General features: G+C 36.6%; 51 protein-coding genes and 1 riboswitch (1 of these 52 cut by a window edge). Of the genes, 18 read left to right on the top strand and 33 right to left on the bottom strand.

Features of this window, described 5'->3' with window-relative positions:
- Nucleotides 1–509, top strand: partial view of a 3-hydroxyacyl-CoA dehydrogenase gene (locus ACIQXW_RS17790; RefSeq protein WP_402764341.1) — the 3' portion only. Its footprint begins 391 nt before the window's first position; only the last 509 of its 900 coding nucleotides appear in the window; its start codon lies off the left edge, out of view; it ends in the stop codon at nucleotides 507–509.
- Nucleotides 510–906: 397 nt separating this feature from the next.
- Here ACIQXW_RS17790 and ACIQXW_RS17785 read toward each other — a convergent pair whose 3' ends face one another.
- Nucleotides 907–1,548 carry a hypothetical protein gene (locus tag ACIQXW_RS17785; protein ID WP_402764338.1) on the bottom strand — a complete coding sequence of 214 codons (642 nt, stop codon included), beginning with the start codon at nucleotides 1,546–1,548 and terminating at the stop codon, nucleotides 907–909.
- Nucleotides 1,549–1,714: 166 nt separating this feature from the next.
- Between ACIQXW_RS17785 and ACIQXW_RS17780 the strand changes: the two genes are divergently transcribed.
- A complete protein-coding gene (locus ACIQXW_RS17780) occupies nucleotides 1,715–2,164 on the top strand; it encodes an AraC family transcriptional regulator (RefSeq protein ID WP_402764494.1) in 450 nt (149 codons plus the stop codon).
- A 141-nt stretch (nucleotides 2,165–2,305) separates the two neighbouring features.
- On the opposite strand, the gene ACIQXW_RS17775 is transcribed toward ACIQXW_RS17780, so the two are convergent.
- From ACIQXW_RS17775 to mntA, 4 genes are all read right to left on the bottom strand, one after another.
- Nucleotides 2,306–2,992: an ABC transporter ATP-binding protein gene (locus ACIQXW_RS17775; RefSeq protein ID WP_402764335.1), complete on the bottom strand. Its 687-nt coding sequence runs from the start codon at nucleotides 2,990–2,992 to the stop codon at nucleotides 2,306–2,308.
- A gap of 1 nt (nucleotide 2,993) precedes the next feature.
- The gene (locus tag ACIQXW_RS17770) at nucleotides 2,994–4,028 is read right to left on the bottom strand and encodes an ABC transporter permease (protein WP_401019806.1); all 1,035 of its coding nucleotides are present in this window, start codon (nucleotides 4,026–4,028) and stop codon (nucleotides 2,994–2,996) included.
- Between the two features lie 315 nt (nucleotides 4,029–4,343).
- Nucleotides 4,344–4,751 (bottom strand): type VII toxin-antitoxin system HepT family RNase toxin, encoded by a 408-nt coding sequence (gene hepT / locus ACIQXW_RS17765; RefSeq protein WP_402764332.1) that lies wholly within the window; start codon nucleotides 4,749–4,751, stop codon nucleotides 4,344–4,346.
- Entirely contained in the window at nucleotides 4,741–5,151 is a 411-nt protein-coding gene (gene mntA, locus ACIQXW_RS17760; RefSeq protein WP_402764329.1) for a type VII toxin-antitoxin system MntA family adenylyltransferase antitoxin, read from the bottom strand. Before mntA ends, hepT begins: the two co-directional genes overlap by 11 nt.
- Nucleotides 5,152–5,529: 378 nt before the next feature.
- Nucleotides 5,530–5,613, top strand: a riboswitch (cyclic di-GMP riboswitch).
- Nucleotides 5,614–5,853: 240 nt separating this feature from the next.
- On the opposite strand from mntA, the gene ACIQXW_RS17755 reads away from it, so the two are divergent.
- Complete coding sequence (locus tag ACIQXW_RS17755; protein WP_402764327.1) at nucleotides 5,854–11,658, top strand: NPCBM/NEW2 domain-containing protein; 5,805 nt, start codon at nucleotides 5,854–5,856, stop codon at nucleotides 11,656–11,658.
- A 181-nt stretch (nucleotides 11,659–11,839) separates the two neighbouring features.
- On the opposite strand, the gene ACIQXW_RS17750 is transcribed toward ACIQXW_RS17755, so the two are convergent.
- Complete coding sequence (locus ACIQXW_RS17750) at nucleotides 11,840–12,136, bottom strand: hypothetical protein (RefSeq protein ID WP_402764324.1); 297 nt, start codon at nucleotides 12,134–12,136, stop codon at nucleotides 11,840–11,842.
- Nucleotides 12,137–12,382: 246 nt separating this feature from the next.
- On the bottom strand, nucleotides 12,383–12,583 hold the full coding sequence (locus ACIQXW_RS17745; protein WP_402764321.1) for a hypothetical protein: 201 nt from the start codon (nucleotides 12,581–12,583) through the stop codon (nucleotides 12,383–12,385).
- Between the two features lie 197 nt (nucleotides 12,584–12,780).
- On the opposite strand from ACIQXW_RS17745, the gene ACIQXW_RS17740 reads away from it, so the two are divergent.
- Nucleotides 12,781–13,152 (top strand): hypothetical protein, encoded by a 372-nt coding sequence (locus tag ACIQXW_RS17740; protein ID WP_401019816.1) that lies wholly within the window; start codon nucleotides 12,781–12,783, stop codon nucleotides 13,150–13,152.
- Between the two features lie 531 nt (nucleotides 13,153–13,683).
- Here the strand turns inward: ACIQXW_RS17740 and ACIQXW_RS17735 are convergent.
- The 3 genes from ACIQXW_RS17735 to ACIQXW_RS17725 all read right to left on the bottom strand — a co-directional run bounded on the left by ACIQXW_RS17735 (nucleotide 13,684) and on the right by ACIQXW_RS17725 (nucleotide 16,275).
- Complete coding sequence (locus tag ACIQXW_RS17735; RefSeq protein WP_402764318.1) at nucleotides 13,684–14,151, bottom strand: GNAT family N-acetyltransferase; 468 nt, start codon at nucleotides 14,149–14,151, stop codon at nucleotides 13,684–13,686.
- A 176-nt stretch (nucleotides 14,152–14,327) separates the two neighbouring features.
- On the bottom strand, nucleotides 14,328–15,185 hold the full coding sequence (locus tag ACIQXW_RS17730) for an outer membrane protein assembly factor BamD (RefSeq protein WP_402764315.1): 858 nt from the start codon (nucleotides 15,183–15,185) through the stop codon (nucleotides 14,328–14,330).
- A gap of 382 nt (nucleotides 15,186–15,567) precedes the next feature.
- The gene (locus tag ACIQXW_RS17725) at nucleotides 15,568–16,275 is read right to left on the bottom strand and encodes a DNA alkylation repair protein (protein WP_402764312.1); all 708 of its coding nucleotides are present in this window, start codon (nucleotides 16,273–16,275) and stop codon (nucleotides 15,568–15,570) included.
- A 387-nt stretch (nucleotides 16,276–16,662) separates the two neighbouring features.
- On the opposite strand from ACIQXW_RS17725, the gene ACIQXW_RS17720 reads away from it, so the two are divergent.
- Nucleotides 16,663–17,841, top strand: a complete 1,179-nt coding sequence (locus tag ACIQXW_RS17720; RefSeq protein ID WP_401012773.1) for a NupC/NupG family nucleoside CNT transporter — start codon at nucleotides 16,663–16,665, stop codon at nucleotides 17,839–17,841.
- A 668-nt stretch (nucleotides 17,842–18,509) separates the two neighbouring features.
- Here the strand turns inward: ACIQXW_RS17720 and ACIQXW_RS17715 are convergent.
- Nucleotides 18,510–19,358 (bottom strand): MBL fold metallo-hydrolase, encoded by an 849-nt coding sequence (locus ACIQXW_RS17715; RefSeq protein WP_402764309.1) that lies wholly within the window; start codon nucleotides 19,356–19,358, stop codon nucleotides 18,510–18,512.
- A gap of 512 nt (nucleotides 19,359–19,870) precedes the next feature.
- Here ACIQXW_RS17715 and ACIQXW_RS17710 point away from each other — a divergent pair.
- From ACIQXW_RS17710 to ACIQXW_RS17685, 6 genes are all read left to right on the top strand, one after another.
- Nucleotides 19,871–20,803 (top strand): urea transporter, encoded by a 933-nt coding sequence (locus tag ACIQXW_RS17710; protein ID WP_402764492.1) that lies wholly within the window; start codon nucleotides 19,871–19,873, stop codon nucleotides 20,801–20,803.
- A gap of 662 nt (nucleotides 20,804–21,465) precedes the next feature.
- Nucleotides 21,466–23,133 carry an amidohydrolase gene (locus ACIQXW_RS17705; protein WP_402764305.1) on the top strand — a complete coding sequence of 556 codons (1,668 nt, stop codon included), beginning with the start codon at nucleotides 21,466–21,468 and terminating at the stop codon, nucleotides 23,131–23,133.
- 470 nt (nucleotides 23,134–23,603) lie between these two features.
- Nucleotides 23,604–23,810: a DUF3311 domain-containing protein gene (locus tag ACIQXW_RS17700; protein ID WP_401019830.1), complete on the top strand. Its 207-nt coding sequence runs from the start codon at nucleotides 23,604–23,606 to the stop codon at nucleotides 23,808–23,810.
- Between the two features lie 24 nt (nucleotides 23,811–23,834).
- Nucleotides 23,835–25,253 (top strand): sodium:solute symporter family protein, encoded by a 1,419-nt coding sequence (locus ACIQXW_RS17695; protein ID WP_340822627.1) that lies wholly within the window; start codon nucleotides 23,835–23,837, stop codon nucleotides 25,251–25,253.
- A gap of 32 nt (nucleotides 25,254–25,285) precedes the next feature.
- A complete protein-coding gene (locus ACIQXW_RS17690; RefSeq protein WP_402764301.1) occupies nucleotides 25,286–26,227 on the top strand; it encodes an AEC family transporter in 942 nt (313 codons plus the stop codon).
- A gap of 12 nt (nucleotides 26,228–26,239) precedes the next feature.
- Nucleotides 26,240–27,913 (top strand): amidohydrolase, encoded by a 1,674-nt coding sequence (locus ACIQXW_RS17685; protein ID WP_402764298.1) that lies wholly within the window; start codon nucleotides 26,240–26,242, stop codon nucleotides 27,911–27,913.
- Nucleotides 27,914–28,170: 257 nt separating this feature from the next.
- Here the strand turns inward: ACIQXW_RS17685 and ACIQXW_RS17680 are convergent, their stop codons facing one another.
- Together ACIQXW_RS17680 and bla are read right to left on the bottom strand one after the other, a co-directional pair.
- Nucleotides 28,171–28,893 carry a GntR family transcriptional regulator gene (locus ACIQXW_RS17680; protein WP_340822623.1) on the bottom strand — a complete coding sequence of 241 codons (723 nt, stop codon included), beginning with the start codon at nucleotides 28,891–28,893 and terminating at the stop codon, nucleotides 28,171–28,173.
- A 388-nt stretch (nucleotides 28,894–29,281) separates the two neighbouring features.
- Entirely contained in the window at nucleotides 29,282–30,121 is an 840-nt protein-coding gene (gene bla, locus ACIQXW_RS17675) for a subclass B1 metallo-beta-lactamase (protein ID WP_402764295.1), read from the bottom strand.
- Between the two features lie 203 nt (nucleotides 30,122–30,324).
- Here bla and ACIQXW_RS17670 point away from each other — a divergent pair, with 203 nt between their 5' ends.
- The gene (locus ACIQXW_RS17670) at nucleotides 30,325–31,014 is read left to right on the top strand and encodes an FHA domain-containing protein (protein WP_340822621.1); all 690 of its coding nucleotides are present in this window, start codon (nucleotides 30,325–30,327) and stop codon (nucleotides 31,012–31,014) included.
- A gap of 268 nt (nucleotides 31,015–31,282) precedes the next feature.
- Here the strand turns inward: ACIQXW_RS17670 and ACIQXW_RS17665 are convergent, their stop codons facing one another.
- The 4 genes from ACIQXW_RS17665 to ACIQXW_RS17650 form a co-directional block, all read right to left on the bottom strand.
- The gene (locus ACIQXW_RS17665; RefSeq protein WP_402764291.1) at nucleotides 31,283–32,542 is read right to left on the bottom strand and encodes an MFS transporter; all 1,260 of its coding nucleotides are present in this window, start codon (nucleotides 32,540–32,542) and stop codon (nucleotides 31,283–31,285) included.
- 88 nt (nucleotides 32,543–32,630) lie between these two features.
- Nucleotides 32,631–33,266 carry a TetR/AcrR family transcriptional regulator gene (locus ACIQXW_RS17660; RefSeq protein ID WP_402764288.1) on the bottom strand — a complete coding sequence of 212 codons (636 nt, stop codon included), beginning with the start codon at nucleotides 33,264–33,266 and terminating at the stop codon, nucleotides 32,631–32,633.
- Nucleotides 33,267–33,449: 183 nt separating this feature from the next.
- Entirely contained in the window at nucleotides 33,450–34,631 is a 1,182-nt protein-coding gene (locus tag ACIQXW_RS17655) for a sensor histidine kinase (protein WP_402764285.1), read from the bottom strand.
- The gene (locus ACIQXW_RS17650) at nucleotides 34,621–35,313 is read right to left on the bottom strand and encodes a response regulator transcription factor (protein WP_402764282.1); all 693 of its coding nucleotides are present in this window, start codon (nucleotides 35,311–35,313) and stop codon (nucleotides 34,621–34,623) included. The genes ACIQXW_RS17655 and ACIQXW_RS17650 overlap by 11 nt, the downstream gene beginning before the upstream one ends.
- A 185-nt stretch (nucleotides 35,314–35,498) precedes the next feature.
- On the opposite strand from ACIQXW_RS17650, the gene ACIQXW_RS17645 reads away from it, so the two are divergent.
- Both ACIQXW_RS17645 and ACIQXW_RS17640 read left to right on the top strand, forming a co-directional pair.
- Complete coding sequence (locus ACIQXW_RS17645; protein ID WP_401019851.1) at nucleotides 35,499–36,431, top strand: D-alanyl-D-alanine carboxypeptidase family protein; 933 nt, start codon at nucleotides 35,499–35,501, stop codon at nucleotides 36,429–36,431.
- Nucleotides 36,432–36,859: 428 nt separating this feature from the next.
- Nucleotides 36,860–37,849 (top strand): aldo/keto reductase family protein, encoded by a 990-nt coding sequence (locus ACIQXW_RS17640; protein WP_402764279.1) that lies wholly within the window; start codon nucleotides 36,860–36,862, stop codon nucleotides 37,847–37,849.
- A gap of 65 nt (nucleotides 37,850–37,914) precedes the next feature.
- On the opposite strand, the gene ACIQXW_RS17635 is transcribed toward ACIQXW_RS17640, so the two are convergent.
- Nucleotides 37,915–38,814, bottom strand: coding sequence for a LysR substrate-binding domain-containing protein (locus tag ACIQXW_RS17635; protein WP_402764490.1), 900 nt, complete (start codon nucleotides 38,812–38,814; stop codon nucleotides 37,915–37,917).
- A 183-nt stretch (nucleotides 38,815–38,997) separates the two neighbouring features.
- Nucleotides 38,998–39,972, bottom strand: a complete 975-nt coding sequence (locus ACIQXW_RS17630; protein ID WP_402764276.1) for an MBL fold metallo-hydrolase — start codon at nucleotides 39,970–39,972, stop codon at nucleotides 38,998–39,000.
- A gap of 82 nt (nucleotides 39,973–40,054) precedes the next feature.
- On the opposite strand from ACIQXW_RS17630, the gene ACIQXW_RS17625 reads away from it, so the two are divergent.
- Nucleotides 40,055–41,578 carry an amidohydrolase gene (locus ACIQXW_RS17625; protein WP_402764273.1) on the top strand — a complete coding sequence of 508 codons (1,524 nt, stop codon included), beginning with the start codon at nucleotides 40,055–40,057 and terminating at the stop codon, nucleotides 41,576–41,578.
- A gap of 89 nt (nucleotides 41,579–41,667) precedes the next feature.
- Nucleotides 41,668–42,438: an IclR family transcriptional regulator gene (locus tag ACIQXW_RS17620; RefSeq protein WP_402764270.1), complete on the top strand. Its 771-nt coding sequence runs from the start codon at nucleotides 41,668–41,670 to the stop codon at nucleotides 42,436–42,438.
- Here the strand turns inward: ACIQXW_RS17620 and ACIQXW_RS17615 are convergent.
- The 13 genes from ACIQXW_RS17615 to ACIQXW_RS17555 all read right to left on the bottom strand — a co-directional run bounded on the left by ACIQXW_RS17615 (nucleotide 42,435) and on the right by ACIQXW_RS17555 (nucleotide 54,859).
- A complete protein-coding gene (locus tag ACIQXW_RS17615) occupies nucleotides 42,435–43,163 on the bottom strand; it encodes an enoyl-CoA hydratase/isomerase family protein (RefSeq protein ID WP_402764267.1) in 729 nt (242 codons plus the stop codon). The two genes, ACIQXW_RS17620 and ACIQXW_RS17615, sit on opposite strands and share 4 nt — an antisense overlap.
- 11 nt (nucleotides 43,164–43,174) lie before the next feature.
- Complete coding sequence (locus ACIQXW_RS17610) at nucleotides 43,175–43,954, bottom strand: enoyl-CoA hydratase/isomerase family protein (RefSeq protein WP_402764264.1); 780 nt, start codon at nucleotides 43,952–43,954, stop codon at nucleotides 43,175–43,177.
- Nucleotides 43,951–45,615 carry a CoA transferase gene (locus ACIQXW_RS17605; protein ID WP_402764261.1) on the bottom strand — a complete coding sequence of 555 codons (1,665 nt, stop codon included), beginning with the start codon at nucleotides 45,613–45,615 and terminating at the stop codon, nucleotides 43,951–43,953. The genes ACIQXW_RS17610 and ACIQXW_RS17605 overlap by 4 nt, the downstream gene beginning before the upstream one ends.
- A gap of 16 nt (nucleotides 45,616–45,631) precedes the next feature.
- Entirely contained in the window at nucleotides 45,632–45,775 is a 144-nt protein-coding gene (locus tag ACIQXW_RS17600) for a hypothetical protein (protein WP_340822610.1), read from the bottom strand.
- Nucleotides 45,776–45,923: 148 nt separating this feature from the next.
- Nucleotides 45,924–47,138, bottom strand: a complete 1,215-nt coding sequence (locus ACIQXW_RS17595) for a CaiB/BaiF CoA transferase family protein (protein WP_402764258.1) — start codon at nucleotides 47,136–47,138, stop codon at nucleotides 45,924–45,926.
- 14 nt (nucleotides 47,139–47,152) lie between these two features.
- Nucleotides 47,153–48,325 (bottom strand): CaiB/BaiF CoA transferase family protein, encoded by a 1,173-nt coding sequence (locus ACIQXW_RS17590; protein WP_402764255.1) that lies wholly within the window; start codon nucleotides 48,323–48,325, stop codon nucleotides 47,153–47,155.
- A gap of 11 nt (nucleotides 48,326–48,336) precedes the next feature.
- Nucleotides 48,337–49,506, bottom strand: a complete 1,170-nt coding sequence (locus ACIQXW_RS17585; protein ID WP_402764253.1) for an acyl-CoA dehydrogenase family protein — start codon at nucleotides 49,504–49,506, stop codon at nucleotides 48,337–48,339.
- Nucleotides 49,507–49,518: 12 nt separating this feature from the next.
- Nucleotides 49,519–49,935: a Zn-ribbon domain-containing OB-fold protein gene (locus ACIQXW_RS17580; RefSeq protein ID WP_340822603.1), complete on the bottom strand. Its 417-nt coding sequence runs from the start codon at nucleotides 49,933–49,935 to the stop codon at nucleotides 49,519–49,521.
- A 6-nt stretch (nucleotides 49,936–49,941) separates the two neighbouring features.
- Nucleotides 49,942–51,108, bottom strand: coding sequence for a thiolase C-terminal domain-containing protein (locus ACIQXW_RS17575; RefSeq protein WP_402764250.1), 1,167 nt, complete (start codon nucleotides 51,106–51,108; stop codon nucleotides 49,942–49,944).
- A 4-nt stretch (nucleotides 51,109–51,112) separates the two neighbouring features.
- A complete protein-coding gene (locus ACIQXW_RS17570; protein WP_402764247.1) occupies nucleotides 51,113–51,553 on the bottom strand; it encodes a hotdog family protein in 441 nt (146 codons plus the stop codon).
- Between the two features lie 11 nt (nucleotides 51,554–51,564).
- Complete coding sequence (locus ACIQXW_RS17565) at nucleotides 51,565–52,080, bottom strand: FAS1-like dehydratase domain-containing protein (protein ID WP_402764244.1); 516 nt, start codon at nucleotides 52,078–52,080, stop codon at nucleotides 51,565–51,567.
- Between the two features lie 21 nt (nucleotides 52,081–52,101).
- A complete protein-coding gene (locus tag ACIQXW_RS17560) occupies nucleotides 52,102–53,265 on the bottom strand; it encodes an acyl-CoA dehydrogenase family protein (protein WP_402764241.1) in 1,164 nt (387 codons plus the stop codon).
- Between the two features lie 22 nt (nucleotides 53,266–53,287).
- The gene (locus tag ACIQXW_RS17555; RefSeq protein ID WP_402764238.1) at nucleotides 53,288–54,859 is read right to left on the bottom strand and encodes a class I adenylate-forming enzyme family protein; all 1,572 of its coding nucleotides are present in this window, start codon (nucleotides 54,857–54,859) and stop codon (nucleotides 53,288–53,290) included.
- Between the two features lie 136 nt (nucleotides 54,860–54,995).
- Here ACIQXW_RS17555 and ACIQXW_RS17550 point away from each other — a divergent pair, with 136 nt between their 5' ends.
- Complete coding sequence (locus ACIQXW_RS17550) at nucleotides 54,996–55,562, top strand: TetR/AcrR family transcriptional regulator (RefSeq protein ID WP_402764235.1); 567 nt, start codon at nucleotides 54,996–54,998, stop codon at nucleotides 55,560–55,562.
- A 193-nt stretch (nucleotides 55,563–55,755) separates the two neighbouring features.
- On the top strand, nucleotides 55,756–57,372 hold the full coding sequence (locus ACIQXW_RS17545; RefSeq protein ID WP_402764233.1) for an MFS transporter: 1,617 nt from the start codon (nucleotides 55,756–55,758) through the stop codon (nucleotides 57,370–57,372).
- Here the strand turns inward: ACIQXW_RS17545 and ACIQXW_RS17540 are convergent.
- On the bottom strand, nucleotides 57,369–57,671 hold a 303-nt coding region (locus ACIQXW_RS17540; RefSeq protein ID WP_402764231.1), incomplete at its 5' end, for a hypothetical protein. The two genes, ACIQXW_RS17545 and ACIQXW_RS17540, sit on opposite strands and share 4 nt — an antisense overlap.

Below are 57,671 nucleotides of genomic sequence, written 5' to 3'. Positions count from 1 at the left end.
CAGGTCGCCCTGAGAAATTTTTAGCATTACATTTTGCTAATACAATTTGGGTAAACAATACAGCTGAGATTATGAAACATCCAGGTACAGATATGAAAGTATTTGATGAGGTCGTTGAATTTGCTCGTGCTATTGGAATGGTGCCACTAACATTATATAAAGAACAACCTGGCTATATTTTAAACTCTCTACTCGTGCCATTTTTAGATGCAGCTGAAATGCTATTAGTAAAAGAAGTATCTGATCCTGAAACAATCGACAAAACTTGGATGATTGGGACAGGTGCTCCTCTTGGACCATTTGCTATTTTAGACGTTGTAGGTATCAATACCGCTCATAACATTGTCGAGGCAAAAGCTGCTGCAACTGGTGATGAAAACATGAAAAAGCTTTCTAACTTGTTAAAAACAGAGTATATCGACAAAGGCAAATTAGGACGAGCAACAGGAGAAGGATTCTACAAATATCCAAACCCAAGCTTCTCAAAACCTGATTTCCTTAAAGGATAAGTGCCTGCCACTCAAACAATTCACTACAATTTACTACGCTAGTCATGTATTTGATGACTAACATAATAAAAATCCACTGCGTCTCCAGAAAGCGCAGTGGATTTTTACGATTTTAGGAGCCCGTACTATGCAGGAGCTAAGTGTGAAACTAAGTGCCGAGACTAAGTGTCAGGCACCCAAACAATTTTGTATCTAAATAACACTGCCAGAAGGATTTACTTAGTAAAAATCCACGGAGACTCCTGCGGGAACGCACGGAACGTAAGACGCAACAAGCCGCGCGTCAGCGAGGGTTGCGGCTTACGTCGTGCCCGCGGAAAGCGTAGTGGATTTTTACGATTTCAGGAGCCCGTACTATGCAGGAGCTAAGTGTCAGGCACTCAAACAATTCTATCTTCTACTCATTTAATACTTCCCCTTGCGAATTCACTACTTTAACCTGAAATTCATTTATCGGCGTTACTTCATTTCTCTCTTGTGAACGTAAAATTCCATATATGATTTCTTCCATTTCTAATGCTACCTTTTGTGCATCTTTCTCCGAACCAATGATAGAAGTTTGAACAGTGATAAAGGTGTGTTGATCCGTCGTTACATTTTTAAATACATCAAATTCTTTAAGACCTTCTACAATAGCTTTTAAAAAATAGGATAATTCTTTATCTATTAGTTTTTTTCCTTCATTTTCTGTTGTAAACTCCCACCTTTCAAAAATAACTGTATAGTCCTTAAATGGTGAAGTTTCCATAACACGTTTGGCAATCGGCTCCATATCTTTTTTAACAAAATTAAAATAATCTTCATCCGCCACAACTTGTAACACCAATTCTTTCTTTGTCGTCGTTTTCACATCAACTCCAACATATATTTCATGCAGTTTTTCTTTCAATTTAGCAATACTTAACTCTTCTTTAGTAACGAAAGATTGCTGCGCCTCTTTATTTTCAGAACTATCCACCTCAAAAAGTCTAGCGACTAGGCTAACTATAATTATTACCATAGTAAGTGTTCCTACAAGAATCCATTTCCTTTTGAACATGTTATCCCTCCTACTTAAGAAGGTATGTCATCGAAGATATAAAAAATGCCCTAACCGAAAGTCTCTTTTGTTACCACTAGCGTAAGTTCCACAAAAAATACTTTTAATAAGCACTTGAGAAACATTTTTAATCATATTACCTTTACTTAGGAAGGGGGATGAAATGATGAAAATAACTATTGAAGAATTAGCAGAATCAAGAATTGCCTTTTTTAGAAACGTCGGTGAATATGGTGAAAAGCAAAACAAAGAACTAATGGAATCCTTTAAGCAATGGGTACTGGAAAATGGAGTATTTGATAATTCACCAATTTTAGCTATACCACAAGATAATCCAGCAGTTACACCGAAAGAAGAATGTCGTTATGATGTTTGCGCCATTATTCAAAACGATTATCATGTGGCAAAGCCTGCTCAGGTTGGTACATTCACTGGAGGGAAATATGCGGTTTTCCTATTAGACCATACGAAAGAGGCAGTCAGCGAATTTTGGGGCAATATTTTTTCTGAAATCGCAAAACATAATCTATCCATTAGACAACAACCAATAATTGAAAGATATACCTCGCAAATGATTGAAAATCATCTATGTGAAATATTAGTTCCTATTCAGTAACGAAACTTAATATTTCCATCTTCCATTTAACAATAAGTTGTTGTTAGTGAAGGCGATAACTACTGTAGGAAAGGAACGCAACGCATACAGAAAAAAAGTGTTAGATTGATAACAGTCAATCTAACACTTACACTTTTCAGCCTATAATTGATTTTGTACAATTTTACCATCATTCATTTTAATGACCTGATCTGTATATGACAGCATTTCTTCGTCATGTGTAACCATTAAAGTTGTAATGTTTAATGTTTTTGTTAGATCCCTAATTAACTCCATGACGTCCTTAGATCTTTTAGAATCTAAACTTGCTGTAGGTTCATCCGCAAAAAGAACTTTCGGTTTATGAATAATTGCTCGCGCAATGGCGACTCGTTGCTTCTCTCCACCTGATAATGATGAAGGATAGGCATTTTTCCGATGTTCCATCCCGACTAATTTTAAAAGTCGCTCTACCTCTCTTTGCTGCTCGTGTTTCTTTAATGCTGATTCAGACACTTCAAGCATAAGTAAAAGCTGTTCTTCTACTGTTAAAAAAGGAACTAAGTGAGCAAATTGAAAAACAAAGCCGAATTTACTTGCCCGAACTTGTCGCACTTGTTCTTTAGTCAAAGCTGTCATGTTTTTCCCTTCAAAAATAATTTTGCCATCAGATGTAGGTTGCAACCCTGCAGCAATCGTTAGAAGTGTACTTTTACCTGAGCCAGAAGCACCTACTAACGCCGTTACCTCTCCTTCTTTAAGCGTCATATTAATCCCTTTTAATATTTCTTCTTGCACTTCACCATTCGTAAACGTTTTTCTAACATTCTCCATTGTAAATAGCGTCATATTAGACCTCTCCTTGTTGTATCGCTTGTAATGGTTGAATTTTTTTAATTTGGATACCTGAAATTGTTGCACCAATAAAACCAATAATGATGAATACAATCGACAATTGTGTTGTCGTTGCTAAACTTAAACTAAATGGCATTCCTTGTGGTGCAAATTGATTGAAAATTTGACTTAGCGCAATAGATAACGCAAGTGAAATAATCGTAATAACGACCATTTGCGTCCAAATCATTTTAAATAGCTTACTCGTTTTTAAACCGATTGCTTTTAAAATACCGTACAAACCTATCTTTTGAACGTTCATCATGTAGAAAAAGATTGCAAACAGCATGCCACTAATTACAACTAAAAACCAAACTATCATATTAAGAGACATTTGCTCTGCGCTATAACTAGGAATTGTATTTAAAAAATCATTTTTTGAAAATGCTTGTAATCCCGTATAGGCTTGAGTAGCATCCCCATCTGGAGCGAAAACTAATTGCATTTCTTCGACACGATAAATTTCTTTGTAATCCTCCATGCTAATATAAGCTACAGGCGCATGACTATATTTCTTTTGCTCAACAAAGCCTTTTACAATAAACTTGCCACTAAATTGATTATTTGTAACTGTATCGCCTACCTGTATACCTTTATCCTTTAATGAGCTATCTAAAATAATTTCCTCATGTTTCACATTTTCAAATAGTGGTGAATCGGTAGCAGTTACAAAGGCTACGCTTTGCTGCTTCCCTGCCTTATCATTTATAAAGCCCATTTGAATTGAGAAGGCTACAGCATCCTTTTGTTTGTTTAACATTTCATTTTGGGTACTGCTATCTATTTTTGACAGATTGTACGTTTCATCTGCATCCTTATTCATATAAAACTGTCCTGCTGGTAAATCTTTTATTAGCGCCGCATTGTCTTGCGATAGTCCATTTGCTAAACCTGAAATAATAAAGGTTAATAAACTCACCAGAAAAACAATGGAACCTAAAATCAAAAATCGTACTTTATTTTTCTTCATTTCTTTTATAGCTAGGTTCATCTTAAAACCCCTCCTATTTCTTTTCACATTCTTAGAATATAGAGCCTAAATGAACAGAGCATGAACTGAAAATGAACGGAAGATGAACAAACTATTACAATTGAATCCATGCTGAAATTATCAATTATTTTTATACAGGTTTTGCAAATGTACGAACGATTGCCAGCACCGGTTTAATTGGCATTTCACCAAACCTGCTTTCAACGAAAAAACCTTCTACTCATAAACTGAAGTAGAAGGTTTAAAACATTGTATTTAAATTTGAGCACAATAAGTAAACAGCTTTTATAGACATTCATCAATAGCTATAGCAATTTAAATTAAAGCTAATAGTTGTTTCGCAAAAGTTTTAAAATCATCAAGATGTTGCTCTACAATTGCCTGTAAAATATCTAGCTTAATCGTCAGATAATCATGTACAGCAATATTACGGAATCCAACCATGTTCATCAACGATTTTGCTAATTGTGCATTAATGATACCATCTTCTTGCAACAAAAGAAATGCTTCTCTACTCGTCTTAGGTAAACCTAACTTTCTCTCACTTACAAGGTGCATTCCTAAATCAATACTTGCTTCACAAGCACGCTGAATATTTAAAATAATACTATCCTGTTTAGTAAAATCCTTTAAATTGTTTGGATCTTGCTCGTAAACTTCATGAATCCTTTTTATACAGCGCTCAATTGTGGCCACTTTATTTAAAATAACCTCATGACTCATCAAGTACACTCCCTCTCTCCTTAATTCCTTGGAGGATTTCGGTTCGCTGCTCATTCAACGTTGCATACATAGAGTAAGCTTTCATACGCTGCTTAATAAACTCATTGTCATCTAAACAATTTAACAAAATACCAGTTGAAAATATTTGTGCCACAAATACTGTATCAACTTGCTGCAAATCCACCAAATCTACATCAACATGACATTTCTCCGCTAAATCCCCAGCTAGTAAAAATCGTTCATAATTCGTTAAGATTGTTTCTGAAAAGTATGCAATATCTAAATCACTGTCCCCACGCGCCACCCCTTTTGCATGGGAACCAAACAATAAAATAAAGGATGGCTGAACACGCGCTTGTAATACTTCTTTAATTGTATTTTTTAGCTCTTTAGATAACACTTTCAGCCCCCCTTAATGTAATGTAATGAATACATTCATTATACCGATAGGTGGTGAAAATTACACAGCTCTTTATAACGACAGCCAACTACTTCATCAACAAAAAACTCCTAAAAGCATTCGTCTTTGCCCAAGTTAAATCCTTTTCACCTGCTGTAAATATTTTTCATAATCACTACCACGACAAAAGTAGTTTACAACTAAACTACCTTCCTCTTACTAAAGTAATTTACACATACCATAATGCCTATCGATAAATTACACTATTATACTATTTAACATTAAACCTTCACCATATTACCCTAATGAAGGGTGGTAAAATATAGGACAAATTGTTCTTTGGTAATTATTTTCACTATGCTATTCTTTATAGTAGAAAAATTGAATAGGCAAACTTAAAGAAATTTAGGGACGCAAAGCTATAGGGACTAAGGTTTATAACTATGTCAGCCAGTTGCCGAAGAGTACATACTACTTTTTGTTTAGTAAGGTCATAAAAAACAAATTACTGAAAAAATATTTTTTTAATATAACATCTAAAAGGTGAGTTTTTATCTTTTAGTCTTTTCAGCGCCCATATATAATGGGTATATTTGTATGTTTTTATATTATCCTTATTTAAAATAAAACTACTCTTTTATGAGTAGTTTTTTTATGTACTCCGTAGGAAGAAATTCAAAACTTCATAAGGAGGAAGAATAGATGAAAGTTGTAAAGATTGTAACAGTATCTGCTCTAGCTTTAAATTTAGTCGGTGGTCCATTGAATGTTTTGGCAAGTGAAAATCCGAATGGAAACATTGTCAAAACTACAGCTGAAATGAGTACTAAACATACGATAGCTTCGGTGAAAAAGTTTGATTTGTACGGAAAAGATATTTTAAAGGCATACGATGACGTATTTAAGATGGCGAATACTAACATTAAATCGATTACGAACAACGGTGGAAAATATGCAAGTTCTACTATTGATAAAGCGATTGATGGCGACATGAATACCCATTGGGAAACAGGGACACCGAATAGTACATCATTCACAAATGAAGTCGTAATACAGTTCAATGACGCAGCTACGTTAAATAGAATTGTTTATGCTGCTCGTCAATCAACTACAAAAGGTAAAGGTTTTGCACAGCAGTTTGAAATTTATAGCTCAACAACAGATTCAGGCAATGATTTTACCCTCGTTTCATCGGGTGAATATAAAGGTTCTACTGGTGATATCGTAGAAATCCAGTTTGACCCAACAGAATTTAAACGCATAAAGTTTGTTTTCACTAAAGCAAATCAAGATTGGGCAAGTGCATCAGAGTTTCAATTTTATAAAGAAGATGCAATCTCTGACAAAATGGCAACACTATTTACTGATGACACAATGAGCGCTGTTAGTGACAAGTTCCATTCAATTGATGCACTCAATCAATTAGATGCTGAGGCACAAGGACACCCCTTCTATGCTCAATTTAAAGAAGATATCGACAATGCTAAAGTGCTACTAAGCAACGAAGCGATTAAAGTTACAACAGCAGTAACTTCATCATTTAGCCATTACGCAAACGAAGCCTATTCTAAAATATTTAGAATGGACTACAAAAATATTAGGAGCATTCGCAATAACGGTGGACACTATGCTAGCGCTGTTATCGAAAATGCCATCGATGGAAATGTCAATACATATTGGGAAACGAATACAAGCAACACTGCAAAATTCGCAAATGAAGTTGAAGTGGAATTTATCGAACCTGTAACATTAAATCGCATTATTTATGGAGCAAGACCATCCGACCGTAAAGGCTTTGCGGAAGAATTTGAAATTTATGCTTCACAAACATCTAAAGGCGATACATACGAGCTTGTCTCAACAGGTAAGCATTCAATGGTCGCTGGATTAGTTGAGGCAAAGTTTAATCCGACTACATTTAAACGCGTGAAGTTTAAATTCACAAAATCCAATCAAAATTGGGCAACGCTATCAGAGTTAGCGTTCTATAAAGAAGATACGCTGGACGATAAAATGGCGAAGTTATTTACAGATGGAACGATGAATACTGTATCACCTGAATTCAACAGTATCGAGCTCATTACTGCACTAGAAGAAGAAGCAAAATCGCATCCACTATATGCTACGTATAAAGAAAATATCGAGCTAGCGAAAAAAGTAATTAACGGTGAAGTCGTTACAGAAGGTAGAATAATAGTAGCTGAGCAACACGGAGATATGGTAAAGCACGCCAATGAACAATTGAAGTTCGGCTTCGGTAACAACCTGCAACCAACTGGACTTGCTGCTCAACCAGGCGATCAAATTATCGTTTACGTTGACGCAGCAACAAATGGACCATTACCACGCTTATCTTTTGCTCAACAAGAAGGTGCTTGGAACAGCTGGAGACAAGGTGTTAGCTTAAAAGTTGGTAAAAACGTGATTACGGTGCCGGCAGTTCCTAAAACTTCTTATAATAATAAGGCAGTCACACCGGGTGGAACAATTTATATTGAAAATCCATACACAGCTGAACAGCAAGGGAAAGCACCTACATTACGTTTTGAAGGTGTTGATAGAATTCCTTTTGCTACGAAATCTACCAATGTAGAAGAGTTTAAACAATTTTTAACCGACTATAAGAAAAAAATCGATGAAGACATTGCGAAACATCCAAAAGTTGAAGATCGTGAAGTACTAGATATCGTAGAAGTTGTAAGTGACCATTTATTCTGGACAGGTACTGCAACAGGTGCTTATAAAACATATATAGAAAATGGCTATAGCCCACTACAAACTATTGAATCGTACAATCGTCTAATGGACGAATTATTTAAGTATAACGGTTTAGATGGTCATAATGAAAAAAATGACCCGAAATTAATTCGAGAAAATGTACGACTTGCACAGCCTTATGCATATATGTATGCAGCTGGCGATCATATCGGCACATTAGATGATGTTGTGTCTGATATTCTAGTTCCTATCGAAGAAAAAGGCGGTTCATGGGGCGTCATCCACGAAATCGGTCATCGCATGGATATTGGCGTAAGAACTTACGGTGAAGTTACAAACAATATGCTACCGCAGCATATGTCAGCATTTTACGGAAAAATCGATGGACGTATTCCATATGAAGCAAACATCTATAAAAACGTCTTAAAAGAAAACACAAAAGATTATAACGATCAAGGTCTGTTTGAAAAACTAGCTGTCTATTGGCAACTTGAAATGTATAGTCCAGGATATTGGGGTAAATTAAACTCTTTCTATCGCGAACGTAATGTGACACTAACAGATGGTGATCGATCTAAACAACAATATTTAGTCGAATTCTCTTCTGAAGCACTTGGATTAGATTTAAGTGAGCATTTTGCTCGCCATGGTTTTGTTGTAACTGACGAAACGAAAGCAAAAACAAGTAAATATCCAAAACCAGATAAAAAAATATGGTATTTAAATAATAGTGCAGTCGACTATAAAGGTAATGGTTTAAAAGGAAGAGAAGTAAACGTAACATTCGCTTCAAACCAAGCTGCCAAAACAAATACATTATTTTTATCGGTTGATAAAGCGTACCAAGAAGATTTCTTAGGTTATGAAATTTATAGAGATAATGAATTAATCGGCTTTACTAGTACTGCACAATTTATCGATAAAAATGTAGATACAACAAAAAATTATACGTACAAAGTTGTTGGTTATGACAAAAAATTAAATACGCTGAAACCAGTAGAAGTGAAGGCATTTACCCCTACCCTATCTGCTGAAAATTTTGTCACAATTAAACTACATCATGCATTTGATCCGATGGAATATGTAAAAGCAATTGCTTATAACGGTAAAGACATCACAAAATCAATTAACATCACATCAAATACGGTAGATGTTACACAAAAAGGAAGCTATGAAGTAGTTTATGAAATAAACGATGAAGGCATTAAAGAAACAAAAACAATGAATGTTAACGTAATAAGTGACATGCAATATATTTCTGATATGACAGCTAAATCTGCAAAAGTAGGTTGGGACTCATTACAAAAAGATAAATCAATTGCTGGAGGCACAATTACATTACTACGCCAAGGTGTAGATGCAACGTATGCAAAAGGACTTGGTGCACACGCGAACTCTGAAGTAGTGTATGACATCGAAGGAAAAGGCTTTGATTTCTTTGAAAGTTATATCGGAATCGATCAAGCAGCAAAAGGACAAAAATCTTCTGCTACTTTTGAAGTATGGGTCGATGGTGAAAAGAAATTTGTAAGTGATGTATTTAAGGCGAATACAGATCATGGCTATATCAACATCCCTGTTACAGGTGCAAAAGAAGTGAAGTTAATTACAACGGATGCCAATGATAGCGGTAATTCCTCTGACCATACTATTTGGGCTGATGCGAAATTTGGCAAAGACTCAAGTCTACCTACGTTAACACTTTCAGAAGACTTGACATTAGTAAAGTTAAATAGTGAATTTGATGTTCTAAAAGATGTAACAGCATCTGATATTGAAGACGGTGATTTAAGTAAACAAATTAAAGTAACGACAAATGGCTTCAATACAAATAAAACAGGTACTTACCAAATCGAATATACAGTAACTGATAGTGATAACAACGTTGCAACGGCGACAAGAAATGTGTATGTCTATAGCGATGAGAAATTCGCCTCAGACATCGGCTGGAAATCTGCTCAAACAGCGTATAGTACTGTCAATAAAGACAAATCGTCTTCAGGTGGTTCAATAAAAGTACTGACAAATGGAGAAGTTAAGGAATTTACCAAAGGGATTGGTACACACGCAAACTCTGAAATCGTCTATGATTTAACAGATAAAAACTACGATTACTTTGAGACACTCGTAGGTATTGATCGCAATATTGCTGAAAACGGAAATTCTAGCGTGACATTTAAAGTACTAGCTGACGGTCAAGAAGTATATAACAGTGGTGTCATGAAATATCAAACAGAAGCAAAACTTGTGAGAGTACCGCTTCAAGGTGTGAAAGAGTTAAAACTGATTGCAAATGATTCGGGCAATGGTAATGCATCAGATCATGCGAACTTTGCTGATGCTAAGTTCTATGTTTCAAACGGTATGCCGGAACTAACGATTCCTAAATCAGTTGCAACAAAAGTAGGAACGCCTATCAACATCGACGAAAGCTATTTAGCAACGGATGCTGAAGATGGTAATTTAACATCTCAAGTACAAATAACTGGCTTAGAGCAAGTGAACTTCAATCGAGCTGGCCACTACGAAATTACGTACACAGTAGTTGATAGTGATGGCAATGAAGTAACGAAAAAGCGCACTATTTCAGTGGTAAATATGGAAGATTACCATTACTTAACTGATTTTGAATGGCAATCTACTCAAAACAGCTATACAGCTCCTGTGAAAGATATCTCCATTAGTCACAATGCACTACGCTTAACAGGAGACGATGGTCGTGAAATAACATACGAACGAGGCATCGGTGCACATTCTAACTCAACAATCGTTTATGATTTAACAGATAAAAACGCAGATTTCTTCACTGCATTTGTTGGTGTAGACCGCCAAATGTACGGTACGATAGGCTCAGTAACATTCCAAGTGTTTGTTGATGGAGAAAAGCAATTCGATAGTGGCTTAATGCAATCTCGTGATTCTCAAAAATACATTGAAGTGAGCATTACTGCCGCCAAAGAGCTTAAACTTGTCGTAACAGACGGTGGCAACGGAAACGGCTCTGACCATGCATCATGGGGCGAGACGAAATTACATTTTGCTAATGCGGATCGCGTATTCACTGAAGATTTAACACTAGCACTTGAAGATGCTAAAACAGTTAATGTAGAAAACTACACAGCTGACACAATCCAAGCTTTACAAGCGAGCATGGCAAAGGCAGAAGAACTTCTTGCTAATACACAAGCTTCACAAGCACAAATCGATCAAGCTTTAGAGGAGCTATTACAAGCAAAAGCTGCTTTAGTAGCAATTGACTTCGGTCAAATTATACCAATTGCAGACAACCAGCTTAAAGTAGCTATCCAGCAAACGCTAGGACTGTCAGGAGAAATCACTTTAGGTGATATGATTACACTGACAAGTCTACATGCACCAAATGCACGTATTACAAGTCTAGATGGCTTACAATATGCGAAAAATTTAACATCACTTGATATCTCGGCTAATAGTATTACTGATTTCTCGCCATTGAAAAATCTAAGTAAATTAGAAAACATCACTGCGCACCCACAAATCGTTGAAGTATCTAGCTTAACGGGTCCTGAACTAACAGTGGAAAATCTAGTAAAAGGATTAGATGGTAACTATCTTAACCCTTACCAAATAGCGCTAAGAAATACGAAAACAATGAAAGAGATTTCAGTAGATGTGGACCAGCTTACACCGAACGCAGACCACTTTACAATTGACCTTTCTCAAGAAGATTCAGGCATGTATATGCTAGTCATTGCTTATAAGCTAAACGAAGACACACTTATTCAATTAACTTATTTTGTAAAAAACTAGTTATATCGCTGTCATAAAAACTCCTCCCCTTTTAAATACAACGCCCATGGATTTTTCGTGGGCGTTTTTGATTGTAGACAATAGTTAAAAATCTAATTGAACAAAGAAAAACCCCAAATAGTAACACTATAAAGTGTCCCTACTAGAGGTTTGTTCATATTTTTTATTAACCAATGTTTACTCATTGAACGCTAATATGAGCTTCCAAATCTAACTCACTCATTTTAAAATACGTCGTGAATCGTTTGGACAAAGCTTGTGTGATGGCTTCACTTTGTTCATCATTCAACGGTTTTGCATAAACCATGACAATGCCAATATTTTCGTTACCCTGCTCCAATGGATTCAACACTACATCTTCTTTCAAAATTAACGCATTGTTCATAGCAACAAAATTTAACACCGTATTTTGCAACATTTTTCTTTCTCTTGGATTTAACCCCACAGTATCAATTATTTCACCCGTAACATAATTCATACTTTGCATCTCCATAAAATGTTGTTAAAATTCTTTTTTTATTTTACTATTTTTATTCCCTACTGAAAATTATTTAATTAAGAAACGATAGTAGATTGTTATTTTCATGTGGTTAGTGAATAAAAGCGGAATGTTAGATTCAACAAATCGGTAGTAGCGAGAGTATTTGCTTACGTTGTGTTGAACGGAAAGTGTCGCATAAAAAAAGACGAACAGCACCTAAAGCTGTTCGTCTTTTTTTATTCTTTAGATTTTCAAGTGACTAACAATTGTTTGTAAGTCCATCGCTTGATTATTTAAATCATTTGCGACTGCGCTTATTTCTTGTAAAGATGAAAGTTGTTGCTGTGAAGCTGCATGTAAACCTTCCAAAACTATGTATTTATTGAGATCACCCGTCGCATAGAGCGGACTCCTTTTTTCAATAAAATGGATATAATTAGTCATTATAGACTATATTTATGTTTTTACCTATATAGTATTTACTACCATTAATATTTTATTTAAAATAAAAGTATCCCGATTAATTCAAAAAACAGTAAGTATTTTAATAATTATTACTACTGTCACATGATACAATAATCACAAAATTATTAATTAGCTTATAAAAATGGATATATAACAAAAAAAGAAGGAGATATTTAATGAGTACTGATTTTTTAGAAGATAAACTGCGTGAAACATTTTCACATTTGCAATCTATTGAAGGCGTAAAATCGGTTGATAGCATTTTAGAGCGTTTAAACGACGAGAAAATTTTTCCCGAAATTACTACATTAATATATAATTCAAAATACGAATTAGTTTATTTATACGAAGAACAACAAGTAGTATTAAAAACTATTAAAGAAGGAATAACACTCGATACAAAGTTTATGAACGAAATACATTTGATTCATCAATATAAAGACATGATTGAATGCATCCTAACAGGAATCATCGCAACCGATAAAATTAAAAACTACTCGCTTAACCTGCTTTCACTTAAATATAGCGAGTTAATTCAAAGTATTTAACGGACAACAAAAAACCGATGAACGAGAAAATCGCTCATCGGTTTTTTGTGTAGTCATTAGGTTAGGAAATGTATTATTTTATATAATCACCCTGAATTGGTTCTTTTGCGGAGGGCGGCGACTCCTGCGGGAATAGCACGATAAGTAAGACGCAACTGGCGGCGCGACTGCGACGGTTGTGGCTTACGATGTGCCCGCGGAAAGCGTCCGCCCGTAGCGGAAATCATCTGTAGGAGTTATCATTTTTTTCAATTGATTGGAGCGGAGGGTGGCGACTCCTGCGGGAACAGCACAAAACGTAAGACACAACAGGCGGCGCGACTGCGACGGTTGTGGCTTACGATGTGCCCGTGGAAAGCGTCCGCCCGCAGCGGAAATCATCCGTAGGAGTTATCATTTTTTTCAATTGATTGGAGCGGAGGGCGGCGACTCCTGCGGGAACAGCACAATACGTAAGCCGCAACTGGCGGCGCGACTGCGACGGTTGCGGCTTACGATGTGCCCGCGGAAAGCGTCCGCCCGTAGCGGAAATCATCGGTAGGAGTTATCATTTTGACGTGTCCATTCATATAAAATATCGGGTAAATTCTCTTCATTTTCATGGCCTCTACCGATAATCTTAAATCCGTGCTTTTCATAGAAACGTTGTGCCTTGTCATTTACTTCGAATGTGTATAATGTTAGTTTCCCACTTGAGTGTGCTTTAGCTCTATCTAACAATGTTTGCCCTATACCAAGCCCTTGATAGCTTAAATGTATATACAGTTGGCTTATTTCACTCATATTATAGGCAATCATCCCAACAACCGTATTTTCAATGAACGCTAAATCAATTTGAAACTGTTCTGGTAAAATATGATTTAAAAAATATATATGATTTTCAAAGCTATGCATTTCTTTCTGCCCAATTGCCTGTTCCTTGCTATCTCGCCACATCGCTACTGTTTGTTCAGAAAATTCAGGGCTGTATGGCATGATTGATATTTTATGTTGGCTCATTAGAGTCCTCCCTTCCTTGTACTAACTTGCGGTGTAATGTCTAACAGCTGTAATAACAAATTTCTTGCTAGTTCAAAAATTATATTCCCCATAGAAATTATGATAGGCAATTATTTTTTAATTTCTGTAAGTTGTTTTAAAATATCCTTCATATTTCTGCCAATGTCTTTTTCTAGTTAAGACTCCGCCATAAACTCTTCTATTGATATTCTAAATTCATTGTATGGATCATTCATTGTTAAATCTAAAATAAGATTAAATATATCGTTTGATAACTCCGGGTAATTTTCTAGTAAAATAATACCTGCATTATAAAATACGAGTAGATAATTGTAGTTAAGGTGTTCTGTTTTTTCAGTTAATCCATTTAACAAAAATTGTACGTTGAAATTATATTTGGCATTCAAAAATTTCTCAATTTCAGCATCAGTTGGAACGGGGTAACCTACGCTTTCAAAAAAAGATAGATCGTCAAAATAATTTTCATTCATTGAAAATTGGTTAATATCTTTATAATGTTCACTATAATCCTGATCAGTTTTAAATGTCTGTACAATATAGCTAAATGTTGCTTCTTGCTCTTCTAAAGATTTATTTAATATGTCTTTTACTAATTCCATATGACGACGTAAAGTTTCTAAATCATTTGTGTCATATAATGGACTATCTAAATCAGAGCCTGAAATTAAAATTTCCGATAAATCAACAGCTCCGAGATATTCATTTACTTGCATTCCGCCTTGTATTATTTTAGTTGGTAATATGTATTCACTATCCGGAAAATCAGAAATAACTAAATCTAAATATGTATTCGCTAAATCCCATCTTTGATCATTGATCGCTATGAGTGCTTTTGTATACGGTTCAGGGATTTCTTGAATTATTTGTTCTGCGGCCTTTTCATCTGTAACAGCCTCTATAGTTTCCTCTTTGTTTTGCTCTAAAGCCTTTTCCTCTTTCTCACTACTATTACAACCAGCTAAAAACAAAGCAAGGGTTAGGACAGTAGTAGCAAAGTACTTATATTTTTTCATAAGACTCACTCCTTTAGTTTCATAATCTAAATATTACCATCAATTGCAATGAAAAACAGTTAGAAATTATAAAAGAAAGTGGGCTAGGACATAGCTTTCATATTGATTTCTTTTAACAATAAATAAAATTTAGAGGAGAGCACTAGTTGAAGGGTAGCTGAGGTAGTTACTGCTACACAGAACGCACAGAATGTAAAAACGCAATTACTGCACGCAAACGAGTTGTGGCTTACGGTGTGCTAAGCGAAAAGTTGTCGCCGTAACGGACAACAACGTTACAGCAAAAAAGTGTTAGATTGATTGCTATCAATCTAACACTTTTTCTCATTTGTCCCAGCTATGTTGTGGTCACTAGTTCAGTTTTGTAATTTGACCTAATCCCTTAACATCTAACATATTTACGTTTAAAGCCAATTCTACCTTTTTCTATTTCCTTTTGAATTCCTTCATAAGCGTGAAGGAAGCTGCTTTTTTTATTGTCCTTTTTCATTTCTACTGGACCTACCTCTTTGGCAGTTGCAAGTGCCATGTCGTGCAGTGGTAAATACGAAACGCCTACCGTGTTTAGGAAGTTATTCATAGCAGATTTTGTTCGTTCAGGCGAATCATGAATAGTATTTTTCACAATTTCTAACATACTGGCAATCTTGTCTTCGGAAAATTCAACATCTTTTCGATTTCCTAAAAGCCAGCAGTAGCAACTCCAGCCCGCAGACATTCTCAGCTCTTCCCCACTAGCAATCCATTTATCAGCAACTTGTTGTGCAATATCCGCTTCCGCTAAAGTAACAGCTACCACATAATCAGACAACATATAAAAATATGCTGTATCTATCCAACGATCAAAATCAGATTCCGTCATTGCTTTTGGATCAGCAATAATGCCAGCAAAATACATTGCATCATAGTTCCCAGAAGCATAAAGCTCTTCCGCTAAAGGTTGATTAATCTTTATTTTCTTCGCTATAGGCTTCATTGCACCTGTTGCCACTCCAAAAAGCGGCTCATGTGCACCATTGGACATGTACATTTTTTTAGTCCGTTCCTTCCCTAGCGCTTCAAGCTCCTGCATTACTATTTCAAAATTCATTATTTGCACTCCCTTCGTTTTAGCATTTTACTATTTTTTCAATCTCGAATATATCACCATTATCCTATATTAAAGTATCATTTGTCAGCTGAGGTATTTTTTAATATTCGAATGTTAATAAGTGGCTTTTTTCACCTTTTATTTCCTAATACCCACCGAAAATTCTGCTATAATCATTTTTTTTGCTTTTTTATCAACTTTCTATTAATATCACTTAGTTACCATTATTCAGTAAAGCTTAATTAAAATTCAATACGTACGGTTTCTTTTTATTAAATTGGGCAATATACACATTATAACTACAACCAAAATAAAAGAAGTTTCTATGCGAAAAGTAATTTTATTACAAGCTAACACATCATGATTTAATTCATCAGGAGGTTACATATGCAATACATTATTTCAATTTTAGGTATTCTCATTGTGTTATTTTTGGCTTGGTTGGCAAGTTCCAATCGAAAAGAGATAAAATTCAAACCAATTATCACAATGATTGTCATTCAAATTCTATTGTCATTGTTATTATTAAATACAGAATTTGGATTAATCATTATTAAGGGCATAGCTACTGTTTTTAACAAGTTGCTCGAATATGCAGGTGAAGGTGTTTCCTTTGTCTTTGGCGGCTTGGCGAACGAAGGAGAAGCTCCATTCTTCTTAACAGTGTTGCTACCAATTATATTTATTTCTGCATTAATTGGGATCCTTCAGCATTTAAAAATCCTACCATTCATTATGAAGGGGATTGGATGGGTATTAAGTAAAGTAAATGGGATGGGAAAACTTGAATCTTATAATGCTGTTGCTTCATTGATGGTCGGTCAATCAGAGGTTTTTATTACATTAAAAAAACAACTCGGCCTACTTTCAAAACAACGTTTATATACTCTATGTGCGTCGGCAATGTCGACTGTCTCTATGTCCATCGTTGGTGCTTATATGACGATGCTCGAACCAAAATATATTGTTACGGCATTAGTTTTAAATTTATTTGGCGGTTTTATTATCGCTACAATTATGAATCCGTACCAAATTGACCCTAACGAGGATATATTAGAAATCGAGCATGAAAAGCAATCCTTCTTTGAAATGCTCGGCGAGTATATTCTTGATGGTTTTAAAGTTGCCATTATCGTCGGGGCCATGTTAATTGGGTTCATTGCATTGATGGCTGGATTCAATAGTGTGTTTGAGCTATTGTTCGGCATTTCGTTCCAAAGTATTCTAGGTTATATCTTTGCACCAGTTGCCTTCATCATGGGGATTCCTTTCTCTGAGGCAGTTAGTGCTGGATCAATTATGGCGACTAAACTGGTAACGAATGAATTTGTGGCGATGTTGGATTTATCCGGAGGCGATCATCACTTTAGTGAACGTACAATGGGTATTCTTTCTGTCTTCCTCGTTTCCTTTGCCAACTTCTCATCAATTGGTATCATTGTCGGGGCTGTCAAAAGTCTAAATGAAAAACAAGGGAATGTAGTCGCCCGCTTTGGATTAAAATTATTATTTGGTGCTACACTTGTAAGCGTACTATCAGGTATCATTGTTAGCTTAATTTTATAAAAAAGGAAGTGGCGTGCACCACTTCCTCAGCGCGTCGAGACAAAAGGCATTAAGAAGTCATTCTTAATGCCTTTATCTTTTTTAGTAACGGTGCCAGGCACTCAAACAATTCTATTAGTTAACGGGAGTGGACCACGGATAGCCAGGGTTGCGACTTACGCTGTGCCCGCGGAAAGCGTCCGCCCGTAATGGAAATCGACGGCAGAAGTCTTTTATATTTATTTTGACTAAACCTTTTTATCCCATGACCAAAATTTTCTTATTAAAAGTAGACTGTTTTCATTGCCTATTAAGTTGATTGGAGTGGAGGGCGGCGACTCCTGCGGGAACGCACACGGCACGTAAGACGCAACAAACCGTGCGATAGCGAGGGTTGCGGCTTACGCTGTGCCCGCGGAAAGCGTCCGCCCGTAACGGAAATCAACGGCAGAAGTCTTTTATATTTATTTTGACTAAACCTTTTTATCCCATGACCACAATTTTTTTATTAAAAGTAGACTGTTTTCATTGCCTATTAAGTTGATTGGAGTGGAGGGCGGCGACTCCTGCGGGAACGCACGGCACGTAAGACGCAACAAACCGCGCGTTAGCGAGGGTTGCGGCTTACGCTGTGCCCGCGGAAAGCGTCCGCCCGTAACGGAAATCAACGGCAGTATTTTTATTTTAATTTAATAACCATTTACAAAGTTCGAGATTGTTTCGATTTCGTCTTCTGTCAGTTCTCTTTGTACGTGTTTTTCATATTCCTTAATAATGCTCTGCTTGTCTCCGCCGAAACGATCTGTAAAGTTGGCGATTGTTCGAAGTTTCGCTACTTCTTGATTAAACTCTTCTTTAGAAATCGGCTGTTGATGTGAAGGGATATATGTATCCGCATCAAATTGCTCTAATTCATCCAACAAGCGCAGCGTTTCCTTAATTGTATAGTTTTCTTTTACAGCGTAAAGATTAGGATAAATACAGTCAGCAAGGAAAAGAATCTTTTCTTCTTTGATATAGACAACTACTGAATCAGAAGCATGGTCCCCTCCAACATGTTGAATGATACAAGTTACCCCGCCAAGGTCAATTTCCGCTCGTTTTTCAAACGTCACATCTGGTAAAACAATCTTAATATCTCGGTGATCTTTGAATTCTTCTTTAATGGCTCTAGCGCAAAATTCAATTTCAATTCCCTCTTTTACTCGCTCATCGATTGCTTCATCAGACCATGAGAACGGAATTAATTTCTCCATTTCTTCTTTTGTTGCTTTGGAAGCGATGGATACAACATTACGTAGTGCTGACAGGCCAAAAATATGATCCCAATGCCAATGTGTTAGAACTACTATATCAGCATTAGGAACCCCCATTTTTAAAAGTTCTTCCTGAAAATATTGTACATGATCTTCCGAGTTACCTGCATCGATCATTAATGTCTTGTTATTGCCAACTACCATTCCTAGAATGGGGCGGTCGGTTTCTGATATTGGCGTGATATACCAAAAACGTTCACCTATTTTGTTAATTGAGTGCATAATAAATTATCTCCTTCCATTTATAATAGTTTAATTCAAAAAGTAATAATTTACTCTTTTGAAGAATTTTTTTGTGAATAAGAAGCAATTGCATGGCGCTTTATTCTACTTCGTTTGATAATATCGGGGGCTTAAAGGATATAAAAGGTTTGGAACTAGAAAGTAAAGGGAAAATAGTGCTTAAATTCATGATCCTAGCGAAAATGGTAATTGTAGTACTGGTCATATAAACAACTGAACTTCATTTACAAAAATTCAAGTTCAATACGATATCGATGTGAAAGTTTCTGCACTGGTCCAATTAAAAAGATGGAGTGAAATTATATTTTCATTCCATCTTTTATTACTTTATAAATGATGAATTAGGTTGTCGAGGTTTTAAATTGCATTTTATACCTTTTTATTTATATAATTACCATATTTAGTATTTAAATTAACCACTATTTTCCACTAAATGTAGGTTTAATTTCAAATACAATGATTTTTGAAGGGGTGATTGTATGTTGAAAAATATGAATAATTATACTTCAAAAGGAGAATTCACTTCCGTTATACTGGCTTCCCTCATAGGATTTTCTCAAGTCGTTTTTATTGAAAATGCCATTTCAGGCTTCATTATTTTATTAGCTATTACGATTTATTCTTATAAATTGGGCATCATTTCACTTTTATCTTCTATTGTCGGCACACTAATCGGAAAAATAGGAGGTGCGCAAGAAAATAGTGTTAGGTCCGGTCTATTTGGATATAATTCTGTCTTAACAGCTTTGGCCATTTCATTATTTTTAACTGGAACTTCTAGGTGGGGCATCGCACTATTAGGAGCAATGATTGCAGCGATTTTTACAGCAACAATGATGCATTTTTTGAAAAATATAGACATGCCCGTCCTTACTTTTCCTTTTATCATCCTAACATGGTTTATCCTTTTAGCTTCTTACAAACTAAACGTATTCCATTTAAGTGAATCTTTAGTACCCCAAAGTTTATCTTACTGGCAACTAAATATTGCAGGTGAGTTAAATTGGGCTGTAGGTTTTTTGAATAATATTGAGCAAATCTTTTTTTTGAATCATCCTTTATCAGGTGTACTTCTTTATACCGCTATATTTTGGGCTAGTTGGAAACTTGGTTTAAATGCTGTGATAGGAAGTGTCGTTGCTTTAGTCTTATCATATGGACTTGGAGGAGAACACGCTTTAATAATAGGAGGTCTTTACGGCTACAATGCGATATTAACATGTATGGCAGTCTCTACTGTATTTAGTACCAAATCTAATCGTTTTAGAATTATTTCAGGCATTCTAGCGACATGTGTAACCATACCGCTTACTGCTAGTTTTAGTACTTGGCTTTTACCATATGGCCTCCCTGTTCTAACAATGCCATTTGTCCTTAGTACTTGGCTCTTCTTAGGTGCTAGAAAGGTAATTCCTAATTTTTAAATAGAGAAATTCTTCAGCTGGAGAATTTAAATATTTTATAAGTACGTGATAACGACCAATAAAAAATGACATCTTACATAAATACTGGTCGTTTTGCGTACTTACCTTTTATCTCATCATCTCTGATCACACCCCCGATTAATTCATTCACAAATCACCAGTAATAATAGCTATAAAAAAATTATATACTAGGAAATAAATCAAACTACCCTCTTCAAAAATGTTCGATAATTCTCTTCAAATAAAACTTATTCTCTTTTAAACTATTTTTATGTTGACAATCGTATTTTAAATTAATATACTATTCCAAATTAAACCATCAAAAGGTAAATTAATCTAACTTAACTGGTACGTACATCACAATAAGTTTACAGCACATAAAAGTTAATCCATTATTCCTACTGTCGTTAAACTCCTTTGTTTGCTGGTTGTAGCATTCATCATTATAAGGTTTGTTACTGTCGATCATATAATAGCTCAAACTTTATTAATTCAAGCTACAATGCCTGCTCTAACATTGTCATCTATTTTATTTAGTAAATTTAATGCGAAAGATAAATTAGGTGCAATTGTAACAGTAATATCAACAATTTTTTCTTTATTGTCAATACTATTGCTTCTTTTAATTTTTGTTAAATTAAATTACTTTTAGGAGGAATTATATGATGAAGGTTGATTTACTTATAAGAAATGCAAATATTATCACTTTAGATGCTAAAAGTACTCGTGCTAATGTTGTAGCTTCTTATAGAGGAAGAATTGTAGGAATATGGTCTAAAGCGGAATTTAATAAAGCAGAGGATTCATTAGCTCCAGAAAAGGATTTTAAACAACTCGATTTAAATGGTGCAACGTTAATCCCTGGTTTCATCGATACTCATAACCATCTATTTATGTATGCTTTAAATAAGGCGCAAGTTGATTGTTCATCTCCGCAAAATAAAAGTATTTCAGATATCCTCTACAATTTAGAGGCATTTCATCAGAAACAAAATGACAGTAGTTGGATTTTAGGTTTTGGCTATGATGATACAATGCTCACTGAGAACCGACACCCTACTAAAGAAGACTTAGATAAAGTAAGTACAGACCGACCTATTATTGTCCGTCATATTTCAAATCATATTGCAGTTGTAAACTCCAAAGTACTGGAACTAGCGAAAATAGATGCTTCTGTGAAAGACCCAGAAGGAGGGCATTTTGGTCGAGATGCATCAAATAATTTAAATGGGGTTTTATACGAACATGCGGCAATGAGCTTTGTTAACGATTATATCCCTGCCCCTTTAAAAGAAGAAGTTATAGATTTAATTCGCGTCGCTGCTCAAGATTATGTTGCTCAAGGGATTACTACTAATACGGATGCAGCAGTTGGGCATTCAGAATACGATATTCATATGGATGTAATAAGAGATACAAAACATCCCATGAGAATGCGATTAATGTTTATGTATAATGTGTTATTGGAAGATGGCTTTTTTGAAAAGTATAATGCAAATCAACTAAATCAAAAAATATTAGAAGACTCAAATGGCATGGCTAAATTAGATAGTGTGAAGCTATTCCAAGACGGCTCGATTCAGGGGCTTACTGGAGCATTACGTCAACCGTATTATAATGATCCAAATTTATTTGGGGAACTTATTTTTCCACAACAAACTTTGAACGATTACGTATTAAATTTCCATAGTCGTGGCTTTAGAATTGCCACACATGGGAATGGGGATCGTGCGATAGGCTCTATCCTTGAAGCCTATCAACACGCACTTGACACTTCTCCAAGGACTGACCACCGTCATCGGATTGAACATGTCCAAACTGCTACACCAGAAGATTTGAAGTTAATGAAAGACTACAATATTGCAGCTTCATTTTTTATTAATCACGTTTATTACTGGGGCGACCGCCATAAAAACATCTTTTTAGGGCCTGAAAGAGCAGAAAGGATAAATCCATTGAAAGAAGCAGATGACTTAGGTTTGTTGTATACATTACATTCGGATTGTCCAGTTACTCCGATTTCCCCGCTCTTCTCAATATGGGCAGCGGTTAATCGTGTGACGAGTGGAGGACATGTACTAGGAGAAGGACAAAAAATTAATGTTGAAACCGCATTAAAATCAATGACAATTTACGGAGCTCAATTAAACTTCGACGAACAAGATTTAGGTAGTATTGAAATAGGAAAATTCGCTGATTTTGCTATTTTAGATAAGGATCCAACAGCAGTTGATCCTATGACCATTAAAGATATCAATATTTTATTTACGATAATTAATGGCGAAATAGTATTTGAAAATAAAGAGTTAGCTTTATCAAAGATGAAATAATTACTATCCCCCAATAGTAACTATTTATAGATGTTAGACAAACTACTGACGATCACCATCCGTCAGTAGTTTTCCGAATATTACAAAAATAGAGCATCTATTCTATTCCTGTAGGCAAATTTTAGTAAAGCGTTGATTTTTTCAAGAAGCTCCCTTTCCGCAAGTACAGCATCGACTAATTTTATTTAACAGAATCTTTAGACTTATTTTTTGTTCCATTTTAGAGTCCTAATATTCTCTCTTTCCGCTTCATCTTTGAGTTAAATTACCTATGAAATAATTTATATACTAAACAATAATTCTCTTTTAAATCATTTTTTTCTACTTAAACACCATTATTATGTTGACAACTATATTTTAAATTTATATACTATTCCAAAATAAACCATGGAATTGTAAATAAATTAACCCAACTGGTACGTACGTCATGATAAGTTAAATTTATTTGCTATTTAGAAAGGAGTTATTCTATGTCCCGAAAAACTTTTTTTAATGTCTTAATTGGTCTTGTTCTACCTGTTGCTAGTGTCATTGGTGGGTTAATTTATTTTCGTTACTCTGAACATTTTATTTTAGGTTTTCCAATTCTTTATTTTTGGATGTTCCTGTGGTTCATACTGACATCTATTTGTATTTCTTGTTCTTGGTTTTTCTTCGATAAAAAAAATTATGATTAATTAATTGACAAGGTGGGATGGATAATGGCAGTTACAATCTTCATTAGTGTTCTTATTTTTTCTCTAATTCTAGCAGTTCTTTCAAAAGGAAAATCAAAAAAAGACAATGTAGCAGATTATTTAGTTGGTGGCAGATCTTTTAACGGATTTATCTTATTCTTTCTCGCTATCGGCGAAGTTTATAGTATTGGAACAATAATTGGGTTTCCTGGAGGTATATACGCAAAAGGGGCTAGCTATGGAATATGGTTTCTAGGATACATTCTTTTAGCATATCCAGTTGGTTACTTCCTTTCTCCTCTTATTTGGCGGGCTGGTAAACACTACAATGCGATGACCGCTCCTGATTTGTTCAAAAGCCACTTTTCTAGCAGACCTTTAGAGTTACTAGTGGCATGTACTTGTTTACTTTTCCTCATTCCTTGGGGACAGTTACAATTTGAAGGGCTTATAGTAGCCTTAAATGCTTTAGGCTTCGATTTCCCACCTATTATTGCTGTATTCATTGCTGGAACAATCGCATATGTTTATGTTGCGATTTCTGGGGTTAAAGCACCTGCTGTTATTTCAATTTTAAAAGACATTCTTCTATTCGCAGCTATCATTATCGTAGGGTGGGCAGCATTTTCAAAACTCGATGGTGTAAAAAATCTATTTACTACTGCAAAGGAACACGGTGCTTCGGTGTCATTTGGTTCGACAGAACAAGTCACGTTTTCAATAACGACAATTATTTTCCAAGCAGTAGCTTTCTATTGTTTCCCATTTATTATAAATGTATTGTTCACTAGTAAATCAGAAGGGACAATTAAACGCGCCCAAAGATTTATGCCACTGTATATGCTTATGTATCCATTCTTAATTGCTGCGGCATATTTTGCTTTAATTGCTTTGCCGAACATCGATAATCCTAACCATGCATTTATTGCAACATCAATTGAATTATTACCTTCATGGGTAGTTGGATTAGTAGCTGCTGGAGCCGCACTATCAGGGCTGTTAGTACTAGCCGTTATATCTTTAGTAGTCGGTGGTATTTTTACTCGTAACATTGTGACAAGTATTCCAGAAAATAAACAACGCAAATGGTCACAAGTCGTTGTTGTTGTTTATTTATTAATTTCAATGTTGTTAACTGTTTCACTTCCAAGCTTAATGCTCAATCTAATCAACACAGCTTATTTTGGCTTCGGTCAAATATTACCTGGTATTCTTTCAATTATTTTTTGGAAAAGAGCTACAGCTATAGGAGTAGGTGCAGGTATTCTAACTGGTACGGCAATCGCCTTATCCTTCCAATTTGCAGGTATTAGTATATTTGCAATCAATACCGGGCTTATTGCATTATGTTTCAACTTCCCTGTCTTGATTATCGTGAGTCTACTGACATCTAAAAATAAACAACTGCTCACACCGATAGTATCTGTGCGCATGGAAAAATAGTTTAATAATGATTGTTTTAGGAAGTGCATGAAATGGAGTATTCTGTTGTTTTTGAATCAATTTTATTAATAGGGTTTATGATTTTAATAGGTGTATTACTCGCTCGCATTACACCTATTAATGATAGTACTCGTAAAACCTATACGCTTATTATCGTGAATGTAGCGATGCCCTGTATTATTTTGTCGAGCATATTTAAGGTAGATATTAGTCCTTCTATTCTTAAAAATATCGGAATGGTATTTGGACTATCAATTATTATATGTTTAATTGGCATTTTACTAGGTTGGCTATTGATTACTATTTTTGATAAGGACAGTTCGATTAAACCTGAAATTGCCCTTCTCTCAGGCCTTGGCAATACAGGTTTCATCGGGATACCATTATGTGCCGCGATTTTAGGTCCTAAAGGTGCTTTATATGCTGCAATTTTTGATGCAGGTGTGGACTTAGTAATATGGACTGTTGGCGTTATGCTGCTACAAAAATCGATGAAATTTTCATTTAGCACGTTGAAATCGATGATCAATATTCCAACCATTGCAATTGTATGTGGCTTATTCTTTGCTTTTGTTAATTATCGTCCTCCCGTTATTTTTATTACATTAACAAACCAATTAGCTGCACTTGCATCACCACTTGCCATGTTTTATATCGGAATACTAATAATGTCTGTAAACAAAGCTCAATTTACAGCACTTAAAAGTAAATCAATCATTCCTACATTGGTTAAACTCCTTTGTTTGCCGGTTGTAGTGTTCATCATTATAAGTTTTATTACTGTCGATCAAGTCATTGCACAAACTTTATTAATTCAAGCTACAATGCCTGCTCTGACATTGTCTTCTATTTTATTTAGTAAATATAATGCGAATGATAAATTAGGCGCTATTGTTACAGTTATATCAACAATATTTTCTTTGTTATCGATACCGTTACTTCTATTAATATTGGTTAAATTAAATTACTTTTAGGAGGTCAATAAAATGTTAAAAGTTGATTTACTTATTAAAAATGCAAATATTATTACTTTAGATGCTCATAGTACACGTGCTAATGTTGTAGCTTCTTTTGAAGGAAGAATCGTAGGAATATGGTCTAAAGATGAATTTAATCAAATTAAAGATTCATTAATTTTAAAACAAGATATGAATGAAGTAGATTTAAATGGTGCAACGTTAATCCCTGGTTTCATCGACACACATAACCATCTATTAATATATGCGCTAAACAAGTCTCAAGTAGATTGTTCCCCTACAAATAATAAAAGTATTACCGATATCATTTATAAGTTAACGGAGTTCCATAATAAACGAGCTGACAGCAGTTGGATTTTAGGCTTTGGCTATGATGATACAATGCTAATAGAAAATAGGCACCCTACAAAAGAAGACTTAGATAAAGTAAGTACGGATCGACCTATATTTATCCGCCATATTTCAAATCATCTGGCAGTTGCAAACTCAAAAGCACTGGAAATCGCTGAGTTAGATGCTTCGATTCAAGACCCCGCTGGAGGTCATTTTGGTCGAGATGAATTCAATAATTTAAATGGTGTTTTATATGAGCCAGCTGCCATGGACTTAGTTTTCAATAGTATACCTACTCCATCGAACGAAGAAGTAATTGAGTTAATTCGAATAGCTTCTCAAGATTATTTAGCACAAGGAATCACAACGAATACGGATGCAGGGGTTGGATTAACATTAGGTCCAATCGAATACGATATCCATATTGAAGCTTTGAAAGAAAAAGCACATCCAATGAGAATGCGATTAATGATTATGAATGATTTGTTATTGGAAGGTGGCATTTTTGAAAAGTATAATGCGACTCAACTTAATGAGAAAATTTTAGAGGATTCTAATGGCATGGCCAAATTAGATAGCGCAAAACTATTCCAGGATGGCTCGATTCAGGGGCTTACAGGTGCATTACGTCAACCATATTATAATGATCCGAATTTATACGGGGACCTAATTTTCCCACAACATATTTTGAACAATTACGTATTAGATTTCCATAATCGAGGCTTTAGAATAGCGACACACGGCAATGGAGACCGTTCCATAGGCTCTATCCTTGAGTCATATCAATATGCACTTGATACTTCTCCAAGCAGTGATCATCGTCATCGAATTGAACATGTGCAAACTGCTACACCTGAAGATTTAAAATTAATGAAAGACTACAATATCGCTGCTTCATTCTTCATTAATCATGTTTATTACTGGGGCGATCGCCATAAAAATATCTTTTTAGGGCCTGAAAGAGCAGAGAGAATGAACCCACTCAAAGAAGCTGATGATTTAGGTTTGTTGTATACATTACATTCAGATTGTCCTATTACGCCTATTTCTCCACTCTTTTCAATATGGGCCGCAGTTAATCGCATGACGAGAGACGGGCATGTACTAGGTGAAGGACAAAAAATAGATGTTGAAAGCGCGTTAAAATCTATGACAATTTACGGTGCCCAATTGAATTTCGACGAACAGGATTTAGGCAGTATTGAAATAGGGAAATTAGCTGATTTTGTAATTTTAGATAACGACCCTACAGCCGTTGATCCGATGACGATTAAAGATATCACTATTTTAGCTACGATTATTAATGGTGAATTTGTATTTGAAAGTAAAAAATTAGCTTTTTCAAAGTGAAAATAATTACTATTCCCCAATAGTAACTATTTATATATTATTAAAAAACTACTGACTCCCCATTTGTCAGTAGTTTTCTGTTTCTAAATAAAAGTATCTGTTATGGACATGTAAACTTACTTTTTTTAAAAGTTGATTTCCATTCAAGAAGCTCCCTTTCCGCAGGCACGGCTTCCACTCCAATCAACTAGTAACGCCTACTTAAAAAAAAAATCTGATTCATTTTGAACATTTAAGTTCAAGTTCATTATCCTTTGTTACTGCTTTTTTAAACGTTGAGATTTGAAATGAAAAGCATACATACCTGGATTATAATCTGCAATACAATATTCAATGAGATCGCCATTAATATCATAAACAAAGCGATTCAGGTGGAGTGAATTACTGTTTTCTTTAATATTAAGCAATTTACAATCCTCTTTAGAAATAGGCTTACTCGTAATCACCTCATCCGCATCATGCAATTGTATATTCATTTCATCCTCTAACAAGTCATATAACGTACCACTTTTAATATCCAGTTTAGAAAGCTTTTCACCAATTTCTATTGGATAGTATTGTGTCTCAATGGCTATTGGCATATCATCTGCATAACGTACCCGTTTAATCAAATATGCTTCAGCTAAATTGATCGCTTCTTTTACTTCATCAGAAACCGTAATAATCCCATGTTTAATTAACTTCGTCCCCGGCTTCATCCCCATATTCTCAATACTTTTAGTCGTACTAATTAGATTACCCAACCAGTAATGAACGGGTTTTCTAGTAATATATGTACCTTTACCATGTCTTTTCTCCACAATACCATCTATTACCAATTGTGAAATAGCTTCTCTTACTGTACTTCTACTAACATTATATTCTTCCATTAATTCACGTTCGCTTGGTATTTTACTTATATATATACCTTGATTAATTTTCTTTTCGACCATTTTTCTTAACTGTATATGGAGAGGTATTGGATTATTTGAGTTAATCATTATTACACTCCTTTCAATAGTAAGTTTGTATAGGGTTAATTGGATTGATAGACATATTATTATGAATCCTAAAAGTAACTGCATACCCATGATAATCATTTTTAAGCGTTACTGCTATTATATCTAGTCTCATCAGACCTCGTCCACATCATTCCCTCTTAAATTAATCTATAAGCACTCTCCTTCTTCAAAAGCTCAAATAAATTACATAGAGCCATCTATATTTAGATGGCTCTATTTTTGTTCTATATTTTAAATGCATAATATTAATTATTATATTATTAACGCTCTATACATGATTACAGCAAATTGATCTCTTGTAGTTATTGCATGAAGCTCTATTTAAGCCTCTTTCCGATATGAACAGTCTCACACTTGTTTCCGCTTCTTATTTATTAGCCAATTCAAAGTTTTTCAAGTTTTCTATTGTATGAGAAAGAAGTGAAAAGTCGCCCCAATTCTTATGTCCTGGAATAACTACCTTTGCTTCTGGATATTTATTAATAAGGTTTTGCATTGTATGAGGCCATGCACTCATATTTGCTTCATCAATTATCCCAACGTTATCCTGTTCAAGTGCAAAAATCATATCGCCAAATAACATTTTATATTGAGGTAACCATACGACAATATTATCTCTTGTATGAGCTTCACCTGGATAATATGTCTCTATAATAACTTTCCCTGCTTTAAATACAGGGTTTCTATCCAAGTTAGTTTTAATTTGAGGATATCCTTCATCCTTTATCATTTTTGCAATAAAAGATGTACTTTCAACTGGAATTTTAGCATCCAATAAAGCTTGGATACCGCCAACACGGTCAATTTTATGATGAGTAATAATCGCTTTCTTTACACGTTTATGGAAATTTTGTTCAATCAATGTTAATAATTCATCTGCTAATTGGTCATTCCACGTGGCATCTATAAGATAAAGTCCTTTAGATGAGTTAATAAGCAGACCGTTTGCTGGCACTAAATAGCCATCCATATTTTCATAGGTCGTGTGGACCCAAACCTCATTATTGATTTTTGTTAATTTAACTGAACCATCCTTGTTGCTAATTTCAGTTTGATTTCTGCCTTTTAAAATCCCTTCATTTTCCTTACTTTTGGTAGATGCGTATGTTTTAGATTTTTCTATTGGAAATAAAAAAGATCCAATAATCACTGCGAAACTTAAAACACACAGTAAAACTTTTTTTGAACTTATTATTTTTTTCTTCATGTTTCTAACTCCTCCTTTTCCTTGTTCATTTTAGATTGAGATATTGCCCTGTTCAATAACAGAACGCTAACAAAACGCTAACAGTACAAGAAAAAAGAATGACTATTACCTAGATAAAGAACCGATTCTTTACATTTCAAGTTCATATGATAAGATACCCTTTGCATACTTTAAACTAAATTTGTTCCTTAAGGAGTATACAGATGTTAAATCAGGATGTTTATATTTCAATAAATAAGGGAGAAACACTTACTAAACAAAATAGAATTTTTATTACAAATACTGAAATTGTATTAGGGCGTGAGGGGAGAGATTTTATACCAGACGTTTCTTTTACTAGTCAATACATTTCAAGAAAACACGCTTTAATTGGTGTTGAAAGTGGAAATTATTATATTATCGATCTTAAGAGTAAACACGGAACAGAAATAAATTATACTAGCATTGAAAAGAACAAACCTTTTTTCCTTCACGATAGGGATGTTATTAGTTTAGCTCAAGGCACTTCGGTTCTTACTTTCCATCATCATTCGAAGAGCAGCCTTGATAAAACGCTTGAATTACCTATATTACAAAATGACAATATGGATGATTCTATTGGATTAACTATTAATATTGAACGAAGAGAAATACTAATTGACGGTGTTCAAATTTATCTTACAAGTAAAGACACAGGGCTATTTTGGTTGTTACATCAAAATAAAGGTTGTGCAGTAAGTTATGATGAAATAAAAATTACCGTTTGGCCTGAACGAATTTTACATAAAAATGAAAAACCGGACGTAGGACGTGAAGAAATTAATATGCTTGTATATAGATTAAGAAAGAAATTAGGTAAATACGGGAAATATATTAATTCGGTCCCACGTTACGGATATATATTAGACTTGTAAGCATTACACAACATAGCCTATTTTAAAATAATGTTGTACGGGCATTTTAAGAAATTGTTGGGATATCTGCCCCTTTCGTTATACATCGTTGAAATTTGTGACTTACGAAAAGTGTACGGGGCAAATCCTAACCATGCATGTATCGCTTTTATAACTGTTTTCTTATATTTTCCGGCTCATATGATTCCCCTATTTACCCCAACAAAATCATCAACTTGCTGCAATCCATACTGTGCGATTGATAAAACTTAACTCTGTCATGCTATTATTATTCATTCTTTATATGCAAAGATTTTCCGTGTAACTTAGTGAGATAATGTTTTGTCAGAAAACCTAATAATATCTCTACAAAAATTGCAAATAAAACAATAACATATACATGATTTGATAGAAAATCAAACAACACGCCATATAAAGATTGCCCAATTGGATAAGAACACATGACGATTGTTGAGACAACCGCACTTACTTTTCCTAACATTGCATTTGGTGTTTCTGTTTGAATAAACGTTTGTGCAAAAATGGTGAAAATCCCTACTGATGCGATGCATAAAAATGTACTTATACAAATGACAACATAGGCAATCATTGGTTGTATTGGTAAACCTAATACAAGTGCAATAGGTAATAATAACATTCCTCCTAATAAGATAAATAGATAAGAGTTATGAATGCTGAATTTTTTAGCCACTAATCCTATAAACAGACCTGCACCAATCGAGCCGATAGCTAAGAAACCTTCAGCAATACCATATAGTTGCGAACTCAAACCAAGTTTTACTTTTATTAAATAAGGCAAACCAATCAAAATCATCGATGAGAAAAACAAATTAATAGCAGCAACCAATAATAAAATCTTAAATAAAACCGGATTATCCTTCCCGATAAAAGTTATTGCCTGCTTTAAATCCATAATCACTGTTTTTATTATTTTTCCATCAGAAGTTTGTTTAGTAAATGGTATTCGCATAAACCCTTCTAGCATAGCTGCAATAAAGAAGGCAAACGCGCTAATTATAACAATTACCTTTAAGTCCAAAAATCCATATAACATTCCGCCTAAAATAGGCCCTAAGAAATTAGCTAATGCGTTAACTTGAACAACAATACCGTTCGCTTGCAACAAATAATGGCTATCTACTAATATAGGAACGCTCGATTGTACAGCTGGTTGATACATAGACTGAATAATGGAGAGTACAATCATCACACCTGCTACTAAGAAAACAATCTGATTGCTACCTATTTGAGTAAGAAATAATAAACATACTAGTGCTGTAATCACATCTAAACCAACCATAATATTCCTTCGATTCACTCGATCTGCCAGCACGCCTCCAAAAGGTGATAACAAAATTGTAGGAAGCATCGAGACTGCAAGAACACCTCCAAAAGCTCCAGCTGAACCTGTCTCATCTAAAATATACAGCGATAGAGAAAAACGCAAAATCGAATTTCCAAATAAAGATATAATCTGACCAATAATTAATAACGTAAAGTCCTTTTTAAATAGACTCCTATTTTTCATATAATGTCCTTTCTTGAATCATGTTATAAACAAACCGACCAGCGGTATTTATTATTTAAATAATATGCCGCCTTTAATAGGCAGCTGATTATTTAAATATGCTTTTCAAATAACTTTTCATCGCATGTAAAACTTCGTCATCCATAAACGGTATTCCCATAAGTTCAGTAAGACTTTTTAAATATAAAATTCTACGTTCTAAATCTTCTTCACTTACTTGACCTATCATTGGGCTTAACCAAACATTATTTAATAATAAGATAACCTCACTGGCACTTTTACTATCCTCTAAAGAAATTGAGCCATCCTTTTTACCTTCTTCGATAAGCTCTTGAAACATTGGCGCACCATATTTCAGTGTACCATTTAATAAGACACTAACGAATTTAGGATTTTCTGTTAATGATATTGCCTTTCTATTAAACTGTTGCTTTTCAAGATTTTCAAATTCATTCTTTATGATCTTCTTTAGTTTTTGCAGTCCATTTAAATGGTTAAGATTTTTATACAGCTCAATTGTATCTGAATAATTTCCCTTATCACCTATTGCATGCAAGATTTCTTCCTTTGACTTAAAGTGATGATAAATAGCACCTTTACTCATACCTAATTCATTAATAATGTCCTGTATCGTTGTTTGTTCATAACCCTTTTCTAAAAACAGTCGATACGAAATCGAAAGAATTTGTTGAACGGTTTTTTCAGGATGTTTATTTCTAGCCATGCTTCTCCTCCATACATACCGGTAGTATGTTTAGAGAATATCACTTAGATATTTATAAGTCAAATCCATGCAGAATCCAAGGAAATGCCGAATTACAATAAGTTTGTTTCATTTCATCAAATTTTTTTATTGTGATAATGATGCAACTTACTATCCTTCGATAGAAAAGACAATAATTGGTATTTATTTTAAGCTTTGTTCATCTTGAGAAAGGCTCTTAAGATAAACAGAAAACACGGTTTTTTCTACACTGCTTTCCACTTTTATTTCACCCTCGTGTATTTCAACAATGCTTTTAGCAATGGCAAGTCCTAAACCGGAACTTTCAGAATGCATTCCACGTGACTTATCAACCTGATAAAACCTTTCAAAAATATGAGGTAAATCTAAAGCTGGGATGGGATTCCCGTAACTTATCACTTTTACTAAAATATTTTTATTGTCTAAAGTAGCACAAATATCAATTTGTTTTTTCTTTATTCCATATTTTAAAGCGTTTGACAACAGGTTCTCAAAAACACGAATAAGAAGATTCCCATCTGCTTCTGTAATAAGTGGATTAGAACAATATGTTTCATTACAAACAAACTGCCTATGCTCTATCTCAATAAGATTATGTTCAACTAGCTGCCCAAGCATTTCCTTTATATTGAGTGGTTCCTTTTTTACTTTAAGCTGATGATTTTGCACTCTAGTATATTCAAATAAATCCTGAATTAACCTATGCAACAGAGTTGATTTCTCATAGGCAATATCAATGTAATGCCTTAGTTCTACTTCATCTCTATATTTATCTTCCGTAATAAGTGACAAATAACCAAGTATAGAAGTCAATGGAGTACGTAGGTCGTGGGAGACATTTGTAATTAGCTCGTTTTTTGTTCTTTGTGCATTGCGTTCTTCCATTATCAATGTATCCATTTTGCTGATAATCATATTGATACTTTCTGTTAATTGCAACAAATTTTTATCTTGATAAACCGGTTTGAACTTCGTATCTGGACTGCCTACATACTTTTTAGTATCGGTAACCAGCTGATTGAGAGATTTAAAAAACAGTCTTCTTTTTTCACGTCGGTAAAATAATAAAAAATAAAATATGAATACTATAAAAAAACTTATCAATTTAAGAAGAAATGGCCAATGAGAAGAATATAGAATATCATTAACTCTCCTCTTACCAAACAAAGTAATAAATTCGGTAACCATGCCACTACCAACTACTGATGTATTAATAAAACCTACCACCGCATTTTTAATAATGAATAAAGTAACTGCTGACAAAATAGTGGATAGAATAATCGCGGTGATAAGACGCCACTTCGAAAATAGCCCAATTTCTAGTAACAACAATCTAATACTCAACTTTATAACCAACTCCCCAAACAGTCACAATCAGTTTTTCACCATTTAATGCGCGGTCAATTTTTGCTCTTAAATTACTTATATGAACCATTACGGTTTTACTTGAATAGATTTCCTGTTCATTCCATACCAATTGAAAGATATCTTCAGAACTATATACACGTCCAGGCTTACTACAAAGTAGGCATAAAATATCGAATTCAATTGCTGTTAATTTCAATGGGGTATTATCAATACTTACAGTATGTTTCTGTTTATTAATTTCTAAAGGTCCACAGATTATACCAGTAGAGGATTCTTTGTTAATTTGTAAGTACCCTGATCTTCTTAACAATGCTTTCACTCGGGCAATAAGTTCTAATGTATTAAAAGGTTTAATAAGGTAATCATCCGCCCCAGTAGTAAGACCGTATATTTTATCCATATCTTGTGCTTTTGCACTTAACATTAAAATCGGTACAGTTTGATTATTTTGTCGTATTTCGCGACAAACTAAAATCCCATCCTTTTTAGGCATCATCACATCTAGAATAATTAAATTAATTGAATGCCTTGAAAGCATTTTTAAGCCTTCTTCCCCATCATGTGCTATATGCACCTTATAGTGTTCCGCCTCTAAATAAATCCGTAATAAATTCGTAATATCAGTATCGTCATCTATTATTAAAATAACGGCACTCATAAGACAACACCACCTATTTTTTCTAAATTCTTCTTATATTATAAACGTAGATACTTTCGTAAAACTATCTACTACCGTAATCTTAAGACTTTCTTTAACTTTTCTTTCCTTTCTATTTATTTTCACTAACTACAATAAGGAATTGTTAACAAGTATTTAGAGTAGAAGAGACGGAGGAAAAAAAGATGAAATGCAGGAAGCTCAAAAGAAAAAGCAAATTACTAATTATTGTAATTGTTTTAATAGGGTGCTATGTAGGAGCATTCAAGTTCAACCAAAAAAACGAGATAAAAGAGAACTTTAGACTCTCACCAGCCTTTATAGATTCTCCATTAGAAGCACCAACCATAACAGGTCACTCAGCAATCTTATTGAATGCATCTACAGAAGTGGTCTTAATGGAACAAGATGCAGATATCCCTTTTCCAGTCGCAAGCATGTCCAAAATGATGACAGAGTATATAGTACAGATGCAAATTAATAATGGAAATTTAGAATGGGATGATCCGGTTGTAATGTCACACAGTGCAAACAATATGGATTCCCGAGCGGTTAAAATTTATGTCAAAGACAATGATGTTTTAACAGTGCGGGACTTATATAGTGCGATGGTTATTCACTCTGCAAACAACGCTACCATTGCCTTGGCAGAGCACATAGCAGGATCAGAGAAAAAATTTGCAAAGCTAATGAATGATACAGCTAAAAAGATAGGTCTTTCTTCCAAAACAAAATTTGTAAACTCAACAGGATTATCTAATACTGATGGTTCTGAAAATGTTATGACAGCAAAAGATGTTGCATTACTTGCCAATCAATTATTACGTGATTACCCTGATGTAATCGAAACAACCAAACTGCTTGAATACAAATTAGCATACGATGGGACAACCTTAAAGAATTCCAACGCTATGCTATATCCCGAAAATCAAGATTTATATTTTAAACTGGTGGATGGATTAAAAACAGGTTTTACTGAAACTGCAGGATATTGCTTTACAGGAACTGCACAAAGTGGAGATACACGACTGATTTCGGTTGTAATGGGCGCAAAAAGTGATGATGCTCGATTTCTTGAGACACATAAGTTACTCTCATTTGGATTTGAGCATTTTTGAAAATGACAAACTAGAGAAAATTAAAAGAGGCGGTTAGAAGCACTGTTCACTTCCAACTGTCTTTATAAATTTTCTTGATAACAGAACTAATTATAACGTTATCAAACAACCTTCTCATTGTGCAAATTAGATTTCCTATTACAATTGTGTTTTCAAACCAGATATGTATTACCTTCCCCTATACGACTTCGCATAAATTCTTATTATTAAGTAATTCTTTCGTTAATCTAGCTACTTTCTTAATTATTTGTTAATACCATAGTCACTGGAACTGATGAGAAATCGTATATTCAAAATGTTTATCTTACGACACAGAATGCCCTTATCGTCTTATATATATTTTATATAAATCACTTAGTAAAAATATATTATCCATGTTAAAATCTGGTCTTTATAATGAAGGTATCACTATTAAAGGAGGAATTGGAATGGAGTTTAATAAACTTGGCAATAGTGGATTATCTGTAAGCAAGATTGCATACGGCAACTGGATAAATCACGGGGGCAAAGTAGATGAAGATACTGCAAATGAGTGTGTGAAAGCTGCTCTAGATGTTGGTATTACAACATTTGATACTGCGGATGTTTATTCAGATACAAAAGCTGAAGAAATACTCGGTCGTTCTTTAAATGGTATACGACGCGAGAGCATTGAACTTTGCACAAAGGTGTGCCATCCTACTGGAAACGGGCCAAATGATAGAGGTTTATCAAGAAAACACATTTTTGAAAATTGTAATGCCTCTTTACGTAGGTTGCAGACTGATTATATAGATGTCTATTATGCACACCGGTTTGATCCAACTACTCCCCTTGAAGAAACAATGTTAGCCTTCGCAGATCTTGTAAGACAAGGTAAAGTTCTATATATCGGGGTAAGTGAGTGGACATCCGAACAAATTACCCGTGGTGCAGCACTTGCACGTGAATTGAATATCCCTCTTATCGCAAGCCAACCCCAGTATTCAATGCTGTGGAGAGTTATCGAAACTGATGTAATCCCAACCTGTCAACGTGAGGGACTCGGACAAGTAGTATGGTCGCCTTTAGCACAAGGTGTTCTCACAGGAAAATATTTACCTCAACAACCAGTACCAACACAATCCCGTGCTAACTCTTCAGCTGGTAAACCATTTTTCAATAAACTTGCACAACGTTGGATGGATGACAATGTTCTTACTGCTATCCAAAACCTAAAGCCTATCGCACAACAGATTGATCTTTCCCTTGCTCAGCTCTCAGTAGCTTGGGTGCTACAAAATCACAATGTTTCATCAGCAATTATCGGGGCATCGAGTCCAGAACAGGTAAGAGAGAATACCGTAGCTGCTAGTGTCAAACTAGAGCCTGAAATAATGCAGCAAATTGATAAAGTATTAGAAGGTATCGTTGAGTACGATCCAAGTAAAACAGGTTGAGTTTATGCATGATAAAGCTTGAACTAACTAACAATACTTCCTACCCATCCCATGTGGATGGGCTTTTACTTTTGATGGTCAAGATGTAAAAGCGAATATACCTCTCTAACAACTGTTAGGAACTGTTCTACAACTGCAGATGTATCATTCTTTCTCCATCCAACATATAGGTTTACTTTTGGTGTAGTTTGTTGGATTTTTTTATAGATAACACCTGGACGTTTATAACTTTCTACAGACGAAGGGACGACAGAAACGCCCATTCCTGTTGCAACTAAATTAACAATCGTATGCATTTGAATAGCTTCTTGAACTACATTTAAATTTACGCCATGCTCCCAAAAGTAGCTAATAATTAAATCATAAAAATTTGAGCCCATTTGACGCGGAAACAAAATAAATGGTTCACCAATTAACAACTCGACTGGAATTTCGGACAATTTGGCAAAAGGATGATCTTGATGTAAAACTACTCTTAAAGATTCTTCAGAACAAACTTCAGAAGATAGTATTTCGTTATTCTGGTTAGACCGAATAAATCCAATATGAATTTGTTTTTCATTAAGTGCCTTTATTTGCTGCTCCGTTGTCATTTCACGCAACATAAGATTAATTTTAGGAAAGCGTTCTCGAAATACATTCAGCACTTCTATAACAATTTCTGTGGAATCGACAAAACCGATTACTAAGTTCCCTATTTTACCTTCAGCAGCAAGCTGTGTTTCCTCTATTGTTCTTTCTAACTGCAACAACATTTGTTGAGACCCTGCTAAAAATATCTTTCCAGCATCCGTCAGTTCAACCATTCTTTTTGTACGATGAAAAAGTTGTACGCCTAATTCTTCTTCCAACTTACGAATTTCTTGGCTTAAAGGAGGTTGTGCCATTCTGAGACGTTCTGCTGCGCGACTAAAGTTCAATTCTTCTGCGACCATTATAAAATAGCGAATTTTCCTAATATCTATTTTTATGCACCCCTTCTGAAAATCCAATATGCAACTATTTACATTAATTTTAGCATAATCTACCATTTCATTATTTAAGAAAAGAACTATCTTAGTTTTTTGACTAAAATAAAAATAAGTATATTCTTGCCATATCGGCAAAAATACACTTAATTTATCATGAACAGTATAGTGCGCATACGCCTAACAAAGTGTAAATGGCTTTTCAACTGTCAAACTGCTTCGATAAAAATTGTAACTTTGACCTTTACGCTTTCGTACTAAATAATTGCGTTCCATTAAATAATGTACAAAGGTAATCACTTGAATAAATGCAGCCCCTCGAAGCTCTGCTGGCTTATGTGCATATACCTGATTCGTAATTTCCTGTGCGGTCGCCCCTTCCTCAGATATTGCATTTAAAATTTGCTGGCATTTGTCAGTATAATGAACCATCAATCGTGATACGCGCTCATTAAAGTCTTCAATCTGTGTCCCATGTGCTGGCAATGCATCATGAATTTTCAATTGACCTAAGCTTTCAAATGTCGCTAAATATAAGGCAAGAGGATTTTGCATGTGTGTAGAAGGCATAACAATCGGGTTAATAATTTCTAATAAATGATCACCTAAAAATAACACGCCTGCCTCTTTTTCATAAAAGCAATAATGATCTGGCGAGTGTCCAGGTGTCCAAATTGGCTGTAAATTAAATGTTTCACTTTCAATCATTTGATGCTCTGAAAAAATTACATCTACATGTACTTGAAATGGTTCGAATCGATTAAATATCGCAGATGCCGCTTTATCTTGCACCATCCCATAATCAGCCAGAAAAGATAAACTTCCATCCTCAGTAATTCCGTTTTCAAAGCGTTCCCGTCTGCTCGTAAATTCCTCGTAACTTCGTTGAGACATCCAAATAGTTGTCTCATACTCATCTTGGAGCCATTTTGCCAAGCCAAAATGATCAATATGCAAGTGTGTGATAAGTACACGATTAACTCGTCGTTGACCAATGACCCGCCGCCATATTTCTTTCGACTCAGCATTATCGTCACCTGTATCAATAATTGTAATTCCAGAAGGCTCTTCAATTACATAGCAGTTAACACTACGTAAATCATAAGGAATCGGCAATGTAACAACTTGCCAATTTAAAAGCTTTTGATTTTGCATTTTTACACCCCCACTTAATTATTCTATTATTCTGTCTTTTTATGTTAAGATAATAGCACTTCTTATGGAAAGGAGCCAACTTATGGTACAACAAATCGATCTATTTATTTATAATGCCGTTATTTTAACACAATCAACGTCTGTACCAATCGCTACAAGTATGGCCATTCATAACGGAAAAATCATTGCTCTATTTGGGCATAATGATTCTTCACCCTATCAAGCTAAAATAAGTATTGATGCACAGCAAAAGATAATTTTGCCTGGTTTTATCGATGCACATTGTCACTTGCAAGCGATGGTTAGCGAACAGTTTAGTATACATATACCAATATCATACGAAACGAAAGAGGCGCTTTTTGCATATCTTCGTGAGCAAATTTCACATATTCCAAACGGTAATTGGGTTCGTATTAATGGCTATCATCCTTTTCATTTCCCCCATATAGAACCTTTATCTATGGCAATGTTGGATGAGCTTTCTACCAATCACCCAATCCGTGTACGCTATGTAACGCGGCATACATCCGTGTTAAACAGTAAGGGTTGGGACTATTTCAAACAAGCTTTAGAAAATCATCCTAATGACGGCATCCATATTGAGCTTGATTCACTTGGACAGCCTACAGGTATTATTCATGGAGCAGATGCTTTACTAAATGAATCTGTTTTACCGAAATTACCTGAAGAACAGTGGTTAGTGGGCATAGAAGCTTTACAAGCAAAGCTTCTATCTTTAGGGATTACTACTGTTTGTGATGCATCTCCAACTACATCAGCATCTCAGCTTGCAATATGGAAAAAAGCTGCTCAACACTTTTGGAAAATTCCAGTTCACTGGATGACCGGTAGCCCACACTTTGATGACCTAGCAAATCATCTACAACCTATACCATTATTTAAACGGAATGCCTTAAAAATTGTGTTGGAGACAATGCCAGAAATTTATCCTACAAAGGATGCCGTTGTACAAATGATGAAACAAGCTTTTCTCGCAAATAGCCCTGTTGCAATTCATGTTGTAAATCCCGAGATGGTTTGGCATGCTATTGATGTATTAAAAACAGTACGTCAGCAACTCCCTGAAGTAAAAGGAATTTGTCGTTTTGAACACTTGAGTTTATGTCCCGAAGCTTTTTTCGATATGATACATGAACACCAAATACAGGTTGTCACAAATCCTCCGTTTATCGATATTCATGGAGATCGGTACTTACAGCAAGTTGACGATAATGAACACAGTTGGCTCTATCCAGTGAATTCTTTACTACAACAAGGCATAACAGTCGCAGCTGGTTCAGATGCACCCGTTGCGCCTATCTCCCCTTGGCTTGGTTTGCATGCTGCATGTACAAGGCAAAGTAAAAATGGCTTACAAGTAAATATACGAGAGGCTGTTTCAAGACAAAATGCGCTTAACCTTTATACGACTCATGCCGCTTTAGTTATTGGTGAGCAACACCAAATAGGGCAACTTGCACCAGGCTTTGACGCTAATTTTATTATTGTTGAACAACATCCTGTAAACTGCACCCTTTATCAGCTCCAAAACATGCAAGTATTAGAGACATGGATTGCTGGTGAGCGACTTTATCATTCTTCATAACAAATATTGTATTTCGAGCAACATATATATATAATAAGTACTTAATTGCTATAATCGCAATTTTCTAACAACGGAAAGGTGTGAAAACTATGGATAATACTAAAACCGTCCACCGATTAAGCACTGTGGATAATGCCATCTCATTACTCACATTATTTTTAAAATACCAATCAATCGGGCTAGTTGATATTGAGCGCGAGCTACAAATTAGTAAAACAGCGGCTTTTCGTTTAGCAGTTACGTTAACTGACCGTGGTATGCTATTAAAAAATTCCGAAAATAAAACGTATCAGCCAGGGCCAATTATTTTCCAAATCGTCAATCGCTTTCATTCGCCAGATATTGTCTCTATTGCCCAGCCATACATGGTGGAACTTGCAGCTACAACAAAGGAGTCTGTTTACTTATCTATACGCTCAGGTAATAAACACCTCTTTTTATCAGGATTTGAAAGTGAACATGCCTTAAAAGTAACCACTCCACTAGGAGAAGAATATGAATTATATTACGGCGCTATCGGTAAATTACATATGGCCTACATGTCGCCTAAAGATTTACAAACATATTTTAATCGCACTACCTATATCCAACATACAGAAACTACGCTAGATATTGAGCTTCTAAAACAACAGCTCTCCACTATCAAGCAAGATGGCTATGCCTGGAGCCTTGGTGAACGGGCAGATGGTATGATTGGTGTTGCTGCGCCTATTTGGGGGAATAGTGAAGAGCCTGTAGCCGCGCTAACGATTCTTCTCCCTCTTTCCCGTTTTAATGATGACATTAAAGAACAAATGGAAAAAATCGTGCAAGAATATACAGCAAAAATTACACAAGACTTTCTTGAAAAGCAACACTAGCCATTTGCAATGACCTGTTGCTTAAAACTTTCCTTTACAAGGGTTTGTTCAAATGCAAGCCCTTGCTCTAACGATCGATCCATACCACTAGAAATTAATCGTTTAATTTGCTGTGCTGTCTTAGGATACGTCGTTATACGCTTCATAAAATTTAATACTTCATCAAATAAATGCTCTTCTTCAAAAATGTCCGTGACAATTTGACGAGCCTTCGCTTCCTCAGCTGACAAATAATAACCTTTCATCGCAAAATCGATTGCCCAACCATGACGCATTAATCGGGGTAGGCTTTGTGTTCCGCCAGCTGCCGGTAACATACCTAGTGCACATTCAGGCAAAGAAATTTTTGTTTTTGGTGCTGCAAAACGAAAGTCGCAAATCATCGCCATCTCAATGCCAGAGCCAACCGCAAAGCCATGTAAAATAGCGGCAATCGGCTTAGAGCATCGACGGAATTCATCCCAAATATCATGCTGAATCCGAATTTTTCGCTTTTCAATGACGGAAGGTATTGTGCCAAATTCTTTTAAATCTGCACCAGCACAAAATCCTTTGCCATTGCCTCGTAAAATAACGCCATCGATTGTAGGGTCAGCCTGTACGGCTAAAATTTGTTCATACAGTGCATCACGCATCGCCACACTAACAGCATTTAATTTTTCAGGGTGATTCAATGTAATAATGGCTATATTTTCATCTCGCTCTAATAAAACGATTGATTCCATGTCATCTCCTCCTACTCTCCAATAAAATGTGGCTTGCGCTTCTCTAAAAATGCCTGTACACCTTCCATACGATCACGTGAAGTTTGTAATAATAAATACACATCTAACTCTAAACGTAAGCCTTGCTCAAATGGTAGCTCGCTTCCACGATATAAGCATTCCTTCGTATATTGTAATGATAAAGTAGAGAGCTCGCTTAGACGCAATCCTTCTGCACAAGCCGATTGCCACAACTCCTCACGTGTTACTTGTGTTGTAGCTAAGCCTAACGCCATCGCTTCCTCCGCAGTTACAGTAGACTGACCAAGCAAGACACTCATTGCAGCACCTTTACCAATTAACCTTGGCAATCGCTGTGTAATGCCCCCGGCTGGCACTAATCCGTAAGCTAATTCAGGTACCGCGAATTGCACATCCTCCGCGATTATTCGGATATCTGCAATACAAGCAAAGCTAAATGCTAATGATGTACATTGCCCATGAATCGCCATAATAATTGGATATGGTAGCTTTGCCCATAGTTCAAGTGCTTCTGTTGCAAGGCATACTGTCTGATATTGTTGTGGAACATCTTCCTCTACAATCGCAGGGAGTCTACTGCCAATTGAAAACTCATCTGCACTCGAACCGACAACAACTACTTTAATATCCGTTGCATCACGCAAATAAATAGCCACATCTCGTAACTCTTGAATAAAGGGTGCATGCCATTCATTTTGTGTTTTACTGTCTATTAGTTGTATGTAGGCAACGCCTTGCTGTTTGGCTATATTGATAAATTGATAAGTCATAGTGAATCCCTCTTTTCTTTGGAATAATGTGTCTTGTAATAAGTTGTATGCTCACCAAAATAAGGGGCTCTTCCTTTCTGTACTTGCCACGAATTTGGTGTTTCCTCTATTATATTGTCATCACATTTATGCATTGTTTTGACACATGATGCATCAGATGTATGCTTATAAGGAACCCAAGCTACCATCGTCGCTACTTCATATTGCGAAACATCAATCATATAGGCTGCATGCGTTGTTGTTTGTTCATACAAGGCAAGAATAATCGAAAAGGCGCCCATGACACCTGCTAGCATGTCACTTATTGAAAATAGTGGTAGCGTAGGGGTTCCTGTATGATCTAATGTTTGTGCTACTATTCCACTCATGGACTCTAGTGTGGACCCATAGCCTACATAATCTCGATAAGGTCCTGTTTGACCAAATGCGGATAACGATGCATGAATAATTGACGCATTGTGTAGCTGTAGTACATCATCTGTCAAACCAAAATTCCCCATTACACGCGGGCTAAAATTATTAACGACAATATGGCTGTCTTCAATGAGACGTAACAGTATCTCTTTATCTTCCTCCACGTTCAAATCTAAAACGACTGATTTTTTATTGCGATTGAGCTCTTCAAAAAATGGCGTTGACCCCGACTTACCACGAATGCCATCTGGCCGATGTGGCGCTTCGATTTTAATTACTGTAGCTCCTAAATCTGCAAATAATCGTGTACAATACGGACCAGCCCACATCGCTGTCAAATCCACAATTTGTAACTCCTTAAAACTGGTAAAAGAAAAGGGCTGGTTTGCTGCCAGCCCTTTTGACATAATCCATGGGGAACGGATGATGCGTTGTTGTTCAATAAAACCTCTACTTTTATGTTGGGGACATTGTATTACTTCCTGATGCGATTGGACATTAGCAAATGGCAATCGAAACGTTTGCCCAAGTGTCATTAGCTCTTGCCGTAATTGACTTGAACTCCACTTACTTAGTGATGCCTCGATATCACTTTTTTGCAACCATCTTTCAAATTGTGTCGTACAAGTTGGCAAATCTAATTGTGCCCAACGAGTTAAAAATGCCCACTGTTCATCACTTGGAGCACCAATGAACAGATGACCATCCACAGCAGGGGTTAGCATCATCGGCACAATCTCTTGTTCTTCTTTCGTAAACAGTCGACCATGTAGGGCACTCGCTAAAATTGAGGCTACATGCACCACTACTGTGGATTCGCGCCGCCCTTCAAGTAACTGACAAACTGTGACAAAAGCAATATGAGCTGCCACTAATAATGAGGCGGGGAAACCTCCAATGGCAATAGAAGGGGATGTTTCTTGCTCACTTTCTTTAAGCCAGCCTGCTTTTACTTGTAGTTCACGCTCATCACCTGTTTGAAAAGAATGAAAGTTAATGAATACTGTGACTGCTTTTGGAAAACACGCATATCTCCACATACTGTCGTCCGTTAGTACAATATCCCATTCACTCACTGTTTGTACCGATGATGTAAGCACCTTCTGTGAATCACAAAAGAAAGGTTGCTTCAAACTCACTTTTTCTACATAGGCTCCTTGCAGCCGTAATAATTCAGCAGCAAAACTCGTTGCATGCGTTGTCGAAAGTTCTAGAATTCTACAGCCCTTAAGTGTTTGCTGCTTCATAAAACGACCTCCTATTTTAGTCCGCTGTTGGTAATGCGACTGGTTTTTTCACCTGCATATTTTTGTTACAGCATTGTACAGAACCTTCACCGGATTTGATGCACATTACTTCACTTCCGCATTCCAAACATTCAAAGCGTTTTCCTAATTGATTCGCCATCGTACATCACTCCTTACTTTTTCTCACTAATCTTCTGCCCACAGCAAGTTAGCTGTCCCTCGCCGATTTTCATAATAATGAATTCGCTTTGACATTTTGGGCATGTGAATTTCGTTCCTATTTTAATGGTCATTTACGCTCCCTCGCTTTAGCTAAGCATTTTATTGCCGATAATATTTTTTTCTAGCAAGCTATTATAATCTTCATCCGAAAGTTGTAATAACTCCTTAAACACATACTCATTATCCTGACCAAGTAACGGCGCGGGTGCTTTATGTAAAACACGTTCATTGTTCCATTTAATTGGCCATGAAGGATATAAATGTGTCCCTACATACTCTCTTGTTACTTCTTGATACATATTTTTTAAAAATGAATCTTGCTCCATTTCATGCACTTCCAATACAGGACCTGCTGGTACACCGACTTTTTGTAGACGTGACGCAATTGCATGATGTGTCTCCTGCTGTGTCCACTTCGAAATAATAGTATCTAACTCATCATGGGCAGCAAAGCGCCCTGCCGCCGTCTTCAAACGCTCATCGTTTAGGAGCGATTGTGCATTCATTTCTTGGCATAAGCTTTGCCATTCTTCATCCGAAGTGATGGAAATCGCAACCCAACTATCTTTACCTTGTGTACGGTATACACCTTGTGGGGCAATTCCTGGCTGACGATTACCGACACGGCTCCAATTTTTGCCATTCAATATAAAGTCCGCAATAGGTGCGCCCATATAATTCACACAACCTTCATTTTGCGCAAGCTCAATTTCCTGTCCTTCACCAGTACGATCTCGATTCTCTAGTGCAATTAGCAAGGCAGCTGCCGCATGAAAACCTGCTAATACATCAGCGACGCCAAGTACAGTCATCGGTTTACCATCTTGGTAACCATTTAATTGTGCAATGCCTGATAGCATTTCAAATGTATACGCAAACCCAGGCTGGTCACGATATGGTCCTGTTTTCCCATAGGCTGGCATCGATAGCATAATCACATCTTTCTTATACTGAGATAGCACGTCATAAGTTAAATGAAAGTTTTCCATCACACGTGGTGTATAGTTTTCAATGACAATATCGCATTTTTCCATAACTTTTTTAAAGTACGCTTTTCCCTCTTCATCATTTAAATTAAGCGTCGCACCTAATTTATTATGATTTGCAGCGTTAAATTGTGGTCCAAACTCCCACCAATATTCCTTCGGGGATGTTAACATAAAACGGAAACCATCCGGTGATTGAATGGATTCCAACTTAATAATTTCCGCACCAAGTGCACCGAGATAAGACGTACACATTGGGCCTGACCACCACATCGACAAATCTAAAATTCGTACGCCCTTTAATGGTTGATGCATATGATTCACCCTTTCTACATTTGTGTACTTTTATCATAAAATGCTTTGAATGTTTTTTCGTTATGCTCACCTAATAAAGGTGCGCTTGTACGAATCGACCAAGGTGTTTTCGACATTCGGAACGGTGCACCAGGTTGCTTCATTATGCCAAGCTCTGGATGATTGACCTCGACGAAAAATTCACGTTCTACATACTGCTCTAAAGAAAGTAAGTCTTCAAAAGTTGGAACAAGCGTTACAGGTACACGCCATTCATTGCCTAAAGCAAGCACTTCTTCAGTCGTATGCTCCATTAAAAACGCATCAAGACGCTCTTGGAAAATGTCCTTATGAATTAATCGTTGCGGTAACGTTGTAAAACGCTCATCTTCTACCCAATCATACGCCTCAATCATAAAGCAGAATCCTTGCCAATGTTGACCTGTTAGAACACTTATGCCGACATGCCCATCCTTACATTGTTCAATACCTGGCAGCATGACATAACGTCCCTCGTACTTAAAAACACTTGTCGGATAAGAGTTTTGAACAGTTGGATAGGAACGCTGTAATAAGCCCATTTCCGCAATGGATATATCTAAATGCGCACCTACTCCCGCTTCCCGAGCCTCTCGACATGCCGCTAGCGCCGATGATGCTGCAAACGTACCTGTAATATACTCTAAAATACGTAATTGTCCCGCTGCACGTACTGGCTCTCGATTTGGCTCACCTACTGAAGATAAGAAACCGCTCATAGCCTGCGTAATAATCTCCGTTGCCTTATAGTGTGCAAATTCTCCCTGTTGCCCAAAGTTTGAAATCGATACCACGACAAGCTTTGGATTAATTGCCTTTAACGTTTCATAATCTAAGCCAAGTCGCTGCATCACACCTGGTGCAAAGTTTTCAACAAGTAAATCCATATCCTTCACTAACTGCTTGATAACACGAATACTTTGCTCGGATTTTAAATCGAGTGTAATACTTTGTTTATTATTATTTAAATAAGCAAATAGACCACTCGCATTTAAATTTTCCTCATTATTTTTAAAAGGACCAGCCGCTCTTGATGGATCACCCGTTTCAGGACGTTCTACTTTAATGATTTCAGCTCCATAATCCGCCAATATTTTTGTACAATAGGGTCCTGCAATATGCCAGGATAAATCAAGTACCTTCAGATGAGTTAACGCTGAATTCGTCATCTACTCCCCCCTTACATACTAGATACTTTTGAAGGTTCTTCTGGCTTTATGGACAACCATTCACCTAGATTACGCAGATGCACTTCTGACGTACCAAATTCTAGTTGTTGCCCTTTAAAGCGACGGTAACAAAACTGTAGTGGATAGTCATAATCAATCCCCATCCCACCGTGTAGTTGATGTGCACCCGTCACTACTTTTTGTCCTTCTTGACTAAGCCAAGCTTTTGCAATGGCTACTTCTGTTGTCGCATCTTTGCCTTCTACTAATCTTGAAAAAGCATGAAAGGCTGCTAGACGACCACCTTCAACAATTGTTAACATATCCGACATGCGATGTTGAACCGCTTGGAACGAACCAATTGGCACATTAAATTGATGACGCTCCTTAACATAATCGGATGTAATATCAACTGCTCGACTGAGTACACCCGTCATTTCAATAGATTTTAATGCTGTCGCAAATGTTAGCATATCGCTAGCTACTCGGAACCCTTCTCCAACCTTGCCTACGATTTCCTCAGCAGACACTTCCACATGATTAAACTGCACTTCACATAAACCGTCTGCACTAATCGTTGGAATGTCTTTCACTTCAATTCCTTTTGTAGCCGTATCAATAAGGAAAACTGTCAACCCTTCCTTTGAACCAACAGCACCCTGATCTGTACGTGCTACGACAAATAACTTTTCAACTGACTGTGCAAAAGGAACAAATAACTTCGTACCATTTACCACATATTTATCTCCAGCAAAAACCGCTTCTAGCGTCAGATGCTCCAATTTGTTATGGGCATGTGGCTCTGCAATGGCATAGCTGACTTTCTGTTCTCCATTTGCAAATGCGGGTAGCCAACTTTCTTTCTGTGTCTCAGTACCATGTGTAAGCACTGGCATGACACCACTCACGATTGTTGATAAGAAAGGTCCTTGGAATAAGCCCCAACCCGCTTCCTCCATGACAATCGCTAAATCTAAAAAGTCTCCACCAAAACCACCATATTGCTCTGGCACAACAAGACCGACAAAGCCTAGCTCCACCAGTTCGTTATAAAGCTTTTCTGAATAATGATGTGGATTTTTTTCAAAGGCACGTAATTCCTCCAGCCCACACTTCTCTTTAAAAAACTTCCGAGCTGTTTGCTTAAACTCCTTTTGAATATCATTTAAATGAAAATCCATTACGAACCCTCCTCATATTTTTTTAAATTTAATAAGAGATACGTCTTCATATACCTGATCGTCTACGACTACTTCTACAGGCATTCCAATTGCTATTTCATCTGGAGCAGCATCGAGCATATTGCCGACAATTCTTGCCCCATTTTCTAATTCAACTAACACGACTTCATACGGTGTTTGGAACCCTGGGTGTACCGAACGGTGATACACAACATAAGAATAGATTTTTCCTTTTGTAGGTGCCTCAACCCATTCCAATTCAAAACTGTGGCAGTTATAACAAACAGGACGCGGTGGATGTAACACCGTACCGCACTTGCAACATTGTTGAAAATGTAGTTTCTTTGTTTCCCGAAGCTTGTGCCAAAACATTTCCGTATCTTCATTCATATTAGGCTTTGGCGTGCCAATACCCGTATATTGCACCATATTGTTTTACCCCCTTCTTAAAATGAGCCCACTTGTTGGCACACATGTACCACCTGTAACAAGCACATTTTCTACGTTATCTATTTGTGTTGTGGATGTACCACGAATTTGACGAACACCTTCTGTTATTAAATTCATACCATGTAAATAACCTTCCGACATTAAGCCACCTGCTGTGTTAATCGGTAACTCACCATGACGATTGATTCTCGTACCACCTTCACAATACGCAACCCCCTCACCTCGACTTACAAAGCCAAGTGCTTCCAGTTGCATCGGAATTAACGGACTAAATGCATCGTAAATCTGTGCCACATCAATGTCTTGCGGTGTAATGCCAGCTTGTTGGAATAACTTTTTACCTGATGCTTCTACTTCATGCAAAAACGTAATTTCATCGCGGTAATAACTCGTCATCACTTCTCCATTTGTAGACATTCCTTGGCTTGCTCCCGCTATAATTGCTGGCTTTTGTCTTAATGCTTTTGCACGCTCTGGCGTTGTCACAATGACTGCAATTGCACCGTCAGTACTTAAACAGCAATCATGGCGACGCAATGGCTCAACATTAATAGGCGATGCCAAATATTCCTCCATCGTCATTTTACGATTATAAAAAATTGCATTCGGATTGCGGTTGGCATTTTCGCGATTTACTAAAGGTGCCCATGCTAGCTGTCCATCCTTTATGCCATAGTCATGAATGTAACGGTTGGCAAACATCGCTACCCATGACACAGGTGTTAGTAAGCCATACGGATGATACATGCCCATGTGCAAATCTCCGCTTACACGTGTTGGCTCAAAATCGCCATAACGCATCGGACCAGATGCATCACGAATGGAACGCACACAAACTACGTAGTTCGCCATACCCGATGCGACAGCTGCTGCTGCACTGGCAACCGTTCCACAACTCGCACCACCACCATATGGAATTTGGTTGAAGTAACTTAAGTTTGGAATCCCAAGTGCCCGTACAATATCTATTTGTGTCGCACTATCCATCGTATAATTGACCATGCCATCGATTTCTTTTATATCTAATCCAGCATCCTCTGCAGCAGCAAGAATCGCTTCAAGTGCCATTCGTAATTCCGTTCTTCCGCAATTTTGACTAAATTCCGTTTGTCCAATGCCTACAATTGCTGCTTTCCCTTGAATCGTTTCCACACCTTTACCCCCTTGGTAATGCTAAGACGCCTTCTCCTAATGCGTGATAGCCTAGATTGTTTTTACCGACAAACTCAACCTCTACTAAACATTCATTGTTTTCCTCATATTTGTTTTTCACATGTCCAGTAAAGACGAGCGTGTCATTTGGATAGTTGGGTACTGCTAATTTCAACGCAATTTTTTTCAATGTACTTTCTGGTCCTGCCCAATCGGTTAAATATTTACCGACAAGTCCGTTCGTCGTTAAAATATTCATAAAGACATCATCTGCGCCAGCTACCTTTGCTGCCAAATGATCGTGATGGACGTTTTCATAATCATGCGTTGCTGCAATCGCACCACCCACAACTAATGCTGCCGTTACCTCCCTAGAAGTAGTAGGCAGTTCCGTTCCGACTTCAACTGAATTCCACGTTATGCTTGCATATGTCGTCGCTTCCATTCCCATTCCTCCTATTGTTGCACTTGCGCTTGATACGATAAGATTGTAAATGACTGCTTACAAACAACCTCATGGCGCTGATTTAAAAATGTATATAAAAATGTCGAGAAGTAGCCTGGACCACGTGCCGTTTGCTTCAAAGGTGAAATTTCTTTCACGGACAGCGTATAGCTAATGTCATCCCCAATTTTCATTGGCTCAAAATATTCTTGTACTTGTGCTGTCGCAACAATCGAAGAATAGCCATGCTCCTTTAGCAAATCTACTAAATGTTCCATTGAATTTTTTTCGCGCTCTACTTTTGGCCAAAGTGGATTCATCGTATACACTTGCACCTGAGTTGGTGGTGCGATAATTTCCCCATAGCGTGAGGCCTTTGCATAAGCGTCATCATGATACAGTGGATTAGCATCTTCCATCACTTCGCAATAATGGCGAATCATCGGACGGCATACTTCATCAGTGCCTTTTGTCACCTCTGATTCAATGCCGACTAGCGATTGTAGCATTTCTGTTGTTAATGACATGTCTTCGTTCCCTCCTCTGTATTAAGCACGGCGTAAGCCTAAACCAAAACGTGCCACTAAATCTCGTTGTACATCGTTGGCACCGCCACCGAATAAGAACACAAGGCGTTTCTTTGCATAATTTTCTGCATCGCCGTTCGCTATTGCCCATTCAGAGCTATCTCGCACTTGCCCAAATAGCCCCATAATATGCATACAAGAATCAAAAACACGCTGATTGATTTCGGCTGCAAACACTTTGTTCATCGAAGGTCTAAATGGCGCTACTTGTTCATTGTCATGTCCCCATGCAGCACGGTAATTGAGTAAACGCAATACTTCTAAATTCATCTTCATTTGTGCAAAATGCTCTTTTACCCATGGACGATCAATGACAAGTTCACCATCAATCACTGCTTCTTGAGCAAATGCTAATGTTTCTTCCACCATACGCTCCATACGCGCATATGTAGAAAGCATTAAACGTTCAAGGGAAAGTTGTGACGTAATGTATTGCCAGCCTTTATTTTCTTCACCAACAAGCGCCGAAGCAGGTACGCGCACATTTTCATAATAGGTAACATTCGTTTCTTCACCCATTAGTGCCATTGGCGTAACAGAAAATCCTGGGTCTGTCGTTGGTACTAAAAATATCGAAATACCCTTATGTTTTGACACCGTTGTATCTGTTCGCGCTGCAAGCCAAATATAATCAGCAATATGTGCATTTGTCGTGAAAATCTTTTGACCGTTGATGACATAATCATCACCATCACGAACGGCTGTTGTTTCTAATGCAGCTAAGTCAGTACCTGCTTGTGGTTCTGAATAGCCAATCGCTATCTCCACTTCACCTTTTAATATTTTTGGTAGAAAATAATTTTTTTGTTCCTCAGTCCCTAATTTCATTAACGTTGGACCGACTGTTTCTAGCGTAATGAACGGAATATTGACACCTGTGCGATCTATTTCCTCGATAAAAATATATTGCTCAAGCGGTGTAAGACCTTGCCCACCATACTCCTTTGGCCAACCAACACCGAGCCAACCATCATCACCAAGCTTTTTAATGTATGCCTTCCAAATAGGTCCCCCTTCTGGTGTTACTTTCAACTCCTCGATTAACTCCTCAGTTATTTGCTCCGCCAAGTACTCACGAATCGTCTTACGTAACAATTCTTGTTCTGCTGTTAATTCAAATTTCATTTCCCCCATCACCTTTCTATTTTTATTCCACTAAGTTAGTAGTATATTGATCACGTAAATCACGCTTTAATAACTTACCTGATGATGTACGTGGTAATTCCGTTGCAAATTCTATTATTCTAGGACATTTAAAACTAGCGAGTCGCTCTCGACAATATGCCGTAATATCCGCAATAGCGGGTGGTGCAAGTTCATTATTTGGAATAACGACTGCTAAAATCTCTTCGCCCCATTCCACACTAGGTACACCTATCACTGCTGCATCAGAAATTTCTGGATGCGCCATAAGCACATTTTCAATTTCCTGCGGTCCAATATTTTCACCACCACGGATAATCATGTCTGAGTTGCGACCTTTTAAAAATAAATAGCCATCCTCATCGAAGTAACCCATATCTTTTGTGTTGATCCAGCCTTCAATCATCGTTTCTTTCGATTCTTCTGGACGATTCCAGTAACCTTTCATCGCCTTTGCGGTTTTAATGTAAACGTTACCAATTTCATTAGGAGGTAACTCATTATGACCGTCATCGAGTATTTTAATGTCCACATTTGGCAACGGCTTTCCTACCGAATGTAAACGTTTAATCTTGCGTTCAATTTCTTCTTGTGTACCGACAAGCTTATGGTCATCTGGCCCTAACACAGCGACAGTAGATGTTGTTTCAGTCATGCCAAAAGCATTGGCAAAATCAACTGATAAAGGGAACATCTCAATTGCCTGACGAATAATTGGAAATGGCATTGGTGCTGCCCCGTAGGATAAGCTTTGTAAACTTGAAAAATCAGTTTGTCCGAAGCGTGGATGGTCAATAATACGCTTTAGCATCGTCGGCACTAAAAATGCGTGTGTTACTTGCTCTTGCTCTAGCGTATCTAGCCACGTATCTGCTTCAAACTGGCGAATCAATACAATACGGCGACCACCATAAATACAGTTACAAATACTTGTTGCCCCCGCTACATGGTAATTTGGAACACATGTTAACGATGCGCCATTTGGCAAACCTGTTGCCGCTTCGGTATGCCCCATCACATAATTTGTTAGCTGTGTATAAGTAAGCATGACCCCTTTTGGCAAACTCGTTGTCCCACTCGTATAGAGCAAAATCGCAATATCGTCTTCATCTATGTCGGCAAAGTCAATCATCGGCTCAGTATTCGCAATGTATGTTTCATACAATTCGTAACCATATGCGTCATCACCTATTACAATCGTCTTATCAATGTTGCACATCGGATTATTTAAAAATTGCTCGATGGATTGTACATAGCGACCTTCAATAAGTAAAACTTTAATCTCGCTATCTCGTAGCATATACTCCAACTCTTCCGGCTTCGCACGATAGTTAATCGGCACAATTGTTGCACCTAGTTGAAATGCTGCAAAAAAACTTTCTACCACTTCCGGGCTATTTGTTGAAATAACTCCCACTCGATCCCCATGTTTAACACCATCGGCTGCCAATCGACTAGCCAATGCGCCTACACGCTGGGCAAGTTGCTCATAACTTAAACGCCGATTAAAAAAAGTTAAAATTTCTTGCTCTGGTGCAATACTTGAGGCAATTGACAATAGCAAATATGCGTTCATTCCGCCGCTCCCCTTTTATTGAATATTCAGAATATTATAGTCATTTCGATTATGATAATATATAATTTCGAATATAGCAATAATTCTTCAAAATTTTTTATTTAGAACCAAAAATTAAAAATTGTGGGGTGTTTTTATGAAGGTAAAAAAAGACCGTCGTGCACAGCATTCACGTAACTTAATCAAGCAAACGTATATTTCTTTAGTTCAAGAAAGAGGCTCTACCGTTGTTTCGATTACAGATATCGTCGCTCGTTGTAATATTAATCGCTCTACATTTTACATGCACTTTCAAACAAAGGAACACTTACAAAATCAAATTGTTTTGGATTTTATTGAAGATATTTGCGGGATTATGGATCAGCATTCAGAGCCATCTCCAACTTTCTTTTTTCAATACGGTGTACAACATGCCATTTTTAGCTATGTCGAACAGCACTATGTCGCCTTCCACACATTTTTAACTTTTAGCGATTCTTTTATGAAAAGACTTTCTTCTGAAATCTATAACCAATTTTTAACTTTAGTAAAAGACAAGATGCCGGCACCTCAAATTGCTGCCACGTATTATGCGTCCGTCATTACAGGCATGATTTATCATTGGAGTGTTGAAACATATTATCAATATTCCGCACAATTTATAGCGCAAGAAACGACGAAACTTTTCGAAAGTAACATGCTTTGTCAGCAATTAAATGGTTAAAAGTAGAATACTGTCGAAACGTTAGTAAAAACCCATCAAAGTATAAGACAATGTTGTTTTTACGACATTTTTATAAAATTTGTGGATTGAATTCTTAAAAATATATCTCTTATAATGAGGCTTAATAAATTCTTGCAGAAGGAGATGCATTGGATTGTAAACGCTTTATTATCATTAAGGGGGATGATTAGAAATGGCAAGTACGGAAAATAAACCACAAGATGCAAAGGTCACAAGGGCACAATGGATTCAATTTTTAGCATTAGTTTTCGGGGCATTTGTAGCAATTGAGGCAATGGCATTTCAGGCACCAGCCATTCCGGTAATTTCGCAACATTTTAAACTACCAACCTATTTAGCTGGTTTAATTTTACTAACTTTTTATGTTGCTTCCGCTACACTGTATCCAATTGTTGGTCGTTTAGCAGATCAGTATGGTCGAAAAAAGATATTGCTCATCGGCATGGTGATTTTCACGATTTCAGAAGTTGCCGCTGCAATAGCGCCAGATTTCACAGTCTTCCTAGTTGCAAGGGTATTCCAAGGGGTAGCGGTAGGCTTTATTTTACCAATCGCCATTGCTTATATCGGGGTCATTTTCCCACCCGAAAAACGAGGAATGGCATCGGGCATTTTTTCATCCGTACAAGCTATCGCTGCCATGTCAGGCGCTGCAATTGCAGGCTATTTGATTTTACAATATGGCTGGCCCATTATTTATTGGATTAGTGCGGCATTAGCGTTTCTTGGCTTAATTGTTGTCTTAATTTTCGTAGAGGAATCGAAGGGAGAAAAGCAATCATCCTTTGATTTTATCGGTCTCATCCTTATCTTTGTTACATCGATAACATTATTGTCCGTGTCCACAATCGGTAAAATGTTTGGCTTCTTTTCACCGTATACAATCATTACGTTAGCTGTAGGATTAGTTGCAATTGTGCTGTTATGGATTTGCGAAAATCGCATGAACAATCCACTAATTGAGCTATCTCTATTGAAAATTAAACTATTTAGTATGGCGGTCGGCATTAACTTGCTCATCGTCGCAACCTTTATGCTATTCATCTATTGCATGAATTTCTTTATCTCCTCACGACCAGGCGGGGATGCATCCCAAACAGGATTATTTTACATGTTCCTATACGGGGCATCGTCGATAGGGGGCTTAGTCGTAGGACGGTTATCAGATAAAATCAATGGCCGTTCCATTTTAATTGCCATTTTCTTTATCCCAACAATTATAATGTTTATCTTTACAATGCTTGACGCATCAACACCTTTTAATATTATTGCGACATTAGCCGTTTGTCTTGGTTTCGTATCCGGAGCCAATACACCAATCTTAATGAAATTTGCCTTAAACGAAGTACCAAAAGAAAAACTAGCGGCAGGCGCAGGCCTATTCTCATTCATCCGTGACTTCGGCACACCATTAGGCTCTGTTTCAGGTATTGTGCTATTTTCTATTTTTAAAGACGCGGCATTTAAAGAAACGTTACTCGCTTCCGCAACGGAAGCTGGCATTGCAAGCGAGCATTCAGCAGCACTACTAGCCGCTGGTCAAACAGGTACTGTCGAAAATAGTGCATTAGCTGAACATCTTACATCTTTAGGAGTATCATTCGAGTCCATCTTTACAACAGCAACTGCAGCCGGCCTTACATCCGCTGTCCATACGATCGCCTATATTGCGATGGCACTGTTTGCTACTATATTGTTCTTATGCTTCTTAATTCCGAAGACGAAGAAGGCACCTGCTTCAGCAGTTATTGCCTCGGAAATGGTTGCTGTTGAGGAGACGGTTTCTTAGAGTTTGTTGCGAAATAGAAAAAGTGTTAGCTTGATGGCGATCAAGGTAACACTTTTTTTGCTTATACGTTGATGTCCGCTACGGCGGTGGTTGGTATGTGCGGGTTTACAGGCGATTTTCACGCTTTTAGCGGCGATTTCTTTAGGTTTACGGGCGATTCTCACGCTTTTAGCGGCGATTTCACTATGTTTACAGGCGATTCGCACGCTTTTAGCGGCGATTTCTTTAGGTTTACGGGCGATTCTCACGCTTTTAGCGGCGATTTCACTATGTTTACAGGCGATTCGCACGCTTTTAGA

Origin of the sequence: Lysinibacillus sp. NPDC097162 (assembly GCF_044762185.1) — a bacterium.
Classification (GTDB): Bacteria; Bacillota; Bacilli; order Bacillales_A; family Planococcaceae; genus Lysinibacillus.
This window is presented reverse-complemented; position numbering and strand designations above follow the sequence as displayed.

Coding starts and splice junctions, on each gene's coding strand:
- ACIQXW_RS17605 (WP_402764261.1), bottom strand. CDS start 45,615: ATGAAGCAGCAAACACTTAAGGGCTGTAGAATTCTAGAACTTTCGACA.
- ACIQXW_RS17615 (WP_402764267.1), bottom strand. CDS start 43,163: ATGGAATCAATCGTTTTATTAGAGCGAGATGAAAATATAGCCATTATT.
- ACIQXW_RS17730 (WP_402764315.1), bottom strand. CDS start 15,185: ATGAAAAAATATAAGTACTTTGCTACTACTGTCCTAACCCTTGCTTTG.
- ACIQXW_RS17680 (WP_340822623.1), bottom strand. CDS start 28,893: ATGATTAACTCAAATAATCCAATACCTCTCCATATACAGTTAAGAAAA.
- hepT (WP_402764332.1), bottom strand. CDS start 4,751: ATGAGTCATGAGGTTATTTTAAATAAAGTGGCCACAATTGAGCGCTGT.
- ACIQXW_RS17740 (WP_401019816.1), top strand. CDS start 12,781: ATGAGTACTGATTTTTTAGAAGATAAACTGCGTGAAACATTTTCACAT.
- ACIQXW_RS17725 (WP_402764312.1), bottom strand. CDS start 16,275: ATGAATTTTGAAATAGTAATGCAGGAGCTTGAAGCGCTAGGGAAGGAA.
- ACIQXW_RS17700 (WP_401019830.1), top strand. CDS start 23,604: ATGTCCCGAAAAACTTTTTTTAATGTCTTAATTGGTCTTGTTCTACCT.
- ACIQXW_RS17570 (WP_402764247.1), bottom strand. CDS start 51,553: ATGGAAGCGACGACATATGCAAGCATAACGTGGAATTCAGTTGAAGTC.
- ACIQXW_RS17685 (WP_402764298.1), top strand. CDS start 26,240: ATGTTAAAAGTTGATTTACTTATTAAAAATGCAAATATTATTACTTTA.
- ACIQXW_RS17645 (WP_401019851.1), top strand. CDS start 35,499: ATGAAATGCAGGAAGCTCAAAAGAAAAAGCAAATTACTAATTATTGTA.
- ACIQXW_RS17590 (WP_402764255.1), bottom strand. CDS start 48,325: ATGACGAATTCAGCGTTAACTCATCTGAAGGTACTTGATTTATCCTGG.
- ACIQXW_RS17775 (WP_402764335.1), bottom strand. CDS start 2,992: ATGACGCTATTTACAATGGAGAATGTTAGAAAAACGTTTACGAATGGT.
- ACIQXW_RS17745 (WP_402764321.1), bottom strand. CDS start 12,583: ATGACTAATTATATCCATTTTATTGAAAAAAGGAGTCCGCTCTATGCG.
- ACIQXW_RS17770 (WP_401019806.1), bottom strand. CDS start 4,028: ATGAACCTAGCTATAAAAGAAATGAAGAAAAATAAAGTACGATTTTTG.
- ACIQXW_RS17720 (WP_401012773.1), top strand. CDS start 16,663: ATGCAATACATTATTTCAATTTTAGGTATTCTCATTGTGTTATTTTTG.
- ACIQXW_RS17630 (WP_402764276.1), bottom strand. CDS start 39,972: ATGCAAAATCAAAAGCTTTTAAATTGGCAAGTTGTTACATTGCCGATT.
- ACIQXW_RS17710 (WP_402764492.1), top strand. CDS start 19,871: ATGAATAATTATACTTCAAAAGGAGAATTCACTTCCGTTATACTGGCT.
- ACIQXW_RS17670 (WP_340822621.1), top strand. CDS start 30,325: ATGTTAAATCAGGATGTTTATATTTCAATAAATAAGGGAGAAACACTT.
- ACIQXW_RS17640 (WP_402764279.1), top strand. CDS start 36,860: ATGGAGTTTAATAAACTTGGCAATAGTGGATTATCTGTAAGCAAGATT.
- ACIQXW_RS17600 (WP_340822610.1), bottom strand. CDS start 45,775: ATGGCGAATCAATTAGGAAAACGCTTTGAATGTTTGGAATGCGGAAGT.
- ACIQXW_RS17660 (WP_402764288.1), bottom strand. CDS start 33,266: ATGGCTAGAAATAAACATCCTGAAAAAACCGTTCAACAAATTCTTTCG.
- ACIQXW_RS17785 (WP_402764338.1), bottom strand. CDS start 1,548: ATGTTCAAAAGGAAATGGATTCTTGTAGGAACACTTACTATGGTAATA.
- ACIQXW_RS17750 (WP_402764324.1), bottom strand. CDS start 12,136: ATGAATTATGTTACGGGTGAAATAATTGATACTGTGGGGTTAAATCCA.
- ACIQXW_RS17715 (WP_402764309.1), bottom strand. CDS start 19,358: ATGCACTCAATTAACAAAATAGGTGAACGTTTTTGGTATATCACGCCA.
- ACIQXW_RS17735 (WP_402764318.1), bottom strand. CDS start 14,151: ATGAGCCAACATAAAATATCAATCATGCCATACAGCCCTGAATTTTCT.
- ACIQXW_RS17705 (WP_402764305.1), top strand. CDS start 21,466: ATGATGAAGGTTGATTTACTTATAAGAAATGCAAATATTATCACTTTA.
- bla (WP_402764295.1), bottom strand. CDS start 30,121: ATGAAGAAAAAAATAATAAGTTCAAAAAAAGTTTTACTGTGTGTTTTA.
- ACIQXW_RS17550 (WP_402764235.1), top strand. CDS start 54,996: ATGAAGGTAAAAAAAGACCGTCGTGCACAGCATTCACGTAACTTAATC.
- ACIQXW_RS17545 (WP_402764233.1), top strand. CDS start 55,756: ATGGCAAGTACGGAAAATAAACCACAAGATGCAAAGGTCACAAGGGCA.
- ACIQXW_RS17780 (WP_402764494.1), top strand. CDS start 1,715: ATGAAAATAACTATTGAAGAATTAGCAGAATCAAGAATTGCCTTTTTT.
- ACIQXW_RS17625 (WP_402764273.1), top strand. CDS start 40,055: ATGGTACAACAAATCGATCTATTTATTTATAATGCCGTTATTTTAACA.
- ACIQXW_RS17665 (WP_402764291.1), bottom strand. CDS start 32,542: ATGAAAAATAGGAGTCTATTTAAAAAGGACTTTACGTTATTAATTATT.
- ACIQXW_RS17585 (WP_402764253.1), bottom strand. CDS start 49,506: ATGGATTTTCATTTAAATGATATTCAAAAGGAGTTTAAGCAAACAGCT.
- ACIQXW_RS17580 (WP_340822603.1), bottom strand. CDS start 49,935: ATGGTGCAATATACGGGTATTGGCACGCCAAAGCCTAATATGAATGAA.
- ACIQXW_RS17695 (WP_340822627.1), top strand. CDS start 23,835: ATGGCAGTTACAATCTTCATTAGTGTTCTTATTTTTTCTCTAATTCTA.
- ACIQXW_RS17595 (WP_402764258.1), bottom strand. CDS start 47,138: ATGCATCAACCATTAAAGGGCGTACGAATTTTAGATTTGTCGATGTGG.
- ACIQXW_RS17555 (WP_402764238.1), bottom strand. CDS start 54,859: ATGAACGCATATTTGCTATTGTCAATTGCCTCAAGTATTGCACCAGAG.
- ACIQXW_RS17560 (WP_402764241.1), bottom strand. CDS start 53,265: ATGAAATTTGAATTAACAGCAGAACAAGAATTGTTACGTAAGACGATT.
- ACIQXW_RS17755 (WP_402764327.1), top strand. CDS start 5,854: ATGAAAGTTGTAAAGATTGTAACAGTATCTGCTCTAGCTTTAAATTTA.
- ACIQXW_RS17610 (WP_402764264.1), bottom strand. CDS start 43,954: ATGACTTATCAATTTATCAATATAGCCAAACAGCAAGGCGTTGCCTAC.
- ACIQXW_RS17565 (WP_402764244.1), bottom strand. CDS start 52,080: ATGTCATTAACAACAGAAATGCTACAATCGCTAGTCGGCATTGAATCA.
- ACIQXW_RS17650 (WP_402764282.1), bottom strand. CDS start 35,313: ATGAGTGCCGTTATTTTAATAATAGATGACGATACTGATATTACGAAT.
- ACIQXW_RS17690 (WP_402764301.1), top strand. CDS start 25,286: ATGGAGTATTCTGTTGTTTTTGAATCAATTTTATTAATAGGGTTTATG.
- ACIQXW_RS17620 (WP_402764270.1), top strand. CDS start 41,668: ATGGATAATACTAAAACCGTCCACCGATTAAGCACTGTGGATAATGCC.